A 57,671-nucleotide genomic window follows, 5' to 3' on the forward strand; every position below is an offset into this window, starting at 1 on the left:
CCTCAGCTTTGAATTTAGCGTGTGGTTTTACTGAACCTGGCTTAATAATAACCATACCTCTTTTGATATCAGCTTTATCAATACCTCTTAACAATAAACCTACGTTATCTCCAGCTTCACCTCTATCAAGGATTTTACGGAACATCTCAACTCCTGTAATAGTAGAAGTTAATTTTTCAGCTCCCATACCAATGATTTCAACAGGATCTCCAGTGTTAGCAACTCCAGTTTCGATACGACCCGTAGCAACAGTTCCACGACCTGTAATTGTAAATACGTCCTCAACTGGCATCAAGAATGGTTTAGCTACGTCACGTACTGGCTCTTCGATCCAAGCATCAACAGCTTCCATTAATTCGATAATTTTAGGTACCCAGTTTGGATCATTGTTTAATCCTCCTAAAGCAGAACCTTGAACAACAGGACCATTATCTCCATCATATTCGTAGAAAGATAATAAATCTCTAATTTCCATTTCAACAAGCTCTAATAACTCAGCATCATCAACCATATCCACTTTGTTCATGAAAACAACGATTCTTGGAATACCAACCTGACGTCCTAAAAGGATGTGCTCACGAGTTTGTGGCATTGGACCATCTGTAGCAGCAACTACTAAGATAGCACCGTCCATTTGAGCAGCACCAGTAACCATGTTCTTTACGTAATCCGCGTGACCTGGACAGTCAACGTGAGCGTAGTGACGGTTAGCTGTTTCATACTCTACGTGTGATGTATTAATAGTAATACCTCTTTCTTTCTCCTCTGGAGCGTTATCGATTTGATCAAACGATTTTGCTTGACAGTAACCAGCATCTGACAATACTTTTGTAATTGCAGCAGTTAATGTAGTTTTTCCGTGATCTACGTGTCCAATTGTACCTATGTTTAAGTGCGGTTTGGAACGATTAAAATTCTCCTTTGCCATTTTACTTAATTTTTAATCTTAGTTATATATTAATTTTCAATTTCCTACTTACTTGAGCCAATGTCGGGATTTGAACCCGAGACCTCTTCCTTACCAAGGAAGCACTCTACCCCTGAGCTACACCGGCAGAGAGTTCTGATTTTAGATTTTCAGAATTTAGATTTTAGATTTTTCTTCCAAAACCACAATGCCAAATCTCGACTTCTTGTTTTGTGGGGAGAGCAGGATTCGAACCTGCGAAGTTCACACAGCAGATTTACAGTCTGCCCTCGTTGGCCGCTTGAGTATCTCCCCAAATAATTTATGATTTAGAATTAAGAATTCAGATTTCTCCAAAACTCAATCAAGATCACAAATTGTTGTTTTTCAATATTTTAAAAGAACAAATTTCAAATCGTATTTGAAATTTTCTGAGCCGATAGAGGGACTCGAACCCACGACCTGCTGATTACAAATCAGCTGCTCTAGCCAGCTGAGCTACATCGGCGAATACATTAAAAAAGTCCGCTATTTCTAACGGACTGCAAATGTAGCTATTTTATCTTTTAATCAAAACATTTTTTGAAAAAAATTTCAATTAAATGTGCGCTCTAATTTTTTCTTTCCTTTTCACAAGTAAACGTTCTAGCGATTCTGCCGAAAGCTCAACGGCTTCTTCAAATGTTTTACACTGTTTTTTTACCAGAAAATCATCTCCAGGAACATTAATCTTTATCTCCACCATCTTATTCTCCTTATCACTCGTTCTTTCCACTTTCAAAAAAACATCTGATGAAACCACTCGATCGTAGTATTTTTCTAGCTTACCCATTCTTTCTTGGATAAAATCGACCAATTTTCTGTCGACAGTAAAATTAACTGCATGAACATCTACCTTCATAATAAAAATTTTAGGGTTAACATTTAGAACCACTATTTACTTCTAGGATGCGCACCCTTATATACTTTTTTAAGTTCCGCCAAACTATTATGGGTATAAACCTGAGTAGACGCTAAACTAGAATGTCCTAGCAATTCTTTAACTGAATTCAAATCTGCCCCATTGTTTAATAGGTGAGTTGCAAAAGTATGCCGAAGCACATGCGGACTTTTTTTTACCTTTTCTGAGACCCTACTAAAGTATGAATTTATTAAACGATAAACAAAAGATTCACTCAATTTTAACCCTTTTTTCGAAACAAAAAAATAGTCATAATCTGCTACACTTTCCAAATCATCCCTTTCTTTAACATATAAGTCAATTTGATCTGCAATAATTGGCAAGATTGGAATAATGCGTTCTTTATTTCTTTTCCCTAAAACTTTAATTGTATTATTTGAGCGATCTACATTTTTAATCATCAAATGAATCAGCTCCGCCCGACGCATTCCTGTAACATAAAACATCTCCACAATAAGCTTATCCCGAATTTCTTCAAAACCAACAGGCACATCTATTACCGTAAGCAAATCTTGTAATTCTTTTTCTGAAAAAGGAATCTGAATAACTTTTGGCGTTTTTAAAGACTTATGCTTCAGCATCGGATTAATCTCTATTTGCCTTGTCTTTAAAAGAAATTTATAAAAAGCTTTTAAAGAAGCCATTTTTCTATTAATAGACACATTTGAAATGTTCTGATCAACCAAAGAAACAATCCAACTTCTTACCTGACTATAATTTACCAAATCAGCATTTTCCTGATCAAAAGACTCTTTCAAAAACAACTCAAATGAGGCTATATCATTCAGATAAGCTCCAACCGTATGCAAAGAATATTTCTTTTCTAATAAAAGATAATCCGAAAAAGCTTCTTTATTCGTTTTCATAAAATCTAAAAATTAAGCACAAAAAAAACCGTTAGCATCAAAATTAAAACATTTTGACCACTAACGGTAATTATTTTCGAAAAGCTAATACTAACTCTCTAAACTATCTTTCAAGCCTTGAATGTAAGCCGCTTTTTGGATTTGAGCTCTTTTGATAACAGAAGGCTTAATAAAAGCAGTACGTGCTCTTAATTGACGAACAGTTCCTGTTTTATCAAATTTTCTTTTATAGCGCTTTAATGCTCTATCGATATTTTCTCCGTCTTTAATTGGTATAATTAACATAATATAGACACCTCCTCTCGTTAAGGCTGCAAATGTATGTATTAATTATGAATTATGGCTTATAAATTTTGAATTATTTTGACTAAACTCGATTTTACCGAGTATGCGTGAGGGATTGCAACGGAAATCTTTTTGTTTTTTCTTTAAAAACAAAAAGATTATAGTGAAAAGCCCGACCCTAAAAACAAAAGCTTCTACGCGTTTGCTAAATGCTTTTGTTTTTAGGGTCACGCCCAAAATGATAGTTTTATTTTAGCAGATTTCTAGAAATAACAAGTTTCTGAATTTCGGTTGTTCCTTCTCCTATCGTACATAATTTGGAATCTCTATAAAATTTTTCTACCGGATAGTCTTTGGTATAGCCATATCCTCCATGAATCTGAACAGCTTCATTGGCAATTTTGACACATGCCTCTGAGGCATACATTTTTGCCATAGCGCCTGATGTCGTAACTGGTTTATGTTTTTGTTTCAAGAAAGCGGCTTTATGAAGCAATAATTCTGAAGCTTCAATTTCTGTTGCCATTTCTGCTAACTTAAAAGAGATTCCTTGGAAATTACTAATTGGCTGTCCGAACTGATGTCTTTCTTTTGAGTATTTCAATGCAGCTTCATACGCGCCTTTTGCAATTCCTAAAGACAGAGCGCCGATAGAGATTCTTCCGCCATCTAGAATTTTCATAGCCTGAACAAAACCTTCTCCCACTTCTCCCAACCTATTTTCATCGGGAACACGGCAATTATCAAAAACCAATTCGGCAGTTTCGCTTGCTCGCATTCCTAATTTATTTTCTTTTTTGCCTGACGAAAAGCCTTTCATTCCTTTTTCAAAAACAAAAGCTGTCATTCCTTTAGAATCGCCTTTTTCACCAGTTCTTACCACAACGACTGCAACATCTCCTGAAATTGCATGTGTAATAAAGTTTTTAGCACCATTTACAATCCAATGATCTCCATCTTTGACTGCTGTAGTATTCATTCCCCCAGCATCAGAGCCAGTATTATGTTCTGTCAAACCCCATGCACCAATATGTTCTGCGGTAGCTAGTTTTGGAAGCCATTTTTTCTTTTGCTCTTCGTTACCAAAAGTCAAAATATGATTGGTGCATAACGAATTATGAGCCGCAACAGATAGTCCGATGGACGGATCTACTTTTGAAATTTCATCAATTACCGTAACATATTCATGATAACCCAAACCAGAACCTCCATATTCTTCTGGAACTAAAACGCCCATGAAGCCCATCTCGCCAAGTTGCTTAAATAACGGAATTGGAAAAATTTGCGCTTCATCCCATTCCATTATATAAGGTCTAATATTTTTTTCTGCAAAATCTTTTATAGATTGTGCAATCATTAGTTGTGTTTCGTTGTAGTCAAAGTTCATGAGTTAGTTTCTTTTAGAACTCCAAATATAAACTAATTATTTTTGCTTTTTCAACAGGAAAATCTTTAATTTTTGCTAAATCCTCAATATTATTAAAATTTCCGTTCATACTTCTATATATTACGATTTGTCTTGCAAGCCCATATTTGAAGTATGAGAATTGAGCTAGTTCTTTTAATGACGCCTCATTCACATTTATTTTCTTTAAATCTGAAGGGATTACAACTTTGAAATGACTGTTCAATTCATTTATAACTTCTGGCGAAAGTCCCCAGACATCCTTCATTTGTTCCATGGACACAAAAGCTCCAAAAATTTCTTTCTGTTTGAGTATTCTGGTAGACAACCCTTCTCCTATTCCGTAAATTTTCATTAAATCTTCTTTCGTTGCCTGATTAATATCTAAGATTGCGAGCTTTTCTTTTTTTGGAAAACTTTTTATACTGAATTCTTTTTTCTCAGTAGTCGAATTGCTTTTATTCTGTTTCCAATCTGGAAATTTAAATAAGGGAGAAATTTTATTTAATAACGAATCGGAAATTCCAGTGACTTTTTGAAACTCTTCTGCTGAATTGACATATTTATTTTCTTTTCGAAAGACTAGTAAACGATCGATTTCTTCTACCGACATTCCGAGTTTATAACCTTTGTAATCTGAAATAAAATTAGGATTGAAAAGATAAACCGCTGGTTTTGCATTTGTATTAATCAATTTCTCCTGATCGATTTCTGATTGAAGAGCAAGCCATTCTTCTTTTTCTGCACTTTTTGTTTCTGAGATATTAGAATCGGAAAACAAATAAAACAGTTGCAAACTGATCATTATAACAAAAAGCATAAAAATGCCTATTCGCTGCTGTTTGGTAAAATGAAAATACTTATTGAGAAACTTAAAATTCATACTAGAAATACATTTAAAAAACAATATGAGAAAAATCCTTCAAATTTATCAAGAAAATTAGTAAGAAAAGTAGTTTTTAAAAAATTATCGAATCTGTTACAAAAGGCCAATTAATTTAATGAATATCAATACTTAGAGAATCTTTCTTACGAGTATTGTAAAAAAAACAAACATTTTATAACTTAAAAGATGATAATTGTTTTTATTTTTTGCAAAAAACAATACATTTGGCACTTAATAACAATAAACCAATATTATAGTATGTCAATAATGAGAGTTAAACCAATATCTGCCTTTGAGGCCGATATGAAAAAAAGTGATTTAAAAAGGGTTTTAGGAAAATGGAGCCTTACTGCGATTGGAGTTGGTGCCATTATTGGCGGAGGAATTTTTGTATTAACCGGTACTGGAGCCTATTACCATGCAGGTCCAGCATTAGCAATTTCGTTTATCATTGCAGGTATTGCGTGTGTTTTTGCGGCTCTTTGCTATTCTGAATTTGCATCAATTTTACCTGTAGAAGGATCTGCTTACGCTTATGCTTATGGTACAATTGGAGAAATTTTTGCCTGGATTATTGGATGGGGACTTATTCTCGAATATGCAATGGGATCTATGACGGTAGCGGTTTCCTGGTCTGGGTACTTTAATAAATTGCTAAAACTATTTCATATAAAACTTCCTGATTGGCTTACAACAGATCCTGCAAGTTATACTGGAGAAGGTTTCTCTATGAATCTTCCAGCTTTCTTGATCGTTATTCTAGTTATTTCGTTACTTATTAAAGGAACAAAAAGTGCAGCAAAAGCAAATAATGCTATTGTAATCCTTAAAGTTTCGGCGGTAATCTTTGTAATTGTTGCTGGTCTTTTCTTCATCAATACAGCAAACTGGAGTCCGTTTATTCCTGAAGCAACTCAGATTATTGAAAAAGAGACAACTCATAATGCTTACGGAATTGGTGGAATCATTTCTGGAGCTGCTGCAATTTTCTTTGCTTATGTTGGTTTTGATGCCGTTTCTACACAAGCTGGAGAAGCTATCAATCCTAAAAAAGATGTTCCTTTTGCGATCATTGCTTCTTTACTAATCTGTACTACTTTATATATTCTAGTTTCTTTAGTATTAACTGGAATGATGAATTACCAAGATTTTAATCCGCTAGGAAAGTATCCAGAGGCTATTAAAGCTCCTGTTGCGTATGCTTTTGATATTGCCGGACAAAGTTGGGCTGGTTCTATTATTACTATTGCAGCGACTATTGGTTTGGTTTCTGTATTAATGGTAATGATTATGGGACAATCTAGAATTTTCTTAGGAATGTCTAAAGATGGATTAATTCCACAAGTTTTCTCTAAAGTAAACCCAATTTCTGGAACACCAAAAACGAACTTAATGATTCTTGGAGGTATTATCGCAACTGTAGCTGCTTTTACTCCAATCAACAAATTGGCTGATATGACTAGTTTTGGTACTTTGTTCGCCTTTACTATGGTTTGTATTGCGGTTTGGATTTTAAGAGTAAAACAACCAGGATTAAACAGAACTTTTAGAGTTCCTGCTCTTCCAGTTATTGCTGTTTTGGGAATCGCGATTAACTCTTACTTGATTTTCAATTTAAGTTTAGATGCTCAATTATTATCATTTGGATGGCTTATAATTGGTATTTTAGTTTATTTTTTATATAGCAAGAAAAGATCAAAACTTAATAATACAACCGAAGAATAATAAATACAATTTCATAAAAAAAGCTCCAAACGTAAATTTTTGGAGCTTTTTTTATAAATCAAATACTGAAGTTCTTTTGGAACGGATTAAATCTTTTAATCTAATCCAGAAAGCAAGAGTTAAATATATTCCAAATCCTAAACCGGCTGTGACAAAAGAGATATAGATAAAAAACAATCTTACACTTGTTACACGCATTCCAAGTTTATCTGCTAATCTTGAAGAAACATGAAAGCCATATTTCTCGAAGAAGAATTTAAGTTTTAAAATTGCTGACATCTATATTTTAGATTTATGATTTTAGATTTTTACAAAAATACAAATTATCTAATTAACTAATTATCTCATTTTCTAATTTTCTAATTGGCTAATTATTTTTAAGCAACTCTATTCCTATTGCGCATTTTAAGCAAGATTTACGTTCGCAATATTCATTTTTTAGTTCTAATAATGTCTGACTTTCAAACGCCGTTTTTGATTTGATTCCAAACGAATTAAATTTGTCTATAATAGCGTTTTTTTCTGAAGTTACTTCATTTATAAAGTCAATTAAATCTTCGGCAATTGACTCTCCCAAAACGCTTGAATAAGCAAATTGAAGCGGAATAATTGTGTTGATAATTAGTAAATCTATAAACGATTTTGAGAGCATTTTAGATTTCTTCGGACTTTCTTTATCAAACTGATAATGATTTTGCCAATATAGACTTGCAGAAACATTTAGCAAACGATATACATCATTAACAGATTTTAAATCAATAATTTTAGAAAACAAATTTTGATGTTTATGATATAAAGCCGCCAATTGCGAAAGTCTTATTGTCGGAAAATTATCTGGACGAAGTTTAAAAAACTGAAGCGGATCTGTATGCGTTTTTTCTATTTGATACTTATGCAATAAATAAAAGTAACGAAACTTCAAATCTTTATAATAAACATCTTCTTTTTCTGCTTCTAATAGATTTGAAGTTCCAAAAAGCAATGCTTCTAGATTTTCGACTTCAAAGCTTTCTTTTCGAATAACTGAAAACGGTATAGCCTTAGAAATTTGCAAAAACGAATTTCCATTAGTATTTAGTCCAAAATTTTTAGCTAGAAGACAAAACAACACCGCTTCCCAATCTTGATTGGTTTCTCCTAATAACTGATAAATAAACTTTGATTTTCGCTCTAAACGCTCAAAAAACAATCTTTCCTGCCAGTTTTTAAAAACAAAACTGTCGATTTCTTTTAATTGTCTTTCACAGGAAATCCAGGTTTTTGGAGAAATCAATGCATTATAACTTTCCACAATTTCTTTCGAAACATAATCTTTAAGAACCAAAACCGGAATTTCAGTATTATTTTCTCTAAAAATAGCAGTATCATTTTCCCATACAACATGAAGAATAACATTTTTATAAGCAGGATCTTTCTCATGGTTATGGAGATACCAATCTGAAGATTTTAAATGAATTTCGACATTACCAGCCCATTTTTGATTTCCAATTTCGATGTGAGCATTAAAGAAATCAGGGCCAGAAAGTTCTAAGTAATCACCCGTTTTAATAATGGTAATTGGTTCGTCTTGAGCCGATTTCAAATTCAAGCTATCAAATTTCCTGAATTTCCAGATATAATGAAGGAAGTCTTCTTTCATTTAGATTTTATAGTATAATTACAAAATCTAAAAGTAAATAAATTTTAATATTATTCTTACAAATTATAAATTTATTTAACGAAGCAAATACAGATTTGCACAAGCTCTTGCATCAGACAACGCTTCGTGGTGATTAAGTTGAATGTCCATTTCACGACAACAATCGCTTAATTTGGTTGGTTTTATCCCTTTAGCTTTATATATTTTGACAGTGCATTCCCATTTTAAAGCGATATTTAAATCTTCATAATTCAAGCCATGTAAAAGCATTGTTTTCATCAAAACATTGCGGTCAAAGCTTTCATTATGGGCTACTACAATTTTATTTTTAAGTCTTTTTTCAATTTCAGGATAAATCTGAAAAAAAGATTTTGCATTGACCGTATCTTTTGGATAAATTCCGTGCACACGAATTGTAAATGGATTATATTCATTGTTCGGAGGTTTAATTAAAGATACATATTCGTCAACGATAATTCCGTTTTCGACTGTAACAATACCTACTGAACACGGATGATACCCTGTCGCAGTTTCAAAATCAATAGCAGTAAAATTCATGTTCTATTTTTAAAAGACAAATCCATAAACTAAATTGGTTTACAATATAGTTTATGGATTATTTTTATTTAAAATGGCTTATTTAATTGAGCCAATAATATCATATTTAGTAATAATGTGATGATGTCCGTTTCCTAAATCTAACAAAACAGCATCGTTTTCTTTGCTGAAAAGTTTTGATACTTCTTCAATTGGCGTTCCTAATTTTACAATTGGAAAAGGTTTACCCATGACATCTTTAATTGGTTTTTCTGCAACATTTTTATCTGCAACGTAGCTTCTAAACAAATCTGTTTCGTCTACAGAACCAACAAATCCATTGATGTCTACCACTGGAATCTGCGAAATCTTATATTTACGCATACGTTCAATTGCATGCGAAACCAATTCTTCTGTACGCACCACGATCAATTCTTTGTCGATATGGTCTTTGATAACGTCTTCGGCTTTTGTTAAATTTTCTTCTAAGAATCCGCGCTCACGCATCCAGTCGTCATTGAACATTTTACCCACATAACGGCTTCCAGAATCGTGAAATAATACCACAACAACATCTTCCGGTTTAAAATGCTCTTTCAGCTGTAATAAACCTTTTATACAAGCTCCTGCTGAATTCCCAACAAAAATACCTTCTTCTAGAGCGATTTTTCTAGTGTAAACGGCAGCATCTTTATCGGTTACTTTTGTAAAACCGTCAATTAAAGAAAAATCAACATTTTTAGGCAAAATATCTTCTCCAATCCCTTCTGTTATATAAGAATAGATTTCGTTTTCGTCAAAAATTCCTGTTTCGTGATATTTTTTAAAAACAGAACCGTAAGTATCAATTCCCCAGATTTTAATATTTGGATTTTTTTCTTTCAAATATTTTCCAACCCCAGAGATCGTACCTCCTGTTCCAACTCCCACAACAAAATGAGTAATTTTACCGTCTGTCTGTTTCCAGATTTCAGGTCCAGTTTGCTCGTAATGTGCCAACGAATTTGACATGTTATCGTATTGGTTAACATACCAAGAATTTGGAGTTTCTTCTGCTAAACGCTTAGAAACCGAATAATAAGAACGTGGATCTGTTGGCTCAACATCTGTAGGACAAACGACAACCTTTGCACCAACAGCACGAAGAATATCCATTTTTTCTTTAGACTGTTTATCTGAGATTACACAAATTAATTTGTAACCTTTTACGATTGCAACTAGTGCAAGTCCCATTCCTGTATTTCCCGAAGTTCCTTCAATAATTGTTCCTCCAGGTTTTAGTCTGCCGTCTGCCTCTGCATCTTCAATCATCTTCACAGCCATTCTATCTTTTACAGAATTACCAGGATTAAAGGTTTCGACTTTTGCCAATACTAACGCATCAATTTCAGCAACAATTTTGTTGAGTTTTACCAATGGTGTGTTACCAATTGTTTCTAAAATATTATTTGAAAAGTCCATTTTGTATTATTTAATATTTGATTTTATGATAAATCTTCAACTCTTTTTTTATTCGAACCAATTCCAAACCAGACCAAAACGCAGTGCAAAATCACGATACGGATTATTAGGTGTTGCGTAATAATTGCTTTGTGAAAATAAAGCATTAAAATGCTCTGCTTTTAAATAAAAACGGGTTTGGCGTATTCTGGCATTTACAAAGAAATCGAATGTTGCAAAACCTCCGATTTTTTTATCCTGTTGCACAAAAAATTCTGCAATAACAGGGTTGTAATCATCTCCGTAATATTTCGTCATATAATTAAATACAAGTCCTGTTTGCAAAAACAATGCTTTTTTGAACAAATAATTGGAATAATAAAATGTATTTCTGGTAACAAAATCTGGCACATTTAAAATTAAATCTGACTGATCTACTTTTTGATATAAAAGTGTATTATCGAGAGCAAATTTTCCAAATTTAAATTCACGGCTTGCTTTAATTTCTAAATAATTGATTGCATTTCCGTATTGGAAAGGTTTTACAATTTGCATGTTAGCTGTTTTTTGTGCAGCTGTAGCGTCATCTGCAAAATACAAATGATCGTTTAAAACAGTATATTGAACTTGTCCTGTTAACCAAGGTGTTGTAATTTCTGCACTTAGCGAATTAATTTTTTCATTCTTAAAATCATTCGACCAATTGTATGAAATCCAACTACTTTGATATAAGTTATAATTATTATTAGGCAATTTATTGATGTTACGATACCTGAAATCAAACTTAATTTTTTCGCTCATATCGTAACGTAACTTAGCGTCTAAATCTGAAAGCGACTGATTGGTAATGGATCTTGAATATAAAAACCTACCATTCCACTTGTTTTTCTGATATTCGTACTGAGCGCCAAAATTATTAAACTGCAAAAACAAATTGTCTGGAATTTCACTTCCATCAGGTTCAATAATAATTCGGTTGTATTTATAATTAGATCTATAGTCGTCTACAAAAAATATAAATTTACCTAACAGCGAATTCTCATAAGCCGCTCCTACTTTATTATAAAGTCTCTCGTATTTAGTCTGATCGTTAATATTGCTTGCTGCATACGACTCTCCAAATCGAGGTATACGTTTTGTGGTGCCATCACTAGAAGTTACACTTGACAATATTGTTGGCTGTTTATATTCGTAAGCTTTATACTCGTAATTAAACTGATGTGTTATATATAAGTTATTGCTTCCATCATTCGGATTTACTCTGAAAGCATGATCAAAAAACAATCTTCTTCCTTTTAAAAATGATTCTGCATCAGTTAAATAAACCTGTAGTCTTTGTCGGTTTTTATAATCAGGATTATCGCTTTCAAAATCATTTACGTTTGTAATACCTCCATTTTCCTCATTTAAAATATCTTGATTAACAAAATGTGCATTTATTGCATATCGCTTATTTGTTGTGGCATAACTGGTTGTAATTCTTAAATTTCCGGCACTAACTAACTGATTAATATAGTCTCCCTCCGATCTTAACCCCTTGTATGCAATCGAGAAATTCAGATTTTTAGAAGCGTTTAAAGTGATAAAAGAATCAACATTTTGTCCTTTATTAATAGTGGTATTAAAAAACAGCTCCGTAAATGGTGTTGCAACAGAATAATATCTAATTTGATCTGCCTGCATGTAAATAGAATGTTTTCCTGTAAAACCAATTTCTGGATACGGAGAAAAACTTGTCAAACTGTATTGCAGTGTATTTAATGGCTGTCCTATATTAGAAAATTCCTGAAGACCAAAAAGATCTTTTCTCAGGTGATTTTGCCTATAGGCACTTTTAATAGTCAGAGACGTATCGGCATAAATTGTATCGTGTTCTAAAGTGACAATTTTATACTGGTCTATTGTGGCTATTTTTTTCTTTTTCTTTTTTACCGTATCTGTAATACTAGAATATTCTGAATTCATATCTAAATTACTTTTAGAAGCTGGTTTTTTTTCTTGCGAAAACAATAAAGTTGGAACAACTAATAGATATAAAAAAATGAATATTCTCATTTGATGGCTTTGTATAATTTATTTTGACAAATTTTGCTAAGCAAAGGTAAATTATAAAAACAAATAAATAAAAAAACACTTCATTTTATACAATTGCCTTGGCTGACAGTACGAAAACGAATATTTTTGCTGAAAATTTCATCCAATTTGTTATTTAAAACCTAAAAAATGCTCGAAAAAAATTTCTCTGGATTTGTTTTAGAAACTGGAACTGACGAGGCTGGAAGAGGTTGTCTGGCTGGTCCGGTAACAGCCGCTGCTATAATTCTTCCGGCTGATTTTGAAAATAAAATCTTGAATGACAGTAAACAATTGTCTGAAAAAACGAGAGCACTTTTAAGACCAATTATAGAAAAAGAAGCTGTATGTTTTGCTGTAACACATTTGTTTCCAGATGAAATTGACGAAATAAATATTCTAAATGCTTCGATGAAAGGAATGCAGGAATGCATCTTAAAATTAAAACACGTTCCCGAATTTATAATTGTTGACGGAAATCGTGCCTTGAATGCTAAACTTGGCCTAAAAAATACTTTTGGAAAACAATTTTCTATAGATGAAATTACTCTTCTAAAATCAATTCCTAACCAAAGCATTATAAAAGGTGACGGAAAATATCTGAGTATTGCCGCTGCGTCTGTTTTAGCCAAAACCTATCGCGACGAATACATGGATCAAATTCATGAAGAATTCCCGATGTACAACTGGAAACAAAATAAAGGATATCCAACAAAAGAACACCGAGAAGCCATTAAAGAATTTGGAACTACAAAATATCACAGAATGAGTTTCAGACTGCTGCCAGAACAGCTAGAACTTGATTTCTTTCAATAAAAAACGACCTTAATAGGTCGTTTTTTATTATTATTTTTTGCTTTTTAAAAACTCCGCAAATTGTTTCGTGTCGTAATAAAAAGATCTGACAGCTGTGATTTTACCGTCTTTCAAATCAATATGTTCTGAAATTGGAACCGACATTGTTTTGCCTGACTTTTTAGATTTACAGCTTATGGTGAAATACATAATTATTTCATTTTTAGAAGCATCGCTAAAATAAACAGGTTCCTTTTCTATCTGCAAATCAAAAAACTCTGCCGATTTTGTAAACATTTTAGTCCATTCGCTAAAACCAACATACGTTCCTCCGTAAGGCAAACCTGTCGCTTGATTGTAAACTGCTCCGTCTGCGACTAAAGTTCCAAGTGTGTCAAAATCTCTTGTTTTAAAAATACTTTCGTAATATTTTGCAACTACTTTTAAATTATCAGCTTCTAGATTTTTTAAAACATCAGCTTCAGACAAAGTGGCTCCTTTATCCCAAAAACCGATAATTTTACTCACTTGACCTTTTCCATTCAGACGCGCAAAATCTCTTCCAGCCAAGACAAGATTGTTTTTAGAGTCCAGCACTTTCCATTCCCACGTTACATAATTGTCTTTTACAATTTTAGGCCCAGACGTTAATACGGCATCTGGATTTTTCTTGTAAAATTCGTTGATGACATTATTAAAAGCAGCAATTCCTTTTATTGAAGCCGAAGGATCTTCAAAAGTACTGTCTTCTAACCAAATCGATTTAATCATCTTTAATCTGGTATCGCTATTCTTTTCCTGCCACACTTTTTCATAAACTGCAACTGGATATAATTTATCTTTCTTTTGGGCAAAAAGACCATTAAGCACAACAAAGAAACAGAATAAGTAAATTTTTCTCATAAGCAATCAGGAATTAATTTTTAAGTAAGTACTCAAATTTAGCATAAATACCTAAGAAAATTACGAATGCTCTATAATTTGTCATCCCTTCAAAATCTTAACTTTTACGAAATGGTTTTTCATCTTTTTGAATATAATTTTAGAAAAAAAACAATTTCTATCTAAAAAACAGGAGTCGAAATAAAAAACCGTTTCAAATAAATACTTGAAACGGTTTACTTTTTTAGCGCTGTTTTTAGACAAATTCGGCTTCGAATAGCGCTGTAAAATGTTTTATAATTTTAGCTTTTACTTCTTCTTCGTGTACTTTTTCTATACCAAGTTCTACATTTAAGGAAGTGACCCCTTTTCCGCGAATGCCACAAGGAATAATATTATCAAAATATCCTAAATCGACATTTACGTTCAAAGCAAATCCGTGCATGGTTACCCATCTTGAAGCGCGAACACCCATTGCACATATTTTGCGCGCAAACGGAGTGCCTACACCAAGCCAGACTCCAGTTTCGCCTTCACTTCTGCCCGATTCCAAACCATATTCTGCTAAAGTTAGAATAATAGATTCTTCTAATAAACGTAGGTATTTATGAATATCGGTAAAGAAATTTTCTAAATCTAGAATCGGATAACCCACAATCTGTCCAGGTCCGTGGTAGGTAATATCGCCGCCACGATTGATTTTGTAAAAAGTCGCTCCTTTGGCTTCTAGTTGTCTTTCGTTTAATAATAAGTTCTCCAAATCGCCACTTTTTCCTAAAGTATAAACATGAGGATGCTCTACAAAAAGTAAATAATTTGGCGTTGGCAGATCTAGTTCTTCTCTTCTGTTCTTGATTTTTAAATCGACTATATCTTTAAAGATTTCTTCTTGATATTCCCAAGTCGATTTATAGTCTTTTTTGCCCAGATCCTGAAGTTGGATTTTTTTATTCATTTTAATTATTTTTCAAACTCAACTTCAAAGTTAAGCTTGTCAGGATTCTCCATATAATCCGTAAAAGAGTATTGAATTGTAATTGATTTTCGATCGTCGCTAAACAAAGCATTCGGATTAGAGACTTTCTTTATCTTTTTTGGAAAATGATATTTTACGATATAACTAGACGAAGCAAACATCATTTTTGTCATATCACCAGCTGAATCTTTTGGCTTTGCAGCTAGTTTTTGCTCGTCAATTACCGCTTTTCTTGTAAATTTCTTTCCGTCGTAGGTATAACTTAATTTACTGCCGTTATCTCCAAAACCACTACCAAGCGGACTGGCATTTGCGCTTCCTTCCAATTTCTGTAATGTTCCCAAAGTCTGCAAAATATCCTGCAGCTCATTTACATTTTTAAAATCAGTTGTCATAGTCATGAGAAACTGCTTTTTTTCTGAACTCATTTTTGTTGCAACTACAAAATTTTCCAGTTTTTTAAGTTCTTTCTGCGTTTCTGGCGACAACTTAGCAATACTATCTTTTTTCTCTTCAAATAGTTGTTTAAAAGTAAAGGTCGTGTCGAGATCTTTTTTCGCGTCTCCCATTTGCCCTGCAATTTGATCTCCTGCCATTTCCATTAAAGCAGAACCATCCATATCTACAGAAAATTTTCCGCTTCCATTGTCATTTATATAAATATTTTCAGTGAAAGTACAGCTGGTTAATGTCGCTATTAGAAAAGAAAAACTAAGTAATTTATATAATTTCATTGTCCTATATTTTTTATCAAAGATACAAAGAGTATTTTCAATTGTTTTATTATGCTTTAAGTATCTTAATTAATTCTCAAATACTACTTTGAAACCCATATCTTTTTCATCGTCTGAAAGTTCTTTAATCGGAGTATCTAGCGTAAAACTTTTTCTGTCCTTTGAAAGGACTGCATTCTTTAACGAAACCGTTTTTATTCTTTTTGGAAAATGATATTCCAAAGAATACTTACATTCCTTCATAAATTCATCCATTTGTTTTGCAAAGATATTATCATCCTCTTTCTCCTTTTTCTTTTTTACTTTCTTGGTTTTAACAGCATCTTCTCCTATCAATATCTTTTCAAAAACTTTTCCATCATAGTTATAAGTAAATCTGCTTTTTTTCTTTTCATCTTCAGGAACTGCACTCAAAGCCCCTAATTGTTTACCTGGACCTAATTTTGGCATTGCTTCAAGTCCCTCAAGAGGCGAAACCATATTTTTAAGGCTGTCTGATGATGGAAAATTATATTCCATATTAAACTCAAACTGTTTTTTATCCTCATTTACTTTGAATGCAACTTGAAACTTTTCAAGCGCCTTTATTTTTTGCTGATCTTCTTTTGACAATTTTGCAATACTGTCCTTTGCTTTTGCAAAAACCTCTTTAAAAGTAAAAACAGTATCCAATACCTGCTTCTCTTTTATAGAATCACTGCTTTTAAATCCCATTTTAAACATAGGAGACATATCAAATCCGTATGAAAAAGTTCCTGATCCATTTTCATTTATGGTCATCTTTTCTTTAAACATACAGCTTGTTGTACAAATCAATACAATAAAACAGAGTAAATATTTTTTCATATTTATAGATTTAGGTTATGAAGGCGAAGATACTTTCTTTTGACAATTATTTTAATCGTATTGTAAAATAACTTCCCAATTTGTTATTTTCTGTTTTTTAAACGAAATCTCGTCTTTCACCCTGTCAAGGCTAGACGGAAGAAGATTGAAATCCAATAAATTGATGCTGTAAAAAATCTAAAACCTCCATTCTAAAATCTGCATTCTTTTCTTTATCTTTGCACACTTAAAAAAATAGCACAAAAATGGCATTATCAGAACAAGAAATCATCAGAAGAGAAAAACTTCAAAACTTACGCAACTTAGGAATCAATCCTTATCCAGCTAATCTTTTTCCTGTAGATCATACATCAAAGCAGATAAAGGAAACTTTTGAAGAAGGTAAGAAGGTTATTGTTGCTGGACGTTTGATGAGTGTTCGTGATCAAGGTAAAGCTTGTTTTGCTGAGTTACAAGATAGCGAAGGTCGTATTCAATTGTACGTGAACCGCGATGTTTTGTGTGAAGGTGATGATAAAACTTTATACAACCAAGTTTTCAAAAAATTAACCGATTTAGGAGATTTTATTGGTATTGAAGGTGAATTGTTTACCACACAAGTTGGTGCAAAATGTATTCGCGTAAGCGGTTTTACATTTTTGAGTAAAACGTTACGCCCGCTTCCGTTACCAAAAGTGGATGAAGAAGGAAATGTACACGACGCGTTTAACGATGCTGAATTACGCTACAGAATGCGTTATGTAGATTTAACAGTAAATCCGCAGGTTAAAGAAACTTTTATTAAACGTACAAAGTTATTTACTGCAATGCGTGGTTATTTTAACGACGCCGGATATTTGGAGGTTGACACTCCTGTTTTACAGTCAATTCCTGGAGGAGCTTCTGCACGTCCGTTTATTACGCACCATAATTCGCTTGATATTCCGCTTTATATGCGTATTGCAAACGAATTGTACTTAAAAAGATTAATTGTTGGTGGATTTGAAGGGGTTTATGAGTTCTCTAGAAACTTCCGTAACGAAGGAATGGACAGAACGCATAATCCTGAGTTTACTGCAATGGAAATATATGTAGCTTACAAAGACTACAATTGGATGATGGAATTTGCTGAAGGTTTATTAGAGCATTGTGCGATTGCTGTAAATGGAACTAGCGAAGTTACTTTTGGCGAACACACAATTAACTTTAAAGCGCCTTATGCACGTGTAACAATGACCGATTCTATCAAACATTTTACTGGTTTTGATATTTCTGGGAAAACTGAACAGGAATTATTTGAAGCGGCTCGTGGAATGGGAATCGAGGTTGACGAAACAATGGGTAAAGGAAAACTGATTGATGAAATTTTTGGAGCAAAATGCGAAGGAAACTATATTCAGCCAACTTTTATTACTGATTATCCAAAAGAAATGTCGCCGCTTTGTAAAGAGCACCGTGATAATCCAGATTTGACAGAACGTTTTGAATTAATGGTTTGCGGAAAAGAAATCGCAAATGCGTATTCTGAATTAAATGATCCAATTGACCAAAGAGAACGTTTTGAAGACCAAATGCGTTTGGCAGCAAAAGGTGATGATGAAGCTAACGGAATTATCGACGAAGATTTCTTAAGAGCTCTTGAATACGGTATGCCTCCAACTTCTGGAATGGGAATCGGAATGGATCGTTTAATTATGTATTTAACGAATAATGCTTCAATTCAAGAAGTTTTATTGTTCCCACAAATGCGTCCAGAGAAAAAACAAGCTCAAATTGAATTGACTGAAGAGGAAAAAGTAATTATTACTCTTTTGAAAGGAAATGAAAATAAAATGGATTTATCTCAGCTAAAAGTTTCAGCCAACTTAAGCGGTAAAAAATGGGATGCTTCTATGAAAAATTTATCTAAACACGGTTTGACTAAGGTTGTCGTTGATGGTGAGTTTAAGTTTGTGGAACTAGTTGGTTAAATTCCAAATTTAAAAATTCCAAATTCCAATACTGAAGTTTAGTGAGAGTTTATGATATTTCAAATCCGATAGATTTTAAAAATCTATCGGATTTTTTTATTTAATTTAGACAATTAAAAAATAATTAGTTATGACTAAATCGATGATTTATCAATTAGATGAACATGAAATAGATCTTATCCAAAAAAGTGAAGAAGATATAAAGCATGGACGTGTTATTTCTCAAGAAGACTTGGATAAAGAAGATCTAGAATGGCTTTCAAATTGAAAGCTTAAAACGAATACTTCTCCATTTTCTTCTCATAAATATCCAAAACCTTTGTGCTTTCTTTTGGAGCTTCACCATTCCATTTTTCTTCTATAGAAGGATTGGCTGGATATTTTCCGTTTTTCATTTTTACTATATGATACATTCCTCCGCTTTTCATTAGAAGATCAGAAAAATTGTCCGTTGAAGTTGGAGCAATCAAAATAGGAAAATCGGTTACAGAAAATTTATTGATTAAACTTCCATCATTATTTAAAACGAAGCCTGAACAGCCGCCGCTTCCGCAGAAATAGGAATTGGAGAAACCAACGAAATATTCGTCTTTATTGTCTTTATTTAAATCGGAAGCATCATAAAAGAAAAAACGATCTTCTTTTTTTAAGGACGCTAAATCGCTTTTTAAGAGAACTAAAAGCTGTTCTCTTATCATTTTTACCGTTTCGATATCTTTTACAGGCTCCTCATTTAAATTTGCCGTTCCTGCAACTGTTTTAGACAAAGTGTCTAGGGCAATTGCTTTTACTATATTTTCTTTCCTTTTATCCTTATTTTCACAAGAACAAAATACCAAAAATCCGATTATGGTTACGATTATATTTTTCATAATTTGAAAATTTAAATTTCATTCACTCCTTTTCATTTCTTTAAATTACAAAAAATATTCGACAAAGCGATTTCTAAACCAAAAGAGCCGCTTTGTTTTCAATATCGTTTTCTGTTAATAGCGATTTTATATTATTAAAAGTCACCAATGCAATTTGTGTTAAAGCTTCGTTGGTAAAAAATGCTTGATGTGCCGTTACCAAAACATTCGGGAAGCTCATTAAACGTTGAATATTGTCGTCTTGAATAATATCTGCAGAGAGATCTCTAAAGAATAATTTCTCTTCCTGTTCGTAAACATCAATTCCTAAATAACCAATTTTCCCTTCTTTTAATCCTTCAATAACCGAGGCAGTTTCTATTAATCCGCCGCGACTTGTATTGATAATCATGACGCTTTCTTTCATAAAAGAAATTGAGGTTGTATTGATTACATGTTTGGTTTGATCGTTTAGTGGACAATGAAGCGAAATAATGTCACTAGATTTAAAAATCTCTTCTAAACCTACAAAAGAAACACCATCTTTTTTCATTTCTTCGCTTTCTACAATATCATACGCTAAAACTTTACAGCCAAAACCTAAAGCTATTTTAGAAAATGCTTTTCCGATATTTCCAGTTCCGATAATTCCAATTGTTTTTCCGAACAAATCAAAGCCTAATAATCCGTTTAGAGAAAAATTCTGTTCACGAACGCGATTATAAGCTTTATGTGTTTTTCTATTTAAAGTTAAAATCATAGCCATCGCGTGTTCTGCAACTGCTTGCGGAGAATATGCTGGAACACGACAGACTTTTATATTATGTTTTTTTGCAGCTTCTAAATCGACATTATTAAATCCGGCACAACGTAAAGCGATTATTTTGACTTTTTTTTCGGCCAGTTGTTTTATAACAGCTTCGTTAACAATGTCATTTACAAATACACAAACAATCTCACATTCTTCAATTAAGACCACTGTTTGCGGGTTAAGCTGGGTTTCGAAAAAATTCAATTGAAAACCAAAATCTTCATTGTATTGATTAAAAAAAGTTTTATCGTAAGGCTGGGTCGAGAAAAAAGCAATTTTGTTTGTACCGAGATTTAAGCTCATAATAACTAATTATTTTTGTATGTATTATTTCTAAAATTTCCTTTTGGCAGATAATATAGCCATCCAAAACCAATCAAAAACAAAATAAGAGAACCTATAAATGCCGGAATTAAAATTTCTTTATTATTATCTAATGCATTGTTTAAAGCGGCATACAATAACCAAATTTGAATACTTACATTTAAGATTAAAACAAATATTAAAGTAGACAGAATAACATTCAACTTATTCGGGTTTGCCTGATTTTGGCTTCTTCTAAATGTACTCATAATTTTTATTTTAAACGATTAACTTTCTTTATTTTGAAAAGCTTTCACAAAAATCTTTTCGCCTTTTAAAACTACTTCCAACTGAGGCAAAGCTCTCGGTGGAGGTCCAGCGATAACATCTCCTGTTAAAGCATCAAAAGAACCTTCATGACACGGACAATGTATAATTCCTGAATTTGGTTTATAATAAACCGCACAGGAAAGATGTGTGCATTTTTGCTCAAAAGCTCTAAACATACCGCTCTCCAAATGCACTAAGATGTATGGAATCGTGCTTCCTTCAATTACAAAACCTCTTGTTCCGCCTAACGGAATATCTTTTATTTGGCATACAAAATGTTCGCCCACAACTTCTTCTCCTGGCAATAGATATGCTTTTGCGGCTACCAATCCGCTGCCAACCATTAAACCTCCAGAAACTAGCGTAAGGAATTTGGCAAAATCGCGGCGGCTCACCTGCGTTGATTCTTGTTTTTTATATGGAAAATCTTTCTTCCAGTTTTCTCGTAAATTATCTTCTTTAGACATGGATTTTTAGCTTTAGAATATTCGTAATTCTGTACTGCCTTTTGGCATCATGATATTTACTTTTGTATTTACGCGTTCTTTTCCAAAAAGAAATGAGTTAACAGGAGTACTATTTGGACGCATTTCTTCAATCTGAGCGCGAGTTCCATAAAACAATGCCCCACTTGGGCAAACCGTTGCACACATTGGTTTTTTGCCAACACTTGTTCTGTCGTAACACATATTGCATTTCATCATCAAATCGTATTCTTCCATTTTCTTAGGAACTCCAAACGGACAGGCCATTACACAGTTGGAACAGCCAATGCAGCGTTCTGTATTAGCAGTATGAACCACGCCAAATTCGTCTTGCGAAATCGCATCGGCAGGACAAACATTAGCACAAACTGGATCTTCGCAATGCATACAAACTTGAACTGTGGTTTGAATCGTAACTTCACGTTCTACATAATTCACATGAATCATAGATTCTTGACCGTTTGTTTCGCATTCAGCACACGCCATTTCACAAGCTTTACAGCCTATGCATCTCTGTAAGTCTACAAAAAACTCTTCATTTTTATTATAATTAGCTATATTCATAATAGTTCTTTTTATAGATTAAACACTTGCATAAGCATTTGATTTTTCTGATGAATTTTCTATTTCTCCTAAGGGTTCCAATTTACAGGCACAGACTTTAAACTCGGGAATTTTAGAAATAGGATCTAAAGTTCCTGGCGTTAACTGATTGGCCGATTTTTTCCCTGGCCAGTGATACGGAATAAAAACAGTATCTTTTCGAATGGTTTCTACGATATTGGCAGGAAAAATTCCTTCTCCTCTTCGAGTTGAAACTTTTACCAATTCTCTCTGTTGAATATTGTATTTCTGAGCCATTTCTGGATGAATTTCCAGCATCGGTTCAGGGAACTGATCTACCAGTTTTCCGATTCTTCGCGTTTGCGTTCCGCTTAAATATTGCGAAACTACACGTCCTGTTGTTAAGGTTATCGGATATTCTTCGTCTGTAACTTCGCCCGGCAGTTTGTATGGCGCGGGATTAAAATGCGCTTTTCCGTCTGGAGTTTTAAATTTTCTGTCTGCCCATAATCTCGGAGTTCCAGGATGGTCTTCTGTTGGACAGGGCCAAAAAACACCCATATGGTCTTCTACTTTTTTATACGTGATTCCGAAATAATCTGCTGTACCTCCTTTTGAAGCCACACGAAGTTCATTAAAAATTTCTTCACTGTTCTGATAGGTAAATTTGTCTTTTTCTCCCAATCTGTCTGCAATTTCCAATAAAATGGAAGTATCAGTTCTAGCTTCTCCCGGAGGTGTTACCGCTTGTCTGATTCGAATTACGCGTCCTTCTGCAGAAGTTGTAGTTCCTTCTTCTTCTTCCTGTAAAGATCCAGCTAAAACAATATCGGCATGGCGTGCGGTTTCATTCAAAAAGAAATCGATACAGACGTAAAACTCCAATTTTTCAAGAGCGGAACGCACATAATTATTGTTTGGAAGCGAAACCAGCGGATTGAAACAAATCGAAATCAATCCTTTTATTTCATCTCTATGAATGGCTTCAATAATTTCATAAGCTGTAAGCCCTTTTCCAGGCATATCTTTTTCATCGATTCCCCAAACTTCAGAAATATATTTTCGATGTTCTGGATTTTCAATATCTCTATTTCCAGGCAATTGATCGCATTTATGCCCGTGTTCTCTACCGCCTTGGCCATTTCCCTGCCCTGTAATGGTTCCGTAACCGCAATAAGGCTTTCCGATTCTGCCTGTTGCCAAAACCAGATTGATGCAGCCCACCACATTGTCAACACCTTTTGAATGGTGTTCGATTCCTCTTGCATGCAGTAAAAAGCTTGTTTTTGCTTTTCCCCACAATTCGGCAGCTGCTTTAATTTTTTCTTTAGAAATTCCCGTAATTTCTTCTGCCCATTCTAAAGTATAATCTTTTACAGCATCAATTGTTTCCTGAAAACCAGAAGTATGATTATCAATAAAATCATGATTCAGCATATCGTGATCTACCAAATATTTAAGCATCGCACCATATAAAGCCGAATCTGTTCCTGGTCTTACATCGAGATGAATATCGGCTGTTCTTGCCAATGGAATAACACGCGGATCGACCACAATGAGTTTTGCTCCCCGATCTCTAGCTTTCCAGATCCAATGGGTTAAAGTTGGAAATGTTTCGCTGATGTTTGCTCCCGCAACAATAATTACCTCAGCATATTCTAAATCGGAATAATTATTGGAAGCGCGGTCTAAACCAAAGGCTTTTTTATTTCCTGCACCTGCACTTACCATGCACAAACGTCCATTATAATCTAAGTTTCTGGTTTTTAAAGCAACTCTGGCAAATTTTCCAACCAAGTAACTTTTCTCATTCGTAAGCGAAACACCCGATAGCATAGAAAAGGCATGCTTTCCGTATTTTTCCTGAATTCTTTTAATTTCAGAAACAGTTTTATCCATGGCATCGTCCCAAGACATTTTTTCGAAACCTTTACCTTCTACTCTTTTTATTGGATGCAGTAATCGGTCGGGATGATTGTTTTGCAGATAACGCTGCACTCCTTTTGGACACAAACGGCCTTCGTTAAAAGGAAATTCCATCCACGGTTCAAAACCAACCACTTTATTGTCTTTTACCGTTAATTGAATCCCACATTGCATCCCGCAAAAACAGCAGTGTGTTTTTACCGTTTTGTCAGGTTCATCTCGGCCAGGATATCCTTCTTTTGGCGAATAATTCAAATGCGGGCCAAAATCTTCAATTATTTTTTCAGTTGATACAGGTAGTTTTGCCATGTTACTTTTTGTTTTATTTGTTTCAGGTTTCAAGTTTCAAGTTGCTCACAGAACGTCAACTTGAAACTTGAAACAAAAGAAACTTGAAACTATTTTTTTCTATCCAAATAAATTTCCGCCTTCTAATCTTGCTTTTAAATGTGCTTTTGCTAGACGGTCTCTTTTTCCTTCTGGACTTAAATCAAGATGCGAATTGCCTTCGTCATCACTAAAATCAAAACCCAGCTGTTTTGTCACTATTTTTAAGTCATCGATATGAAGCTGCGTTGCGAAAGGTTTTCCCGTTTCTTTACAGATTGCTATTCCTTTTTTCATTCCTTCTTTTTTATAAATATGTGCACCAATCTGAGCCGGACGCTGAATGATATGAAAGAATTTTCCAAACGGAATCCAGATCAAAAACATAATAACTGTAACCGCGTGAATTACAGCCAGAAAATCATACGCAAATCCTTTCATGAATTGATAAGAATAAGTTAGGCATAAACCTGTTACTGAAATTGCAATCAATAAAAGAAGTGGCAGCAAATCGCCTTCAAAAGTTTGTGTGGCAATTAATCCTGGATTGGTTAAGCGGCGCCTTAGATAGTAAAGAGATCCGATAATCACCAAATAAGAAGACCAGTTTAAGGCATGAAAAGTTAAAAATGCCATAATAGAATCCAATTCAAAATCCATTACTTTAAAACCAAAAAAATGGGCTTCGTAAACCGAAATGGAATTGGGTGCCAGAGTAAAATGAATCCATCCAAATGTTAGCGGAAATGTAATTGCAAAAGCAGAAAAACAGCCAATTGCAATACAAAAATGCGCTATCCAGCGGTATTTTCCTCTTGGGTAAATGAATTTTTGAAAAGCAATATTCTCAACCGATTCTTTCGTCAGAAACCATAAATGCGAAAATACTTTTCCTGTAAATAGAAAATTGATGCCGCGTTTAAAATACATCCATGTTGGCGGGCGCTGCAGCCAAACCGTATATCGATATACAACTCCAAAAAATGCAAAGAGAGTTCCGAAGAGATAGGTTACTAAAGCGGCATCAAAATTCTGCAGTTTTCTTGATCCATAAAAAACCAATACGACCATAAAAACTGAAGCTGCCGTTGCAATTAATAACGCTTTCGTATTAAATGTTCTTTCTTTCATCTTAAATTAAATTTAATAATTGCCTATTAACTTGGCTTTTCACAATTTTTACGATTGTAAAACCACCAATTGATAGCCGTTGCCAATACAGTATATAAAGCAACGCCAATAAAAAACTGATCTACAGTTCCATTTGCAGAAATATTATTCCCAATTAATTTAGAAAATATGAATGGTCCAAAAGCTGCGATTGCCGCTGTCCAGCCAATTACTCCTGCTGCTTGGCGCGGATTTTCTTTAAAAATGATTGGATATTGTCTAAAAGTCCCAGCATTTCCAATTCCTGTAAAAAAGAACATGGCTAGGATTACCGTTACAAAAAGTGGAAACTGCTCCATACTTGTAGGAGCAACTAATCCTTCTGTTACTAAAATGATCGATCCCACCAAAATTCCCAAACCTGTAATGGTAGTTAAAATTGCTCCGCCAACTTTATCGGCAACAAACCCAAATGCAATTCGGCTTGCAGAACCTAATAATGGTCCGTAGAATGCATATACTAAAGGATCTGGCGGATTAGGAAAATCTCCGTAAAGAAATTTTATCATTAAGGGAAAGGCTGCCGATAATCCCGCAAAAGTTCCAAAGGTCATTATATATGTAATGGTACAATACCAAGTATGTTTATTGGAAAAAATATCCATTTGCTCTTTTACAGATGCCATCATTGGAATACTTTTTAAATAAACCCAGCTTAAAATTGCCATAATTATTAAAAAAGGAACGTACCAAAATGCTGCAGACTGCAAGTAGATTTCTGATTTTTTAACTGCTGTATTATCAGGTTTAATGTTGTCTAAGATTTTTTCTGCCAGTTTCGGATTTGCGTTTGCAATGGCTTTTGCTTTTGCTTTTATGGGTAACGCATTAAAGATCGCTACATTATCGGTTGAGTTTACGGCGTTACTTACCGAATCTTTGACATTTTGCTTTATGTTGGCAAGTATTTTTGACTGCATTTCTACATCAAAAGTTGCAAAAACTTCTTTTTGTTTTTCTAAACTTGATGTTTGCAAAAGAGCCAGTGTTTCTTTAGGATCAACGCTCGTGAAAGTCGATGCCGCGCCATAAATTCCAATACTGATTATAAGAGGCGTAACAAATTGCGCGATTGAAACCCCAAAATTTCCAATTCCGGCCTGTAAACCCAAAGCCGTTCCTTTTAATCGCTGCGGAAAAAACAGACTTGTACTTGGCATATAGGAAGAGAAATCTCCACCTCCAAAACCTGTTGTAAAAGCTAAAACTGCAAAAACCCAAAAAGGCGTATTTACATTCATAATGGCAAAACCAATTCCGATTACGGGAATTAATTTTAGCAGTGTGGCAAATGACACTACATGTCTGGTACCAAATATTGGCAAAATAAAGGTGTGGATAATTCGAAGAAATCCCGCTGCCAATCCTGGGATTGCCGTTAGCCAAAACAGCTGGTCTTTAGAAAAATTAAATCCAAGACCTGGCAATTTTACTGCGATAACGCTCATCATAAACCAAGAAGCAAAAGACAAGGTTAGTGTCGCTGTGGTAATTATCAACGTTCTCCATGCTATTTTACTTCCTCCATTATTCCAAAAGGCTTCATCTTCGGGTTCCCATCTGTCTAACCAAGTTTTCATCTTTTTTCATTTTTATAATTAATGATCCTCTATATGTCTTGTAAAATCTGGTGATTTCTTTCTCATTGCTTTAATGATTGTCCTATGCATCCACAAAAGACAGAGCACAGAAAGTATAAAAATGAAAATCCATGAACTGGTCCAAAGTCCAGTGTAATCTAGCAGGTAGCCAAAGATTATCGGACCGAAGAAACCGCCTAGCCCACCAATAAGTCCTACCATTCCACCTACTACTCCAATTTCATTAGGAAAATATTCTGGAATATGTTTGTAGACGGCCGCTTTTCCAATTCCCCACGAAATTCCTATAAGTATCACCAAAACAAGATATACCCAAAGATTGGCGCTGAAGTTAATCTGCGTAATTCCTCGCGCTAATAATTCCTTCTTTTTTACCTCTTGATTTTGTTTGACAACGATTTCCTGCCAATAGTTTTTTACCGGAAAAACAGCATTATTTTCTGTATCTGTTTTTTTCTTAGCCGTTATTTGATGAACTTTTCCACTTACGACAATTTTATCAGCAGCGATTTCTGTAACCGTTCCGTTATTTGATGCCAGAACGCCAGGCCCAGCGGTAAATATTTCCATTTTGGGAAACATGAGCAGAAAACTTATAATTATGGAAGATCCAAGTACCCAATACATGACTTTTCTTGCTCCAAATTTATCTGAGAGATAACCTCCAAAAGCTCTAATGATACCAGAAGGCAGACTGAACATTGTAGCAAACATTCCGCCCATTACTAAAGTGGTGCCGTAAACATTCATAAAATTGGGAAGCAGCCATTGTGAATAGGCAACAAAAAAACCGAAAACTAAAAAATAGTACGTTCCAAAACGCCAAACTCTAGTTTTCTTTAATGGAGAAAGCAGTTCGGACATATTTTTTGAAACGCCTTGATTGGTTCTATTTTTAGCAAAAACAATAAATAATAAACCAATAATCACCAGCGACGCACCATAAATAATCGGGAGCATTTTCCATCCATTTACGGGATCTTTTTCGGAAAAATTATTCAACAACGTAGGCGCGATAAAAGTAGTGATCGCCGCGCCGGCATTTCCCATCCCAAAAATTCCCAAGGCTCGCCCCTGCCATTCTTTTGGATACCAAATTGATGTATAGCCAATTCCAACAGCAAAACTTGTTCCTACCAACCCGAAGAAAAAGCTTAGAACGGCAAAACTCCAGAACGAATTAGCAAAAGGCAAAAGAAAAAGCGGAATGGAACAGAGTAAAAGCAATACAGAAAATATTATTTTTCCGCCGTATTTATCAGTCAAAATTCCAATTGGCAATCTCATAATCGATCCTGTGAGTACAGGAATTCCCAAAAGCCATCCGATCTGTACAACATTCCAGTCAAAAATCTCCTTATCAACCAAAAAAGTAACCAGTACTCCGTTGAGTGTCCAACAGGCAAAACAAATTGTAAATGCTAAAGTGTTTAAAAAAAGAATACGATGCGATAAGGAAAGATCTGCCATAGAATAAAGTATTAAATTATGTTTTTGAAAATCTATTACTGAAATATGGGATAACCTAGAAACACTATTCGTAAATAACTGAATAGCAATAGTTTTCTAAAATTATAAAAAATATCTTAAGTAAATCACTTACAATTCTATATTTAGCGAAATATTAATCTTATTTAAACTCATTCTTAAAAAGAACTGATCTTCAATTTGTTAAATAATCTATAATTTTAAAAGTCAGATTAAACCTGTTTCTATTCCTAAAGTCTAATGGATATAACAATTAAAAAAACTTAACATGAAAAAATTATTTATCGCGGCTATGTTATTTGTTGGAATAGCAAGTTTTGCACAAGAAACAGATCAGAAACCATCACGTGAGCACAAAGAGAGAATGACTCCGGAACAACGTAATGAAAAACAACTTAAAAAATTGACAAGCGAATTAAGTTTAGATGCTAATCAGCAAGCACAAGTAAAACAGCTTTTGGCTGAAAGAAGCGCTAAAGCAGAGAAATTTAAAGAAGCACGTAAAGAAAGAAAAGACAGTAATGTTAAACCTACTGCTGAAGAAAAAGCAGCTTTCAAAAAACAAATGGAAGATGAAGTTGCGGCTAACGATGCTAAAATGAAATCGATCTTAAAAGCAGATCAATACACAAAATGGAAAACGTTGCAAGAGCAGAAAAAAGATAAAATGCGAGAAAAAGCAAAAGAGCATAAAAAAACTAATGATTAATTTGCAGCAAAAAAAAGGAGGCTTTAAGCCTCCTTTTTGTATTATAATGTTTTAGATACTTTATCAATCGCATTGATTGTAAAATCTAAATCTTCGTAAGTCAATGCATCTGTAATAAACCAGGTTTCGTATGCAGATGGTGCAATGTATACGCCTTCCTGCAATAATCCGTGGAAGAATTTCTTAAATGTTTCGTTATCTCCTTTTGCAGCAGATTGAAAATCGGTAACAGGATTTGCATCAAAATGAACAGAAATCATAGAACCCACTCTATTGATTGTAAAAACAACATTATTCGCTTTTAAAACTCTATCAATTCCAGCTTCTAAATAAGCTGTTTTTTCTTCTAAACGAGTAAAAATTTCTCTGTCATTATCAAGCGCTTTCAACATTGCCAATCCAGCCGCCATTGCTAACGGATTTCCAGATAATGTTCCCGCTTGGTAAACCGGCCCAAGAGGCGCTAACTGATTCATGATTTCTTCTCGTGCAGCAAAAGCTCCAACAGGAAGTCCGCCACCAATCACTTTTCCGAAAGTCACGATATCGGCATCAATTCCATATAATTCCTGAACACCGCCGCGAGCTAAACGGAAACCTGTCATTACTTCATCAAAAATCAATAAGATTCCGTTTGCAGTACACAAATCTCTTAGCCCTTGCAAGAATCCTTCTTTAGGAACAATACATCCCATATTTCCAGCAACGGCTTCGATAATAATGGCAGCAATTTCTCCTTTATTAGCTTCAACCAATGTTTTTACATTTTCTAAATCATTGTATTTTGCCAACAAAGTATCTTTTGCAGTCCCTTCTGTAACTCCAGGGCTGTTTGGCGAACCAAAAGTAACCGCTCCACTTCCTGCCTGAATCAAGAATGAATCAGAATGTCCGTGGTAGCAACCTGCAAATTTTATAATTTTATCTCTTTTTGTAAATCCGCGAGCCAGACGAATCGCACTCATACAGGCTTCTGTACCAGAATTTACAAAACGAATTTTATCGATATTCGGAACCATAGAAACAGCCAAAGCAGCGATTTCCGTTTCCAATTCGGTTGGCATTCCAAATGAAGTTCCTAGTTTTGCTTTTTCGATCACAGCGTCAACAACCGGCTGATATGCGTGACCTAAAACCATTGGCCCCCAAGAGTTGATATAATCGATTAATTTATTTCCGTCTTCATCATATAAATAAGCGCCTTTAGCACTTTTTACAAAAATCGGAGTTCCGCCAACGGCTTTAAATGCTCTTACTGGTGAATTTACTCCTCCCGGAATTACTTTTTCTGCTTCAGCAAAAAGCTGACTACTTCTTTTATATAACATTTTTAATTTTAGATTTTTGAGTTTAGATTTTAGATTTAACTTATCTGCTTAAACCTTGATTTCTTACAAACTCATTGAAATATTGTTGTTCTATTTGTTCTTCTTTTGAAAGTTCTTCAATCCCTGAATCGGACATTCCTAGTGGCGAATGAAAAGTCCATTTCCAAATTGGTCTGTGTTTTACAAAAAAGTGTGTTTCTGGAAACTCATCATGATGATAAACTCCACAGAAAAATCTAACTGTCAATGCTATCGCAAAAATAAAAATCCCAATTCCTATTTTCCTTTCCATTAATAATTTATAATTAATAAATCATAATTATTATTTCACTTTAAGCCTCTGTCCTATCGAAATAGCATTATCCGTCAGATTATTTTTTCTCTTTAAATCTTCGACCAATAAATTGAATTTTTTTGAAATTGAATATAGTGTATCTCCTTTTTGAACTTCGTATAAATTTGGGTCATAAGGATTCATATTTATTTTAGGATCGGAATACGCTACTGAAGAAGAACTTCTTGTTGGAGCCGAAGTATTAATTGGCACATAGTTTTTTCCTGTAACCTGACAATCGTACTGATGCAGATTGTAACGCTCAATATAACTAATTAATTTATCCGGATATTTCGGGTCGGTTGCATAACCGCAAGCTCTTAAGCCTTTTGCCCAAGCTTTGTAATCGTCTTTTTCGTATGTAAATAACGATTCATATCTTTTTTTACCCACTAAAAATAAAGCGTGATCTCTATACGATTCAGATGCCTGAGGGTATTTTCTAAAACATTCCTGCGCCGAATCATCATCATGACGAACACTTTCGCCCAACCAATCTTTATGACATTTAATTCCGAAATGATTATTAGCTTCTAGAGCCAAATCGCCACGCCCTGCGCCCGATTCTAAAATTCCCTGCGCTAGAATAATACTTGCTGGAATTCCGTACGTTTTCATGTTTCCTACTGCAATTTCTTGATACTGTAGAATATAATTATTGATTAAATCGCTAGTTACAACTGTTTTTGAAGTAGACTGAATAACCTCAGTTTTATTATTTGTAGAAGGATAATTTTTACCGATTGGTTTAGCAGGATTATTTCTTTTTGTTGCAGCCGTTCGAGCCTGAACTGCAGCCGCTTTTTTAGTCGTCGCGATGGCAGGCTTACTAGAAGAGCAGCTTGCTAAAGCTAATATTACGAGAAGTAATACAATTTTTTTAATCATTGGTTTTGAGTATTGGTAATTTCTTCTGCTTCAACTTTATATTCATTCCGTCAATTCCCTGCAATCCGCCTGTGTGAATGAGTAAAATTTTAGAATGTGCAGGAAAATAATTTTTGCCGATTAAATCTATAACGCCAAAAACCATCTTTCCCGTATAAATTGGATCTAAGGGCACTTTTGTCTCTTCAAAAAAAGCATTAATAAATTCAATTAATTCTAAATTTATTTTGCCGTAGCCTCCAAAATGATAGTCAGAAATTAAATTCCAGTTATCTTGTTTTGCAAAAATACGAATTTCATCTTGTAAAAAGTCACCTTTTAACGCCGGAAAGCCCAAAATTTTCTGATTTTGCAGAGAACTATTAATTAATCCCGAAATCGTACCACCTGTTCCAACCGCACAGCAAACGTAATTAAAAACCGAATCTTCATTGGTCAAAATCTCTTCGCAGCCTTTTACCGCCAGTTCGTTTGTACCTCCTTCGGGAACCAAATAAAAATCGCCAAACTTGTCTTTTAGTTTTTCTATAAAAGAGATTTCGTTTTTTAATCGATACTCTTCTCTCGAAACAAATTCAAATTGCATTCCGTTTTCCTGAGCAAATTTCAGCGTCGGATTTTCTTCAATTTTATCTGAAAGTTCGTCTCCGCGAATGATTCCGATAGTTTTAAAACCCTGCTCCTTTCCAGCATAAGCCACAGCCGCAATATGATTAGAAAATGCACCGCCAAAAGTCAGCAGTGTTTTTTTATTTTCGGCTTTCGCCTGAAGTAAATTGTATTTCAATTTTCTAAGTTTATTTCCAGAAATAAAAGGATGATTTTGATCTTCGCGCTTTATGGTCAAAGAAATAGCATTAGGAAATTGAATATTGATGGATTGATTGTAAACTGGATTCATTTTATTTGATGTAATGCAGAAACTGGAAAAAAGGTCGATTCTTAAGATAATTTAAATCTGTTTCTTTAGTATACGCTTCTCTTTCAAAACTAATATTTCGATAAGCTAAATCTTTGTTTTTGTATTGAATCAGGCGAATAAAAAATTCTAAAACGTACCAGATAAAAAACGGAAGAACTAGCATTTCAAGCTGTTGTCTCAAATGTATTTTTTCATGATTGACGAATGTTCCGTTTGATTTATCAAAATCATATTTAACCAAAACGAAAGGAAATAAAGCCATTCCTCGATATCCTTTCGGAATTAAATATTTAGCAACAATAAGAAACATTGGCTGTAAAATTTATAAATTTGTAGCTATAAAATTGTTCGATTTCAATAAAATCATAATCAAATATTTATATTTTTGATTTTCGTTATTCGAAAAAGGACCTGAAGCAGATTTATGAAAGAGCAAAGTAATGAAAATAAATTAATCGAAGGAGAAGATTTCTACTATACTCCTGAAGGTTATAAATGCTTTACCGAAAAACATCATTTAAAACGCGGTTACTGCTGTAAAAGTGGCTGTCGTCATTGTCCGTACGGATATGATAAAAAAACAGGAAGAATAAATAAAAATTAGAATACCACAAATGAAGGTTTTTATCAATAAAAATATACCCGAAGAAGGCATTAAATTGCTTCAGGAAAAAGGCATAAATCTTACGATAAACCCAACTGAAAATGTTTTGTCAAGAAAAGAATTTATAAAAATGTGTCAGGAAAACGATGCTCTTTTGAATGTTGGAACCAATAAATTGGATGAAGATTTTTTTGAACAATGTCCCAATTTAAAAGGCATTGCTTTGTTTTCTGTCGGATTTGATTCTGTTCATATTCCCTCAGCAAATAAAAGAAAAATTCCAGTTGGGAATACTCCCGATGTGCTGAGCAGAGCCACTTCTGATGTTGCTTTTTTATTGATGCAAAGCGTGGCAAGAAAATCATTCTTTAATCATAAAAGAATTCTAAATGATGATTGGGGAAGTTTCGATCCGTTAGCCAATTTAGGACAAGAACTTTATGGCAAAACGCTGGGTATTTTTGGTTTAGGAAGAATTGGTTTTGAAATGGCTAAAAAATGTAAAGCTGCATTTGGAATGAATATTATTTATCATAATCGTTCTCATAATGAAGTTGCTGAAAAAGAATTGGACGCAAAATATGTAGATTTTGAAACGTTACTTGAAGAAAGTGATGTTTTAAGTATTCATTCAAATTATAGCGAAGAAAATAATGAGCTTTTCAATAAAAATACTTTTGCCAAAATGAAATCTAATGCAATATTCATCAACACGGCAAGAGGAAAATTTCATAATGAAGAGGATTTATTTCACGCTTTAACAAACAACATAATTTGGGGCGCTGGACTTGATGTTACAAATCCAGAACCTATGAAGTCGGACAATCCGTTATTGTCGCTTCCAAATTGCTGTATTCTGCCGCATATTGGCTCAGCAACTTACGAAGCCAGAATCGGAATGGCGGTTTGTGCTGCACAAAATATAATTGCGCTTTTTGAGAATAAAAAAATGCCATTTTGTGTAAATGAGGAAGTTTATAAATAAATCTCAATTTTTTTATCCCGAGGCTTCGGGACCAAATTCCAATCGAAAATCTAAAATCAGAAATCTAAAATAACATATATGGATATTCGTTCAAGAAAGTTTAAGATTACGATTTATAAGTCGTATCATCGGTCGGATATCCGTTATCCTTAGTTTTTTAATTAGAAAATTGGGAATTAGATAATTATTGGAAAATTCCAATTTTTATCCCGAGGCTTCGGGACCAAATTCCAAGCTAAAATTCAATATTTAGCTCCGCTGGAGCTTTATGTTAATGGATTATAATTTTTCTATAAACATTTCGCCTTTCCAAGGCTTAAAAACTTCATTGAGAATTAATTTGCATAGAAGTATATTCACATGCAAAATTAAAGGATGAAAAAACTCCAGAGGAGTTACATATTTATAGAATCACAATATTCGTACGCAGAAAAAAGCTCCAGAGGAGCGACATATTTATAAAAAAATATTTGCTCGAAGAATCTAAAGCTTAGCACCTTAGAACCTCAGCAACTTAGCACCTTTAAAAAAATGACTTTCAAAGAACAAATACAACAAGGAATACCTTCGGTTTTACCTTCAAAGCAAGCATACGATCCGGCTATAAATCATGCGCCTAAACGAAAAGAAATTCTTTCGGCAGAAGAAAAAAAGCTGGCGTTGAAAAATGCTTTACGTTATTTCGATCCAAAACATCACGCCGAATTAATTCCTGAATTTTCAGAAGAATTAGAAACTTACGGACGTATTTATATGTATCGCCTTCGTCCAAATTATAAAATGTATGCAAGACCGATTGAGGAATATCCTGGAAAATCATTGCAGGCAAAAGCGATTATGCACATGATTCAGAACAATCTGGATTATGCTGTAGCACAGCACCCGCACGAATTGATTACGTATGGCGGAAACGGAGCTGTTTTCCAGAACTGGGCGCAATATTTATTGACGATGCAGTATTTGTCTGAAATGACAGATGAACAGACTTTAACGATGTACTCAGGACATCCAATGGGACTATTCCCTTCGCATAAAGAAGCGCCGAGAGTTGTGGTTACCAACGGAATGGTGATCCCGAATTATTCTAAACCTGACGATTGGGAAAAAATGAATGCTTTAGGAGTTTCGCAATACGGACAAATGACGGCGGGAAGTTATATGTATATTGGTCCACAAGGAATTGTACACGGAACTACGATTACGGTTTTGAATGGTTTTAGAAAAATAAAACAAAATCCGGAAGGCAATTTATTTGTGACTTCTGGTCTTGGCGGAATGTCAGGCGCACAGCCAAAAGCGGGAAATATTGCGGGCTGTATTACGGTTTGTGCTGAGGTAAATCCGAAGATTACTAAAATTCGTCACGAGCAAGGTTGGATTAACGAAATTGTAACCTCAACCGAAGAATTGGTTGCCAGAGTAAATTCGGCGAAAGCCAAAAAAGAAACGGTTTCTATTGCCTACTTAGGAAATGTCGTTGATGTTTGGGAATGTTTTGACAAAGAAAATATTAAAATTGATTTAGGTTCAGACCAGACTTCACTTCATAATCCTTGGGCCGGAGGTTATTATCCAGTAGGAATTTCGTTTGAAGATGCTAATAAAATGATGGCTGAAAATCCAGAATTATTCAAAGAAAAAGTTCAGGAATCTTTACGCAGACATGCAGATGCCATTAACAAACATACGGCAAAAGGAACGTATTTCTTCGATTACGGAAATGCCTTTTTATTAGAAGCTTCTCGCGCTGGTGCCGATGTTATGGCAGAAAATAATATCGATTTTAAATATCCAAGTTACGTTCAGGATATTATGGGACCAATGTGTTTCGACTACGGTTTTGGCCCTTTTCGTTGGGTTTGTACTTCTGGAAAACCTGAAGATTTACTAAAAACAGATGCTATTGCTTGTCAGGTTTTAGAAGAAATGGCTAAAACGGCTCCAAATGAAATTCAGCAGCAAATGCAGGATAACATTAAATGGATTAAAGGAGCACAAGAAAACAAACTGGTTGTAGGTTCCCAAGCTCGTATTTTGTATGCTGATGCTGAAGGTCGAATCAAAATTGCCGAAGCTTTTAATCAGGCCATTGCAAAAGGCGAAATTGGTGCTGTCGTTTTAGGGCGTGATCATCATGATGTTTCAGGAACTGATTCTCCTTACAGAGAAACTTCAAATATTTATGACGGTTCTCGTTTTACGGCAGATATGGCAATACATAACGTAATTGGAGATAGTTTTAGAGGAGCAACTTGGGTTTCCATACATAACGGCGGTGGCGTTGGCTGGGGCGAGGTTATAAACGGTGGCTTTGGTATGGTTCTTGATGGTTCTACAGAGGCTTCAAAGCGTTTAGCATCAATGCTTTTCTGGGATGTTAACAACGGAATTTCAAGAAGAAGCTGGGCTCGAAATGAAGGTGCTGTTTTTGCTATAAAACGTGCTATCGAAGTTGAGCCTTTATTAAAAGTGACTTTGCCAAATCTAGTTGACGAAAGTTTACTTTAACTAAAACTGAACACTTAATTTTTGAATATATGAAAACACTAAAGTTAATTCCGTTATTACTGCTACTGGTACTTACTTCATGCAGTACTGTGACTGTTTATTCTGATTATGACAAAACTGTCGATTTTGCGCCTTATAAAACATATGCTTATTTTAAGCCGGGAATTGACAAGGTTGAAATATCAGATTTAGATAAAAGAAGAATTTTACGCGCTATTGATGACCAAATGCAGGCTAAAGGTTTTACCAAAAGCGAAAATCCTGATTTATTAGTAAATATTTTTACGAAATCTAGAGAGCAGGTAGATGTAAACCAATTTAGTGCTGGCTGGGGTTACGGCTGGGGTTGGGGTTGGAATCCGTGGATGATGTACGGAGGAAACCAGACAACTGTTTCGACTTCTACAGAAGGCACTTTGTACATTGATTTGATCGATGCTAAAAAGAAAGAAATGATCTGGCAAGGTGAAGGAATTGGAACTTTGACAAGAAACATCGATAAAAAAGACGAAAGAATTGCTGAGTTTGTAGGCAAAATTTTAGCACAATATCCGCCAGTAAAAAAATAATTATTTACATTTGCTTTTCAATCAGCTAGAAAAATGAAAAACTATACTAACATTATTATCGCTATTATTAGCATTATTGCAATTCAGCAGTAGTGGCGAGGTGTTATATAAGTATGTAAAATATAATGTATAGAAACCTCCCAATTGGGAGGTTTTTTATTTTTAATGATAAAAAAGTTAGCCACGAATTCACGAATTTTTTTTTGCTGTTTGGCGAAAAGAAATATTCAACCACAAATTGCACAAATTTTCGCAAATTATTTTTCTGAAGATTTCCTTCTGAAAATTTCCTTCTGAAGATGAAAATATAGAAATTCGTGAATTCGTGGCTAAAAAAAACAAATATCCACACAGATTAAAAATCCTTTTAATTCTTTTAATCTGTGGCAAAAATAAAACACACTACTATGAGTTTATTTAACGAAGTATTAAACGCAAAAAAGCAGCTCGAAGATGTCGTTGCTGCCACTCCCCTTACCCAAAATTTAAATCTTTCAGACGAATTTGAATCTACTATTTTATTAAAAAGAGAAGATTTACAAATTGTTCGTTCGTATAAAATTAGGGGTGCGTACAATAAGATTTCTTCTTTAAATGAAAAAGAAAAAGCTAACGGAATTGTTTGCGCCAGCGCTGGAAATCACGCTCAAGGTGTTGCTTATTCCTGCAATCTTTTAAAGATTCATGGTAAAATTTACATGCCAAAAACCACTCCAAAACAAAAAGTAAAACAAGTCCAATTATTCGGAAAATCGTTTGTTGAAATTGTTTTAACGGGAGATACTTTTGATGATGCTTATGCTTCTGCAACGGCCGATGCCATCAAAAATCACAAAACATTTATTCATCCTTTTGATGATGAAAAAGTAATCGCTGGCCAAGGAACTGTTGGATTAGAAATCTTAGAAAGTTTTAAAGAACCAATCGATTATGTGTTTGTTCCCATTGGCGGTGGTGGGCTGGCATCTGGTTTGTCTGAAGTTTTCAGGCATTTAAGTCCGCATACCAAAATAATTGGTGTTGAACCAAAAGGTGCGCCTTCAATGAAAACTTCTATCGAAGAAAACAAAAATACCGCTTTAAAAACTATTGACAAATTTGTAGATGGCGCAGCAGTAAAACAAGTTGGCGATAAAACTTTTGAAATCTGCCGATACAATCTAGAAGATATTATTCTGGTTCCTGAAGGAAAGGTCTGCACGACAATTTTAAGATTGTATAATGAAGAAGCTATGGTTGTAGAACCCGCTGGTGCTTTGACAATTGCTGCTTTGGATTTTTATAAGGAAAAAATCAAAGGAAAAAATGTGGTCTGTATTGTGAGCGGAAGCAATAATGATATTGAAAGAACTGCCGAAATAAAAGAACGTTCCTTACTTTACGAAGGTTTAATGCATTATTTTATGATTCAGTTTCCGCAACGACCGGGGGCATTAAAAGAATTTGTCAATAATATTTTGGGCCCAGATGATGACATCACTTATTTTCAATTTGCTAAGAAAAACAGCCGTGAAGTAGGTTCTGTTGTGGTTGGTTTAGAATTGAAAAATAAAAATGATATTATGCCAATCAAACTGAAAATGACCGAAAATGGTTTTGAATTTCAATATTTGAATGATAATCAGGATTTGTTTACACAATTAATCGGTTAAATAAAAGACAAAGGCTGCCAGATGGGATGGCAGCCTTTTCAAATTCAATACAAATTACTAATTGAATTGTGGATGTTATTATTGCTTCAAGATTTTTTTCGAATAAGAACCTTTACTGTCATTAACTTTTACGATGTAAACGCCCTTTGGCAATCTAGAAATTTCGATTTTAGCTTGATTTCCTTTTACAAAATTTACATTCTTCTTTAAAACTGGTTGTCCAGTTATATTAAAAATATCTACATCGGCATCTCCTTCGTGATTGGTATCAATTTTTAAAGAATCATCTGCTTCATCGACAAAAATTGTCGTGTCATTTGAACTTGTATTTTCAATAGAAGCTGTTTCTGCCACTATAGCACTTTTTGCTGCCAAAGATTCAACTTGTACTAACTGCCATTGCTGATTTAAACCTCCTGTATAAGCCCAAACCTGAATATTTGCTCCGTTTGCTGTAGAAACATTTTCCACATCAAGAGATTTACCGCTATTTACATTTATAATTTTATAATAGCCACCGCCAAGACTTGTAACCGTCCATTTAAATTCGTTTGAAGACGAGAAGGTTTTCTGCTGTACTTTTAAGCCATCACCAGTTCCATTATTTTCAACAGCCAAATACATTCCTGTTGATTTTACTATGATGTAATAATTTCCGTTTCCGTCAGAAACAAATTTCCAACGCTGGTTACTTCCGCCTCCGTTTGTAATATCGTACTGCTGAATTCTGCTTCCGCTTGTTGTTGAATTATCTGCAACGTCTAAACCTTTATTACTGTTTCGCGAAATAATATTGTAATAACCCGGAAAACCCGTAACAGGCGGAGTTGTAGCTCCCCAATTAAATGTCACCGCAGAAGACGCTGGAACCGCATAATTAAATGCTGACGATCCCGAAACCACTTTTATCGTATTGGATGATCCTCCAGAATTATAAACTAACAATGCCGTAGATCCATCAGGATTTTTAAATCCGACAGAAAGAATGCTTCCGCTTGAACTTGAAGCTGCAATTCTAACTGCTCCTGGTTTTACAAATTTTGAAATCTGCCCGATAATGTAATACGCCACATTCTTAGTATAACTTGTACTATTATTTACCGTAATGGCTCCTAAACAAGAGGTGCATCCTCCAGGAGTTCTTGGGCCCATACTTGGATTATTTGCCGCATTCCATTCTAAAACTGTTTTAGACCAGTTTGTTGTGCTTCCGATAACTACATTTTGCATGTGCCATCCAAAATCACCGCCGAAGTTTCCGCCAGCACCCGTATATTGTTCTGTAAAATAAACGTTCTTATTAGTAGCATTTTTTACTGTTGACATTGCCGAGATATTTCCTAAATACAAGTGAAATGCCGCGCCATCAACATAACTGCTGTTATTTAAAACATCAATTGGATAAGCTGTATTATCGCAATTATGATCGAAAGCAATAATTTTTACATTTCCAAAACCCGCCGCTGCCATTTGAGGCCCTAACTGCTGATTGATAAAATTCTTTTGTTCTGTAGAATTCATCAGCATACTAGGTTCGTTATGTGGATTTTCAGGTTCGTTTTGAGGTGTAATGGCCCAAATCGGAATTCCCTGTGCCTGCATTGCCTGAAGATACTTTACAAAATATTTTGCATAAGCGGCATAATATTGCGTTTGCAGACTTCCTCCTATCCAGGAACCATTCGTTTTCATCCATCTTGGCGCTGACCACGGTGTTGCCAGAATTTTAATGTTTGGATTTATCAGCTGGATTTTTTTAATAATTGGAATTAAATAGGTCAAATCTGGTCCATTTAAACTAAAATTGTTCATATTTGTATCTCCAGAAGTTTCATTGTAACTGTAAGAAGAACTGCTTAAGTCTGAAGCAGCAATACTAATACGAACTACACTGGCATTTAATCCAGTAGTAGGATTGTATAAATCGTTCAATAACTGGTTTTGCTGTGTGGCTGCCATTCCAGCAATGACTTCACAGCTTCCTTCGGTAAGTGTGTAACCGAAACCTTCCATAGTTTGATAAGTAGTTCCTGCATTTACTGTTACAGTAGAAGGATTGGTTCCTGAATTGGTTCCGAAACTTACTGTTGACTGTTGTTGAAGCAGTTTGCTTTGATCTCCTGAGGTGATCCAAGGAGTTACCGTCTGAGCATTTAAGCTGTTCATAAATAAAAGCGTACTGCAACATAAAAGTTTCAACGCTTTACTTACCCGATCTGTAGGTGTTTGAGTAGTTTTGTGCATTTTTTTGTGGTTTTGGTTTGATAATTAGTTTTTTCTCATTTATTCAGTTTTATTTTACTAAAACATCACAATATTATGAGTATTTTTACAATATTATTATTTTTATTACTTTACAAATACACATCAAATTAAAAAAAAAGATATAACAAAAACTCATCTAATTGATTTTCAAAATACTGAAAAACAATGTTTTAAAAAATAAAAAATCATAAAAAACTTACCTTAAAAAAGCGAAATAACTCATCATAAAATAAAAAATCTATACAAATCCTTACAAATTGTCATTTTTCCAGCAATTAAAAGGCATATGACAATTATCAGCAAAGCAAAAGAAAGATAAATTGTACTTTTGCATTTTACTTTAAATACAATAAAATGACAGCTTTAAAAGATATTTCTACGATAGAAGACATTCAGCAGATGGTAAACAGCTTTTATGGTAATGTTAGAAAAGACGATTTAATTGGTCCAATTTTTAATGATAAACTTCAAGATCGCTGGGAACCACATTTACAAAAGATGTACAATTTCTGGCAGACGATTTTGTTTGATGTTCGCGCTTACTCAGGAACTCCATTTCCGCCGCACAAGCAATTACCTGTAGACAAAACGCATTTTGATCGATGGATTGCCATTTTTAATTCAACAATAGATGCTCAATTTGCTGGCCCTATAACAGAGGAAGCCAAAATGCGCGCAACCAATATGGCTTTTATGTTTAGCCATAAAATTGAATATTTTAGAAATGCAGAGAATGAAATGAGAAATGCACTAAAAAAATCATAACATCTAAAATTTCAGTTATGATTAAATTTTAAACCCCAAAATCTATAATAACGCAATAAAATTAATATCTTATAAAATATTTGTGATTTATGTCACCGAAAAAGCAGGTTAAATTCGTAATTTTACAATCTAATCTACATCGTTTTCGAAATGAATCCAAATATTGAAACAAATCCGCTTTTAGATCGATTGCCTAAGCATTTACAGCAATTCATTAAACCTCAAGATTATAGCGATTACACTCCTATCAATCAGGCAGTTTGGCGATATGTTATGCGTAAAAATGTAGATTATCTTTCTAAAGTGGCGCATCATTCGTATTTGGAAGGATTAAAAAAAACAGGAATCGAAATTGATTCTATTCCGAGCATGTATGGCATGAACCGAATTCTAAGCGAAATAGGCTGGGCGGCAGTTGCAGTCGATGGTTTTATTCCGCCAAATGCTTTTATGGAATTTCAGGCCTATAATGTTTTGGTTATTGCTTCAGATATACGTCAATTAGAACATATAGAATATACTCCTGCTCCAGACATCATTCACGAAGGTGCTGGTCACGCTCCTATTATTGCCAATCCTGAATATGCGGAATATTTAAGACGTTTTGGTGAAATTGGCTGTAAAGCAATTTCTTCACATAAAGATTATCAGATGTACGAAGCGATTCGTCTGCTTTCTATCTTAAAAGAGGCAGAAGATACGCCGCAGGAAAAAATCGATGAAGCTGAAAAAGCGGTTGCCGATTTACAGAATGATATGGGAGAATTATCTGAAATGGCTCAAATAAGAAACTTGCATTGGTGGACAGTTGAATACGGATTGATTGGAACGGTCGAAAACCCGAAAATCTACGGCGCGGGATTACTTTCTTCTATTGGTGAAAGCGCCCATTGTATGACTGATAATGTGAAAAAAATCCCTTATGATATTTCGGCGGCCAATCAGAATTTTGATATTACACAATTACAGCCTCAGCTGTATGTAACGCCTACTTTTTCTCATTTGAGTTTGATTTTGGAAGAATTTGCCAATAAAATGGCTTTAAGAACTGGAGGTCTTTCGGGAATTCAAAAACTGATTCAATCGAATGCTTTAGGAACGATTGAATTGAGTACTGGTTTACAAATTTCGGGAGTTTTTACCAATGTAATTGAAGAAGATCATAAACCTGTTTATATTCAGACTACTGGAAAAACGGCTTTGGCTTACCGCGAAAAAGAGTTAGTAGGTCATGGAACTTTAACGCATCCACACGGATTTGGAAGTCCGATTGGGAAACTGAAAGGTTTTAATCTGGCGATTGAAGATATGAGTCCGAAAGATTTACAGGCTTATAGTATTGTTGAAAATGAAACGGTGAAATTGGAATTTGAAGGCAATATCATCGTTGAAGGTGAAATAATTACAGGATCTCGAAATTTACACGGAGAAATTATTTTAATTAGTTTTAGAAATTGCACCGTAACTCATGGCGAAACTATTTTGTTTCAGCCAGAATGGGGTAACTACGATATGGCGATTGGTAAAAAAGTGATTTCTGCTTTTTCTGGTCCAGCTGATGTAAATAGTTTTGACTTAATTAATATTGTTCCATCTACGCAAACCATTAAAGCAAAACATACGGATGAACGTGACGAATTGGAGTTTTTATATGCTGCTGTTCGTACCATTCGTGAAAACAAAGAAAGCAAAACGGAGCTTCAAAATATCTTTCATAAATTAAAAGAAAACCATACAAATGACTGGTTGCTTTCTGTTGAAATTGCCGAGCTTTTAAAAGATTCTTCGGATCCTCTTTTACAGGAAGTTTTAACTCATTTAGAACAACTGAAAGCAAAACGTCCTGAAGTTGCTCACTTAATTTCTGGGGGTTTGGATTTGATTTTTTCTACTGCGAAAGTTTAATTTTTTTTTGCCACGAAGGCACTAAGACGCGAAGTTTTTATTTCAAACAGATTTTATTGATTTATGCTGATGTGCGCAGATTTTTTTTAATCTCGAAAAGTCGCGAAGTCGCAGAGTTTTTTCTCGAGATTTTGGAGATTGTGCAGCATTTTTTTCTCCTTCTTAGAAATGATAAAAAATTAGCAAAATCCTTTTTAATCTTTTAATCTGTGGCATTAAAACAAAAGCTTAGTACCTCAGCCTCAGTACCTTCGTGGCAAAACCCTACAATTTGAGGTCTTCTGTAAATTCTTTTTCAGATTCGATAGTCTTTCCGTTGTATTGCAATGTCCAGCCCATTGAATTGGTTAGAATTAAAATCTTAGACAACTCGCTGATTAGTCGATTTTGGGCATTCTTTTTAAGAGGTGAATTTTCGATTTTTTTTGCCAGATTAGCTTTTACCGATTTGTTGATTTTATTGTAATCGTCTCCCGTAAATGGGTTTAGTTTGCTTTGTTCTACATCGTAAAATTTAATATCGGGATTGATTTTAATTTCTTCTTTCGGAATATTTAAAATCGTGATGGTTTTGTTTTTTTCGTCAATGTCATATTTCATTTGATGCAAATCGTAAGCAACAGTAACGTCGGCATTAACGACAATTAAAGCTTTTTTTTCAAAAGAAATCATATCCAAAAAATATTTCTGCTGGTTTTTATAGGTCACTACTTCAGAGAAATGTCCTTCGGTAACTACCAATTTTCCAACGTTAAGAATCTGCTGCTGAATCAAGTTGGTATTATATTCCAAATCAGAATCATCCTCTTTTTTGAACTGGCAATATTTAAAAGCCAGAACAATTAATATGACGATTACAGTGATTCCTAAAATTCTCTTGATCAAGTTTTGCATTCTCTAAAATATTTTAGACCAAATTAACTCATTTTTTTCTTTTTCGCCACGAATTCACGAATTAACTCTAATCATTTTGTTTGTATTATTTCTAATTTCACAAATTCCAATTCGTGAAATTAAAATTTAATAAAATATAAATTGTGCCAATTCGTGAATTCGTGGCGAAAAAAAACCTCAAAAAAGTTAGAACGGATATCCAATCGCGATATTTAGAATCAGATTGTCTTTTCTCCAAGAACTGCTTCCAAAATCAATATCATCAATTACCCATCTTTGACCGTCTGGCAATGAAGGATTTCGAAGCGGAATAGCTAAATCGGTTCTTAAAATTAAAAACGACAGATCGAATCTTAAACCAACTCCCGCTCCTATGGCGATTTCTTTCATAAAGTCTTTTGAAATTTCTGCTCCAGGTTTATTCGGATCAGCATTTAAGAGCCAAATATTTCCTGCATCAAAAAACACTGCTCCTCTTACAATGCTAAACAATTTAGCGCGATACTCGGTATTAAATTCGAGTTTAAAATCGGCTGATTGATCGGGTGTATAATTTAGATTAGTGGTGTTTGGTGGAATAACATAACTTCCTGGGCCTAATGTTCTTGCTCTAAAAGCACGAATACTATTGGTTCCTCCTACTACAAATTGTTTTGATGTTGGTAAAGTTCGCGAGTTACCATAAGCAAATCCGGCACCAACAATCAATCGACTTGCCAATTCACTTTCTTTTCCAAGCTTCATATAATGTCTAAAATCAGTTTTGATTTTTACGTACTGACTAAACGGAACATCGAAAATTTTTATCGTGTCATTTTTTTTGATATTAGCGCCAGTAACCAAACCGGTGATATTTCCTGCCAAATCCAATTCTCCATTAAAATAGATTGTATGCTTTCTTCTTTTCTGCATCGTATTAGTATACGTGTAATTGTAAGTTGGACCAAAAATCAATTGTTTTTCAATCACTCTTCCTAAAGCTGGATCTTTATCAATATCTGCTTGATATTCCTCCGTTACATGATTAGGACTTACATAAGTCACATCAATAACGTTTAATTGATGTTCTTTTCGAATGTTTTCTTTCCACAAATATCCAAACGAAGTATTAAAAGAATTCAACGCATACAATTGTGTCCTTTTTTGATATTCGTAGCGAAGCGTTGCTTTGGTTCTTGGCACATATTCGCTGTTTCCTTCAATATTAAAAGGTGTGATAAATCTCGGCCAGGTCAAACTAACTTCGCCTCCCAATTTATAAATATTTTTCCCTTTATTTGGTCCGCCAAGCTGAAAATCGGCTCCTCCAAAAACAGAAGCTGTAAACAATTCCGCTCCTTTTAAGAAATTTCGATTGTTCCAATTCAGGTTTACTTCTGTTCCTGTATAACTTGCAGAATTGGTTTTTCCTAAAACTTCAACACGAATGAATTTCTTTGGTAAAAGTGTTAGAAAATAATACGAATCCAGCGCATTATCAATACTATCAGAAGGTTTAAATTCGTTTTTAACAAAGCTGAAAGTTCCGAGATTTACAAAACGATTCAGCGTTAAATTATGATCTTTTCTGTTGTATAAATCGCCTTTTTTAAAATAAATAGTTCGGTCAAAAACTCTTGGTTTAAAAGTATCAGCGGTGTCAATTATGGTAAAATCTTTGTATTGCAAAATATCTCTTTTCCTGTAAACCATAGTATCGTTTGCCAGAGAATAATTAGGATAAACAAATATATTGTTGATCTTGTAAGCTCTTAGTGCTTTTGCAGGCGTTTCGTTTTTGATTACAATTTTAATCTTCACTTCATGATCGCCTTTACTGCTGTCAACTTGCGCCAAAAGATAATCGGGATTAAAATAATAATATCCTTTTTCTTTTAATCTGGCGTCTATACGTTCTCTCTCTGCTTTTATTAAATCCAGATCATACGGTTTTCCAACTTTTAAAAGACTTCTTCGGCTTGATCTTCCGATAATTTTTGACATTTTAAGCGAATCATCTGGAAAAGTCACGCTTTTGATAATGTATTGTTTTCTTGGCGTTACAATATATTCTGCAGTTGCTCTTTTATTTCTAACGGTAGAATCGGCGCTGACACGAGTTTTAAAATAACCTTTGTTTTCGGTATAATTTCGCAGAACCGATGCATTATAATCTAAATCGACTTTACTAAAAAGAACAGGCTCTTCTCCTACTTTATTTTTAAGCCAATATCTAAATCCTTTTTCTTTTTTAGGCGTTCCAGCAATATTATAAAACCATAATTTGGGACGTAAACCCAAGAAGGTTTTATTTGGTTTTGGGCGCAATAAACCTTCTAATTCTGTTTCCAGTGCTTTTCTATCTTTCTTTTTAATGATCGAATCTTTGACTTCTACTGAGCCTCCAACATATAAAAAATCACCTTCTGGAAGATACTTCGTGTTGCTGCATCCTAAAACAAAAAATAAGGAAAACAGTGCCACACATTTCGTAAAATAATTTATTGTATGATTATGTTTTTTGCTCATTTCCTTCAATTTTGTTTTCTTCCTGATTTTCCTGCAGTTTTTCTTTTTCCTGCTTTTCTTTCTTTTTTTGCTTTTCTTTCTCTTTTCGAATTTTTTCTTCTTTAATCAATTCTTTTTCAGCTTCTGTACGGTGAAAAAGTTCTCTGAATTTATTGTAACTCATCGTGATAATAAAGCCAACTCCAGTTTCTACAACCTGACCTTCAACGGCAACCTGATACTGGTTTTTTCTGTAAGCACGAACTACATAACGCCCATCTTTTGTTAATTGATAATCTAGCGCAACATCTCCGGCAATATTGGTACTTTCTTCATTGGCACGTTCCTGCCCTTCTACGCCAAAACTGCTTCCTACGGTTACTTTCAATCGGTCGTCTAATAATCTTTTCGAAACTTCTACATTCAAATCGGTGCGGTTTTCCATAGTTCCGGTTGTGTAATCTTCTGTAGATTCTAAATCAAAATTGACTTCAAAACCTGTGATTAATTCTCCTGCCAGATTGTTTAATTGCTGCGAAAGTATTTTACTTACACTCTGTCTTGCCAACGTTTCGGCACTTGTACCGCCGCTTTCACTAGCAAACGGATTTTCGCCCACAAATCGATTCAATAATAAAAGAGCAAAAACCTGTTTGTTTAATTCTGCCGGATCTTGTTCCAGCTGTTTTAACTTTGTTTGTGTAGCCGAAACAACGTCTGAAGAAACATTATAATTCCCTTCAGGAAGTTCAATTCCGAAAGAAATTTCAGGTTTCATCAATTCGCCATTCATTTTTAATAAAGTATTAAAAGGCAGTTTCTGTTTATACGTATTTCGAATTGCTGGTTCTACACTTGCCAATTGATTTCCGAGCAAATCTATCGGAGCCGTTTCTACTTTATAAATAGCCGTAATATTGACATTAGCCATAGTCGGTTCGCCATTCCAGGTAATGTAACTACCTTTTTGAAGATCGAATTTTCTTTTAATTCCGTTAAAATTCATTTCGTACGCACCTTCATTAAACTCGTATTTACCAGTCAAAGTTGTTTTACCCGATTGATCAATTCCTCCAACTAACTCAGCTTCACCTTTCAATCTCAAATAATCACCATTCCCTTTATCGATAATCAAATTCAGTTCGGCTTCCTTATCAATCGTAATGGCAACATTTACGTTCATTCCTTTCAATTCTGATTGATTGAGCTGGTTTTGCATTTCAACCGTTTGTTTCAGATACATATTGTCTTCATCTACAAACTCTACAATTCCTTCACGATCAGCAATTGAAGGATCAGACTGTGGCAATACGACAGAAAATTCCGTTTCTTTATTTATTTTGATTGTTCCATCAATAACCGGTGCATCCAAATTTCCTTTGATGTTTAATTTGGTATCCAAAAACAAATCACCGTAAAACAAATCGTTGTCTTTTGCTTTTGAATTTACAGCTCTAAAATCATTTGCTTCTACTAATAAATTAAAGTTATAGGCTGTAAAATCGGTCGTTTTGATATCTCCATCTACAAACAATTCGTTATCATTTTCGTCTAAAAGCGAGAATTTATCAAAAGAAATGGTTCCGTTGCTAAGCGTTATTTTTTCATTTTTTACTTTGAATAAAGAGTTTAACTGAGTCACTCTAAAAGCGGCATCGTTAAAGTTTAATTCGCCGTTAACCTGAGGAGAAGAGGTATTGCCTGTCACTTTAAAGTTTCCGGATAAAAAGCCTTGTCCTTCGGTAATATTCCCCATACTGAAACCTTGAATACTTTTGATATTCAGCTTATTGATATCCAAATCTAAATCAAAATTCCCTGCATCCAGCTGATAATCCCCTATCAGTTTTAAGTCATTTCCTTCGTCGCTCAACGTTACATTTGCGGCAAGTGTATTGGCTGTTTTATTGTCCACTTTTATTTCTAAATCACCAACTTTAGATTCTTTAAAGGTAAAATCATCAATTTTTAGATCGGATGTAAATGTCGGATTCGTCATTACATTTTCAACCAGCGCATTTCCGTTGATTAGCCCCTGCATTAATTTTTCGTCTTTTTTGACGATATTCATGATGGTTTCAATATTGAAATTTACAAACTCCACTTTCAGAGGTGCATTATCTGCGTTTCCTTCCGATTGAATTTTTAATTGATTTCCGGCATTATCCAGATAAAACTTGTTGATGTAAAGTCGTTTACCACCAAATTCAATTGCATTTTCTGGATCAATACTCCATTTTTCATAATTTAAAACAAAACTTTCGGCATCGATTTTAAAAATGTTTTTTGCATTTTCATGATTCAGATTTCCAGCGATATAATATTGCTGTTTTTCTTTGGCATCTTGTACTTGTAAGGCATAAGTCAGAACATTATTCTGCACATTTCCTGATAAGCTTGTAAACGGAATTTTAAGAGAACCGCTTTCAATTGTTGCCACCGAAACCAAATATTCTAAAGCGCTTTCTTTGGCTTCGATATTGATTTTAGCATCTGAAATAGTGTTTTCAGCATAAACAATTCTTGGAATAGCGCCTTTTATAGCTAAAGAATCTGTCTGATTATTATAATTACCTGTAATTGTAAAAGGCTCTAAACCTGTAAGTTTTGGCAATAATTTAAATAAGATAGGATCGTTATCGACTTTCAGCGTAAAAGCCAAACGCTGTTCATCTGCTTCAGCATTTGCTTTCGGATTCTGAAGATCAATATATTTAGATAATGATTTTTGGATTGAATTTGCCAAAGTCGTCAATTTGTATTTCCCTACAACTTCTGCTTTTAAGAATTGAGAAGAAATTTTTATCGAATTACTGTCTTTAGCTGCGAAAGCCAAAACGCGAATCGAATCTAATACAATTGGCTCAGCATCTTTCAGAATTTGAATGTTAGACAAAAACACTTTTCCATTTAAAAAATCAGGATTGCTGTTGGCTATATCGGCATCTACATTACCTCGAAGTTTCATTGGCCCTGCATGCAGATTCAGTTTTTCTAAATCGGCAATATCCAGATTCAGTTTTAATTTTACAGATGGATACTTATCTTTTGTATCACCGCTTGCCGTTAAATTAAAATTCAGATTCGGATCTTTCATTCCAGATTTTACAGCAAAAGAACCATTTTCGATATTTCCTTTTAAACCTAAATCTTTATACGTATATCGGTTAAAAACCGCTTTCTGTACCAAACCGTCAATCGCGGCATTTGCCGTTTTTGGATCTAAACCGTTCCCTTTTACTTTCGCTTTAAGCGTAATTTTTCCGATCGAATCGTTTTTTACTAATCGTCCTAAATCAAATTCCTGCAAAGAAACTTTTGCATCGTATTTTTCTCTTTTTTTAATGCGCTGATCAAACAATGCATCGACTTTGGCATTTCCGAAACTGCTGTTTAAAGCCAGATTAGTTTTGAAATTTTGAACCGAACCTTTAAATTTTCCTTGAAGATTTAACTGTGAAGGCAATTGAATATTTTTCGGAATTGTTCCCGCTGGCACAAACATATTAATGTCTTTTGAAGTACTCGAAATCTTTTTGATATTCAAATCATAATACGCTTTTTGAGCATCAGGAAGTCCGGCAATTTTCCCCGAAAGGGAAACTTTTGTAGAACCGATGCCGCTCATTTCAAATTTCGAAATATTCAAATCGTTTACTTTTCCGCTCACACGGCTATCCACATACAAGATCGCATTTGGATTGCTTTTAAACGGATTGGTTTGCTGCAAATTTGGAACGAAAAGCAAAATATCTTTAAAACCAATTTTTGATTGTTTTAGATTTGCGTCAATTGCAAGATTTCCCAAATCTTTTTGAAGCGATGCGACTGATTTGTATTGAGCCTTAATTTTGTCTTGTACCAGCGTTTGCGGTGTTTTTAAAAACAAATTTTCTAACGAAGCATTTTTAGGACCGTAAAAGAAATTGGTTTTCAAAGCCTGAATTTCTAATCCGCTTTTATCATTTACTGTCAGAGTTTTGATATTTCCCGAAATAGTATCGCTCGAATAATATAGTTTCTCGGCTTCAAAGTTGACTTTATTCAAATCCATATGCGCATAATCAATACCTTTTGTAACTGGTTTTGACTGCATATCGTCAAATTTAAAAGCGATATTTTCTAAATCAACCTGGCTTAATTTTACTTTCCAGCCCGCTTGTTTTATCGCTGTAGTGTCAAGGCTTGGCGCATCGATTTGTTTGTCTTTTGCACCCAGACGTAGATTTCCTTTAAGATTTTTAACTTCAAAAGTATCAAAATCCAAAAGCTGTTTTGTAAGATCGATTTCATTTACTGCTAAATTTAAGTTTCCTAATTTTATTCCAGAATCGAGTTTGGAATCTTTATTATCATACGCTATATCAATTTTTGATAAAGCAATTTTGTCTAATTTTAGTTTAAAATCCGGACGCTTCGAAACGGTATCGACTGTTTGAACTGAAACTTCGGCGATTTTCTCGACAACATCCTGATCTAAAACTACTTTTAATCCGTTTAAATTGATAGTTGGAATATTAAAATCCATTCCGTCCAAATCGAATTTTTTGAATTTGGTGTCAAAATGAGTAAGGTTTACACGAACATCATTTTTAGAATAATCATCTTTAAAATTAAATTTTATCTGATCCAAATTTACTTTTACCACCGATATCTTGAATGGTTTGGCATTCGGATCTTCCACTTTTGGTTCTTTAGATTCAAATGCTTTGATGATATAATCGAAATTGAAAACACCATCCTTATTTCTGGCAATATTCGCTTTGACATTTTCTAGCGAAACTGAATTGATTTCCAGTTCGCTGCTTACCAATTTGAAAAGGTCTACATCAACTTCTAATCGATTACCTGCCAGCAAGGTATCTTTCTTTTGGTCTTCAAAATAAAAACCTTCCAGAACTACATCTTTTGGAAATTTAATCAATATTTTATCTAATGAAACCTTAGTTTTGATCTTGCCCTGAAGATAAGTAATAGCTTTATCTTTAACGAAATTTTGAACTGAAGGGACTTGAATTAAAATAATGAGAAGTAATAATAATGTAATCACAGAACCCACACACCAAAGCAGTATACGAAGTGTTTTTTTAAAATAATGAATGGATTTCTTATTCATACGCCAATAAAATCTTTTGAGATTAAATTGCTTCTGTAAAAAGCATAGTTACACATCTTACAAAAATGTAAAATTTAAACCTTAACAATTTACATAATTATGAGGAATTATTCTAAAATTTTACGGAGAAATAGTTCTTTTAGTGCCACGAAGGTACTAGGCGCTAAGTTTTTTTTGCCACGACTCGAGCAATAGCGAACTGGCGAAGCAATTACACGAATTGCACTAATTTTTTTGAATGTATTTATAGCTTTAATAGAGAATTTATTTTTTTGCCACAGATTAATAGGATTCAAATGATTTTTTTTGAATCTCTAATGCTATACTTACTTGAATGAATTAAACTCCTGCAAATTTGCAACAAAAGAAAAAAATCCTTTTAATCTGTGAAATCTATGGCTAAAAAACCTAAAACTTAATATGTGGCAGTTTTTTTCCTAAAACTTCGATTTTCTGCTGTAGTTTGGCTAAGAATTTTTGATGCTGTTGCGATTCAGGATTAAAGCTTCTGTGATGCAGACTTTTCTGAATTTCGTCTACTTCTTTCATTATAGAAAAACTATCCTCTGAGATATTATTTTCAATGAAAACCTTCCAAATATAATCGATCGCAATTTGGTTGGGATGAAGCATATCTTCTGCATAAAAACGATAATCGCGAAGTTCATCCATCATGATTTCGTACGAAGGAAAGTATTCTAATTTTAGATTGCTGATTTTAGATTTTAGATTGGAATGCAGTGCTGTAAATAAATGTGATTTACTGAGCTGATTTTCTACAAAACCATCTTTGATATGACGTACTGGAGAAATGGTAAATATGAAATTGATATTTGGATTTAAAGTCTGAATCGACTCAATAGCATTTTGAATACTTTTCTGAATTGCTTCTGCAGATAATAATTCTTTTGAAAACTGCTTTTGAGGCACTTTGTGACAATTGGCTACTATTTCATCTTTTTCTAGATTTCTATAAATCCAAGAAGTTCCAAAAGTGATGATAATATGTGTGGCTTCTTTTATCTGTTTATGTGTTTCTGCAATTGCTTTATTGAGTGTTTCCAACAATTCCTGACGATCTGCGTTACTCAAATCAGAATGCACTTCGTAACTGTGCCAAAGCTCGTTATGAAAGAAAACATCTTTTTCTTCAAACCATTCTTGTTTCAAAATTCGATCAAATAATTTTTCAATGGAAACTGGATTGAAAATAATCCCAAAAGGATTGGTTTCATTCTGGAATTTAAAATAATCGAATTTATCCGCCATATTTTCTGCAAAACAAGAACCAATAGAAAGCACTTTCGAATTATAATCGATCGGATTGTTACTTTTTAAAATTGGGACTAGGGTTCTGAATTGCATAATATAGAATTTAAACACGAATTTCACCAATTTCTGCCAATAAAAAAACCAAATACAGAAAGTATTTGGTTTTGGATAGTTTTTCAGGTTCGAATATTTTAGTAAGTATATTCTATTTCGTATTCGACTGTCTTTCCATCACTTGTAAATGACGTATTTTTAATCGGATAACCTTTTTCATTATAAGTATATGTTGTTAAATAACTAGCGACATTTGTCCCATTATCAGACTTTGTTTCCTTAGTTACGTTATTTTTAGCATAATCACTCACTTCATTTAACAGCAAATCAAATCCTAAAATATTTTTCAGTGGATTATTTTTTGCGTCGTATTCATAAACTCGATCAGATTTTGGAGAACCAGAAAGCTCATTTTTAACCAAATTTCCTTTATTGTATGTTAAAGTACCATCTGTGCTTTTTGTTTCCACTTTTGTATCGGAATTTATGGAATAATTTACATAAGTAATTACAGCTTCAGAAACATGAGTATATACCGTTTTATAAATATATTGTCCTTCAGGATAATCTTCAGAAAATAATTCTCTGATAATTCTGGTCTTTAATTTTCCATTTTCATAGGAATAAGAAACCTCTGTATCCTTTATTTCTTTCCCACCTTCTATATCGTACTGAATTTGCTTTGTGATCATATTTCCATCATAAGTAAAAACTGTTTTGGAATCGTCTTCAACACTGCTGACAATTTTATTTCCGGCATAAGTTATAGTAATCTTAGTATTATCTTCCGGAAAATCAGGATAATTGTATGACATTGTTTTTGGTAATACTGAAGTATCTTCTTTATCATAAGAATTTTCATCACTTGAGCAGGAAGCAAATGTTCCTAAAATCAGGATAGAGAATAAAAATAATTTGTTTTTCATTAAGCGGTATTTTATTTGTTAGATATTTCAAATTTATTAAGAAGCTTTTTAACAAGCAAAAACCCGACACAAAATGTATCGGGCTTTTAAAATTCTTTTTTTTTTCTAATAGAAAAATTCTACTGTTTCTTCTTCAATACTTTCAACAGCTTTTACAGGATAATTAGCATCGTTGTAAGTGTATGTATAACTATACCAAAGTTCACCTTCTGCTTTATCTGTAAGCATATTATGAAGAACATCATTTGCTTCTGCATCTGTGAAATTAATTTTATTCCAACCTGCTACATTTTTCAAAGGATTGTTTTTTGTATCATAAGTATAAGTGTGGCTAGAATGTGTATCGTTTATCATTTCAACAACTTCTCCGTTTGAGAACTTAACTGTTCCTGTCGAATTAAGAGTAGTTTGTGTTGTAGCGTCTCCAATATATTCTTTAACTGTAACAGTACCATCAGTATTATAAGTGTAAACTTCTTTATTCCCCCAATCCATTTCCGGATCAATTCTTACAAATGTTGTCAACTTTCCATCAGTACTATATGCATATGTATTTACTTGTTCAACAGTTCCTCCAGGAAGTTTATATTCAAGTTTTGTAATTAAATCTCCTGTATAAGTATAATATGCATTAGATTCACCAGAATCATCAATTATACTTACAATTTTATTGCCATTGTAAGTATAGTTTGTTGTCACTTTTGATCCGTCAGAATAAGTTGAAATTGTCTTCTTTAAAAATACTGAATCCGTTGAACCATTTGATGGTGATTCATCGCTTGAACAAGATGTTAATAATAGAGTCAATGCTCCAAAAAGACATAAGATTTTTTTCATTTTGATTTGGTTAAATTGATTAATAGCGCAAACATAATACAACCAAAAATTATAACCTTACGGGTTTCCACATTCGCAACAAATAGTTTTTTTTCATATTAAAGCATCTCATTTTTCAGAAAAATCTATTAAAGAAAAAAACAATTATTATCAACTTTTACTGGAACTTAACAGCGTTAAAAAATTACATTTTTAATAACAAAAAACATAATCACAAACTAAAACAATTCCTTATTTTTGCATCTTCCATTTTTTTTTAAATCTTATATGAAATTATTATATATCTACATCATCAAACATAAAATGCTTTTGTTTTTTGCTTTGATAATGGCTACCATCAACATTTGTTTTAGTTTATCAGACTCTGTAATTACCGGAAAATTAATGCAGGACTGTGGGGTCGGAATCGCAAAATACAAAGGCAACGAAATGGGTTTTATCAAATCATTGGCTTTCTGGCTCGGATTATCACTGGGAGCCGCTATGATTTCGAGAATTACTAAAAACTTTCAGGATTATTTTACCAATGTTGTCATTCAGCGTACTGGCGCTCAAATGTACACAGACGGAATCAAGAAATCTCTTGATCTTCCGTATGCTGAATTTGAAGATCAGCGAAGTGGCGAAACTTTAAGTAAATTAACCAAAGTTAGAATCGATTCTGAAAAACTGATCACGCTTTCAATCTCTTTGATTTTTCAAACTATTATCGGCTTCATTTTTGTCATCGTTTATGTTGCCAGAATTGACTTGAGAATTTCTATTATCTTTTTAATCACAGCTCCAATTATTGCTCTGGTAAGTTTGTATCTGGGAAAAAAGATTAAAATAGTTTCTAGAAAAATCGTAAACCAAACCAATGCATTGGCGGGATCTACAACAGAAAGTTTACGAAACATCGAATTAGTAAAAAGTATCGGATTAACTTATCAGGAAGAAAAGCGTTTGAATCTTAATACATTTAAAATCCTTCAATTAGAATTACAGAAAATCCGTTTTATTAGAAGTTTAAGTTTTATACAAGGAACAACGGTTCATTTTTTAAGAACCTGTGTTGTTTTTGCTCTGTATTATTTCTTGTTTGGAGGAAAAATTATTGTCGGAGATTTATTGACAATGGTATTTTTTACCTTCTTTATTTTTGGCCCTTTACAAGAACTTGGAAATTTTATTATTGCATTGAATGAAACGAAAGTTTCTATGGAGAATTTCAAAAACTTACTGAGTGCTCCAAAAGAATTTCGTCCAAAAACACCTAAACATATTGGCGCGATTCAGAAACTACTTTTTGAAAATGTTAGCTTTCAGCATAAAACGGCTAAATTTAAGGCTGTTGAAAATATTAATTTTGAAATTAAACAAGGCCAAACTGTTGCTTTTGTTGGTCCATCTGGATCTGGAAAAACAACTTTGGTTAAACTTTTGGTTGGACTGTATACGCCTGCAGAAGGTCAAGTTTTATATAATGATATCGATTCGACCGAAATTGATTTATTAGACTTAAGGAAACAGCTAGGTTTTGTAACCCAAGATGCTCAATTATTCTCAGGAACAATTCGCGAGAACTTATTGTTTGTTAAGCCAAATGCAACCGACGAAGATTTGTACGATGCATTAAAAAGAGCCAGCTGCGATAAACTTTTAAGACGTGCTGAAGATGGTTTAAACACCACAATTGGTGAAGGCGGAATTAAAGTTTCGGGTGGCGAAAAACAACGTTTATCTATTGCGAGAGCAATTCTAAGAAATCCGAACTTATTGATTTTTGACGAAGCTACTTCGGCTTTGGATTCTATTACCGAAGAAGAAATTAATGATACGATCAGAAATATCTCTGATAAAAACAGAATTACAGTTTTAATCGCACACCGTTTATCTACTGTAATGCA

The 57,671-nt window shown here is 33.9% G+C and carries 49 protein-coding genes and 3 tRNA genes (2 of these 52 cut by a window edge); 13 read left to right on the forward strand and 39 right to left on the reverse strand.

Annotated elements, in window-relative coordinates; genetic code table 11:
- From tuf to EG814_RS13705, 9 genes are all read right to left on the reverse strand, one after another.
- A protein-coding gene (gene tuf / locus EG814_RS13665; protein WP_026730432.1) for an elongation factor Tu crosses the window boundary here: on the reverse strand, window positions 1–928 show its 5' portion. Its footprint begins 260 nt before the window's first position; only the first 928 of its 1,188 coding nucleotides appear in the window; its start codon is at window positions 926–928; its stop codon lies beyond the left edge, outside the window.
- A 55-nt stretch (window positions 929–983) separates the two neighbouring features.
- Window positions 984–1,055, reverse strand: a tRNA-Thr gene (locus tag EG814_RS13670).
- An 86-nt stretch (window positions 1,056–1,141) separates the two neighbouring features.
- Window positions 1,142–1,222, reverse strand: a tRNA-Tyr gene (locus tag EG814_RS13675).
- Between the two features lie 119 nt (window positions 1,223–1,341).
- Window positions 1,342–1,415: transfer RNA gene (locus tag EG814_RS13680), tRNA-Thr, on the reverse strand.
- Between the two features lie 90 nt (window positions 1,416–1,505).
- The gene (hpf, locus tag EG814_RS13685; RefSeq protein ID WP_125722466.1) at window positions 1,506–1,808 is read right to left on the reverse strand and encodes a ribosome hibernation-promoting factor, HPF/YfiA family; all 303 of its coding nucleotides are present in this window, start codon (window positions 1,806–1,808) and stop codon (window positions 1,506–1,508) included.
- Window positions 1,809–1,840: 32 nt separating this feature from the next.
- On the reverse strand, window positions 1,841–2,734 hold the full coding sequence (locus EG814_RS13690; protein ID WP_125722467.1) for a tyrosine-type recombinase/integrase: 894 nt from the start codon (window positions 2,732–2,734) through the stop codon (window positions 1,841–1,843).
- A gap of 90 nt (window positions 2,735–2,824) precedes the next feature.
- The gene (gene rpsU / locus EG814_RS13695; RefSeq protein WP_026730435.1) at window positions 2,825–3,019 is read right to left on the reverse strand and encodes a 30S ribosomal protein S21; all 195 of its coding nucleotides are present in this window, start codon (window positions 3,017–3,019) and stop codon (window positions 2,825–2,827) included.
- A gap of 247 nt (window positions 3,020–3,266) precedes the next feature.
- The gene (locus EG814_RS13700) at window positions 3,267–4,406 is read right to left on the reverse strand and encodes an acyl-CoA dehydrogenase family protein (protein ID WP_125722468.1); all 1,140 of its coding nucleotides are present in this window, start codon (window positions 4,404–4,406) and stop codon (window positions 3,267–3,269) included.
- A 13-nt stretch (window positions 4,407–4,419) separates the two neighbouring features.
- Entirely contained in the window at window positions 4,420–5,307 is an 888-nt protein-coding gene (locus tag EG814_RS13705) for a ComEA family DNA-binding protein (protein ID WP_125722469.1), read from the reverse strand.
- A 261-nt stretch (window positions 5,308–5,568) separates the two neighbouring features.
- On the opposite strand from EG814_RS13705, the gene EG814_RS13710 reads away from it, so the two are divergent.
- On the forward strand, window positions 5,569–7,035 hold the full coding sequence (locus EG814_RS13710) for an APC family permease (protein WP_125722470.1): 1,467 nt from the start codon (window positions 5,569–5,571) through the stop codon (window positions 7,033–7,035).
- A 51-nt stretch (window positions 7,036–7,086) separates the two neighbouring features.
- On the opposite strand, the gene EG814_RS13715 is transcribed toward EG814_RS13710, so the two are convergent.
- The 5 genes from EG814_RS13715 to EG814_RS13735 all read right to left on the reverse strand — a co-directional run bounded on the left by EG814_RS13715 (window position 7,087) and on the right by EG814_RS13735 (window position 12,706).
- A complete protein-coding gene (locus tag EG814_RS13715) occupies window positions 7,087–7,314 on the reverse strand; it encodes a PspC domain-containing protein (RefSeq protein WP_111377409.1) in 228 nt (75 codons plus the stop codon).
- 88 nt (window positions 7,315–7,402) lie between these two features.
- Window positions 7,403–8,674: a DUF2851 family protein gene (locus EG814_RS13720; protein ID WP_125722471.1), complete on the reverse strand. Its 1,272-nt coding sequence runs from the start codon at window positions 8,672–8,674 to the stop codon at window positions 7,403–7,405.
- A 75-nt stretch (window positions 8,675–8,749) separates the two neighbouring features.
- Entirely contained in the window at window positions 8,750–9,232 is a 483-nt protein-coding gene (locus EG814_RS13725; protein WP_125722472.1) for a 3'-5' exonuclease, read from the reverse strand.
- Window positions 9,233–9,310: 78 nt separating this feature from the next.
- Window positions 9,311–10,672 carry a pyridoxal-phosphate dependent enzyme gene (locus EG814_RS13730; RefSeq protein ID WP_125722473.1) on the reverse strand — a complete coding sequence of 454 codons (1,362 nt, stop codon included), beginning with the start codon at window positions 10,670–10,672 and terminating at the stop codon, window positions 9,311–9,313.
- A 48-nt stretch (window positions 10,673–10,720) separates the two neighbouring features.
- Window positions 10,721–12,706 (reverse strand): putative porin, encoded by a 1,986-nt coding sequence (locus tag EG814_RS13735; RefSeq protein WP_125722474.1) that lies wholly within the window; start codon window positions 12,704–12,706, stop codon window positions 10,721–10,723.
- A gap of 168 nt (window positions 12,707–12,874) precedes the next feature.
- On the opposite strand from EG814_RS13735, the gene EG814_RS13740 reads away from it, so the two are divergent.
- A complete protein-coding gene (locus EG814_RS13740; RefSeq protein WP_125722475.1) occupies window positions 12,875–13,540 on the forward strand; it encodes a ribonuclease HII in 666 nt (221 codons plus the stop codon).
- A gap of 30 nt (window positions 13,541–13,570) precedes the next feature.
- Here EG814_RS13740 and EG814_RS13745 read toward each other — a convergent pair whose 3' ends face one another.
- The 4 genes from EG814_RS13745 to EG814_RS13760 all read right to left on the reverse strand — a co-directional run bounded on the left by EG814_RS13745 (window position 13,571) and on the right by EG814_RS13760 (window position 16,957).
- Window positions 13,571–14,422: a nuclear transport factor 2 family protein gene (locus EG814_RS13745; protein WP_125722476.1), complete on the reverse strand. Its 852-nt coding sequence runs from the start codon at window positions 14,420–14,422 to the stop codon at window positions 13,571–13,573.
- A gap of 235 nt (window positions 14,423–14,657) precedes the next feature.
- Window positions 14,658–15,356, reverse strand: coding sequence for a lipoyl(octanoyl) transferase LipB (gene lipB, locus EG814_RS13750; protein ID WP_125722477.1), 699 nt, complete (start codon window positions 15,354–15,356; stop codon window positions 14,658–14,660).
- Between the two features lie 5 nt (window positions 15,357–15,361).
- Window positions 15,362–16,111 carry a hypothetical protein gene (locus EG814_RS13755; RefSeq protein ID WP_125722478.1) on the reverse strand — a complete coding sequence of 250 codons (750 nt, stop codon included), beginning with the start codon at window positions 16,109–16,111 and terminating at the stop codon, window positions 15,362–15,364.
- A gap of 69 nt (window positions 16,112–16,180) precedes the next feature.
- Window positions 16,181–16,957 (reverse strand): hypothetical protein, encoded by a 777-nt coding sequence (locus tag EG814_RS13760; RefSeq protein WP_125722479.1) that lies wholly within the window; start codon window positions 16,955–16,957, stop codon window positions 16,181–16,183.
- A gap of 245 nt (window positions 16,958–17,202) precedes the next feature.
- Here EG814_RS13760 and lysS point away from each other — a divergent pair, with 245 nt between their 5' ends.
- A complete protein-coding gene (gene lysS, locus EG814_RS13765; protein ID WP_125722480.1) occupies window positions 17,203–18,906 on the forward strand; it encodes a lysine--tRNA ligase in 1,704 nt (567 codons plus the stop codon).
- A gap of 130 nt (window positions 18,907–19,036) precedes the next feature.
- Entirely contained in the window at window positions 19,037–19,174 is a 138-nt protein-coding gene (locus tag EG814_RS21035) for a hypothetical protein (RefSeq protein ID WP_164515328.1), read from the forward strand.
- A gap of 4 nt (window positions 19,175–19,178) precedes the next feature.
- On the opposite strand, the gene EG814_RS13770 is transcribed toward EG814_RS21035, so the two are convergent.
- From EG814_RS13770 to EG814_RS13810, 9 genes are all read right to left on the reverse strand, one after another.
- Window positions 19,179–19,778 (reverse strand): hypothetical protein, encoded by a 600-nt coding sequence (locus EG814_RS13770; protein ID WP_125722481.1) that lies wholly within the window; start codon window positions 19,776–19,778, stop codon window positions 19,179–19,181.
- A 73-nt stretch (window positions 19,779–19,851) separates the two neighbouring features.
- Complete coding sequence (locus tag EG814_RS13775) at window positions 19,852–20,871, reverse strand: 2-hydroxyacid dehydrogenase (protein WP_125722482.1); 1,020 nt, start codon at window positions 20,869–20,871, stop codon at window positions 19,852–19,854.
- Between the two features lie 5 nt (window positions 20,872–20,876).
- Window positions 20,877–21,140: a DUF6755 family protein gene (locus EG814_RS13780; protein ID WP_125722483.1), complete on the reverse strand. Its 264-nt coding sequence runs from the start codon at window positions 21,138–21,140 to the stop codon at window positions 20,877–20,879.
- An 18-nt stretch (window positions 21,141–21,158) separates the two neighbouring features.
- Window positions 21,159–21,668 carry a QcrA and Rieske domain-containing protein gene (locus EG814_RS13785; RefSeq protein WP_125722484.1) on the reverse strand — a complete coding sequence of 170 codons (510 nt, stop codon included), beginning with the start codon at window positions 21,666–21,668 and terminating at the stop codon, window positions 21,159–21,161.
- A gap of 12 nt (window positions 21,669–21,680) precedes the next feature.
- The gene (locus tag EG814_RS13790; protein WP_125722485.1) at window positions 21,681–22,250 is read right to left on the reverse strand and encodes a 4Fe-4S dicluster domain-containing protein; all 570 of its coding nucleotides are present in this window, start codon (window positions 22,248–22,250) and stop codon (window positions 21,681–21,683) included.
- A gap of 18 nt (window positions 22,251–22,268) precedes the next feature.
- A complete protein-coding gene (locus tag EG814_RS13795; RefSeq protein WP_125722486.1) occupies window positions 22,269–24,485 on the reverse strand; it encodes a molybdopterin oxidoreductase family protein in 2,217 nt (738 codons plus the stop codon).
- A gap of 99 nt (window positions 24,486–24,584) precedes the next feature.
- The gene (locus tag EG814_RS13800; protein ID WP_125722487.1) at window positions 24,585–25,634 is read right to left on the reverse strand and encodes an MFS transporter; all 1,050 of its coding nucleotides are present in this window, start codon (window positions 25,632–25,634) and stop codon (window positions 24,585–24,587) included.
- Between the two features lie 26 nt (window positions 25,635–25,660).
- On the reverse strand, window positions 25,661–27,253 hold the full coding sequence (locus tag EG814_RS13805; protein ID WP_125722488.1) for a magnesium transporter MgtE N-terminal domain-containing protein: 1,593 nt from the start codon (window positions 27,251–27,253) through the stop codon (window positions 25,661–25,663).
- Window positions 27,254–27,271: 18 nt separating this feature from the next.
- On the reverse strand, window positions 27,272–28,744 hold the full coding sequence (locus tag EG814_RS13810; RefSeq protein ID WP_125722489.1) for an MFS transporter: 1,473 nt from the start codon (window positions 28,742–28,744) through the stop codon (window positions 27,272–27,274).
- 286 nt (window positions 28,745–29,030) lie between these two features.
- On the opposite strand from EG814_RS13810, the gene EG814_RS13815 reads away from it, so the two are divergent.
- Window positions 29,031–29,471: a hypothetical protein gene (locus tag EG814_RS13815; RefSeq protein WP_125722490.1), complete on the forward strand. Its 441-nt coding sequence runs from the start codon at window positions 29,031–29,033 to the stop codon at window positions 29,469–29,471.
- Between the two features lie 41 nt (window positions 29,472–29,512).
- Here the strand turns inward: EG814_RS13815 and hemL are convergent, their stop codons facing one another.
- Genes hemL through EG814_RS13840 form a run of 5 tightly spaced genes read right to left on the reverse strand, consistent with a single transcriptional unit; the run spans window position 29,513 to window position 33,253 of the window.
- Window positions 29,513–30,799 carry a glutamate-1-semialdehyde 2,1-aminomutase gene (gene hemL / locus EG814_RS13820; protein WP_125722491.1) on the reverse strand — a complete coding sequence of 429 codons (1,287 nt, stop codon included), beginning with the start codon at window positions 30,797–30,799 and terminating at the stop codon, window positions 29,513–29,515.
- Between the two features lie 40 nt (window positions 30,800–30,839).
- Window positions 30,840–31,091, reverse strand: coding sequence for a hypothetical protein (locus EG814_RS13825; protein ID WP_125722492.1), 252 nt, complete (start codon window positions 31,089–31,091; stop codon window positions 30,840–30,842).
- 30 nt (window positions 31,092–31,121) lie between these two features.
- Complete coding sequence (locus EG814_RS13830; protein WP_125722493.1) at window positions 31,122–32,021, reverse strand: glucosaminidase domain-containing protein; 900 nt, start codon at window positions 32,019–32,021, stop codon at window positions 31,122–31,124.
- Complete coding sequence (locus EG814_RS13835) at window positions 32,014–32,922, reverse strand: 1-aminocyclopropane-1-carboxylate deaminase/D-cysteine desulfhydrase (RefSeq protein ID WP_125722494.1); 909 nt, start codon at window positions 32,920–32,922, stop codon at window positions 32,014–32,016. Before EG814_RS13835 ends, EG814_RS13830 begins: the two co-directional genes overlap by 8 nt.
- A 1-nt stretch (window position 32,923) precedes the next feature.
- Window positions 32,924–33,253 (reverse strand): hypothetical protein, encoded by a 330-nt coding sequence (locus tag EG814_RS13840; protein WP_125722495.1) that lies wholly within the window; start codon window positions 33,251–33,253, stop codon window positions 32,924–32,926.
- Between the two features lie 114 nt (window positions 33,254–33,367).
- On the opposite strand from EG814_RS13840, the gene EG814_RS13845 reads away from it, so the two are divergent.
- From EG814_RS13845 to ilvA, 5 genes are all read left to right on the forward strand, one after another.
- Window positions 33,368–33,547, forward strand: coding sequence for a DUF5522 domain-containing protein (locus EG814_RS13845; protein WP_095928730.1), 180 nt, complete (start codon window positions 33,368–33,370; stop codon window positions 33,545–33,547).
- A gap of 10 nt (window positions 33,548–33,557) precedes the next feature.
- Complete coding sequence (locus tag EG814_RS13850; protein WP_125722496.1) at window positions 33,558–34,532, forward strand: 2-hydroxyacid dehydrogenase; 975 nt, start codon at window positions 33,558–33,560, stop codon at window positions 34,530–34,532.
- Window positions 34,533–35,063: 531 nt separating this feature from the next.
- Window positions 35,064–37,040: a urocanate hydratase gene (locus tag EG814_RS13855; RefSeq protein ID WP_125722497.1), complete on the forward strand. Its 1,977-nt coding sequence runs from the start codon at window positions 35,064–35,066 to the stop codon at window positions 37,038–37,040.
- 29 nt (window positions 37,041–37,069) lie between these two features.
- Window positions 37,070–37,609, forward strand: a complete 540-nt coding sequence (locus EG814_RS13860; RefSeq protein ID WP_125722498.1) for a DUF4136 domain-containing protein — start codon at window positions 37,070–37,072, stop codon at window positions 37,607–37,609.
- Between the two features lie 407 nt (window positions 37,610–38,016).
- The gene (gene ilvA, locus EG814_RS13865) at window positions 38,017–39,261 is read left to right on the forward strand and encodes a threonine ammonia-lyase IlvA (RefSeq protein ID WP_125722499.1); all 1,245 of its coding nucleotides are present in this window, start codon (window positions 38,017–38,019) and stop codon (window positions 39,259–39,261) included.
- A 78-nt stretch (window positions 39,262–39,339) separates the two neighbouring features.
- Here the strand turns inward: ilvA and EG814_RS13870 are convergent, their stop codons facing one another.
- Window positions 39,340–41,505 (reverse strand): RICIN domain-containing protein, encoded by a 2,166-nt coding sequence (locus tag EG814_RS13870; protein WP_125722500.1) that lies wholly within the window; start codon window positions 41,503–41,505, stop codon window positions 39,340–39,342.
- A gap of 375 nt (window positions 41,506–41,880) precedes the next feature.
- On the opposite strand from EG814_RS13870, the gene EG814_RS13875 reads away from it, so the two are divergent.
- Both EG814_RS13875 and EG814_RS13880 read left to right on the forward strand, forming a co-directional pair.
- Window positions 41,881–42,291 carry a group III truncated hemoglobin gene (locus EG814_RS13875; protein WP_125722501.1) on the forward strand — a complete coding sequence of 137 codons (411 nt, stop codon included), beginning with the start codon at window positions 41,881–41,883 and terminating at the stop codon, window positions 42,289–42,291.
- 150 nt (window positions 42,292–42,441) lie between these two features.
- The gene (locus EG814_RS13880) at window positions 42,442–44,196 is read left to right on the forward strand and encodes an aromatic amino acid hydroxylase (RefSeq protein ID WP_125722502.1); all 1,755 of its coding nucleotides are present in this window, start codon (window positions 42,442–42,444) and stop codon (window positions 44,194–44,196) included.
- 264 nt (window positions 44,197–44,460) lie between these two features.
- Here EG814_RS13880 and EG814_RS13885 read toward each other — a convergent pair whose 3' ends face one another.
- The 6 genes from EG814_RS13885 to EG814_RS13915 form a co-directional block, all read right to left on the reverse strand.
- A complete protein-coding gene (locus tag EG814_RS13885) occupies window positions 44,461–45,090 on the reverse strand; it encodes a DUF4230 domain-containing protein (protein ID WP_125722503.1) in 630 nt (209 codons plus the stop codon).
- A 186-nt stretch (window positions 45,091–45,276) separates the two neighbouring features.
- Window positions 45,277–47,598: a translocation and assembly module lipoprotein TamL gene (gene tamL / locus EG814_RS13890; protein WP_125722504.1), complete on the reverse strand. Its 2,322-nt coding sequence runs from the start codon at window positions 47,596–47,598 to the stop codon at window positions 45,277–45,279.
- Window positions 47,582–52,693, reverse strand: a complete 5,112-nt coding sequence (locus EG814_RS13895; RefSeq protein ID WP_125722505.1) for a translocation/assembly module TamB domain-containing protein — start codon at window positions 52,691–52,693, stop codon at window positions 47,582–47,584. Before EG814_RS13895 ends, tamL begins: the two co-directional genes overlap by 17 nt.
- Before the next feature lie 408 nt (window positions 52,694–53,101).
- Window positions 53,102–54,058 carry a GSCFA domain-containing protein gene (locus EG814_RS13905; RefSeq protein WP_125722506.1) on the reverse strand — a complete coding sequence of 319 codons (957 nt, stop codon included), beginning with the start codon at window positions 54,056–54,058 and terminating at the stop codon, window positions 53,102–53,104.
- A gap of 98 nt (window positions 54,059–54,156) precedes the next feature.
- Window positions 54,157–54,945 carry a hypothetical protein gene (locus EG814_RS13910; protein WP_125722507.1) on the reverse strand — a complete coding sequence of 263 codons (789 nt, stop codon included), beginning with the start codon at window positions 54,943–54,945 and terminating at the stop codon, window positions 54,157–54,159.
- 105 nt (window positions 54,946–55,050) lie between these two features.
- Window positions 55,051–55,782, reverse strand: a complete 732-nt coding sequence (locus tag EG814_RS13915) for a membrane lipoprotein lipid attachment site-containing protein (protein WP_125722508.1) — start codon at window positions 55,780–55,782, stop codon at window positions 55,051–55,053.
- A 267-nt stretch (window positions 55,783–56,049) separates the two neighbouring features.
- On the opposite strand from EG814_RS13915, the gene EG814_RS13920 reads away from it, so the two are divergent.
- Window positions 56,050–57,671, forward strand: partial view of an ABC transporter ATP-binding protein gene (locus EG814_RS13920; RefSeq protein WP_125722509.1) — the 5' portion only. Its footprint extends 124 nt past the window's final position; the window shows 1,622 of its 1,746 coding nt (coding positions 1–1,622); its start codon is at window positions 56,050–56,052; its stop codon lies off the right edge, out of view.

The organism is Flavobacterium ustbae (assembly GCF_003946915.1).
GTDB lineage: Bacteria > Bacteroidota > Bacteroidia > Flavobacteriales > Flavobacteriaceae > Flavobacterium > Flavobacterium ustbae.

Bases quoted from the DNA above. Each gene is read 5' to 3' on its own strand.
- hpf (WP_125722466.1), bottom strand. From the start codon at position 1,808: ATGAAGGTAGATGTTCATGCAGTTAATTTTACTGTCGACAGAAAATTG.
- EG814_RS13690 (WP_125722467.1), bottom strand. From the start codon at position 2,734: ATGAAAACGAATAAAGAAGCTTTTTCGGATTATCTTTTATTAGAAAAG.
- rpsU (WP_026730435.1), bottom strand. From the start codon at position 3,019: ATGTTAATTATACCAATTAAAGACGGAGAAAATATCGATAGAGCATTA.
- EG814_RS13700 (WP_125722468.1), bottom strand. From the start codon at position 4,406: ATGAACTTTGACTACAACGAAACACAACTAATGATTGCACAATCTATA.
- EG814_RS13705 (WP_125722469.1), bottom strand. From the start codon at position 5,307: ATGAATTTTAAGTTTCTCAATAAGTATTTTCATTTTACCAAACAGCAG.
- EG814_RS13710 (WP_125722470.1), top strand. From the start codon at position 5,569: ATGTCAATAATGAGAGTTAAACCAATATCTGCCTTTGAGGCCGATATG.
- EG814_RS13715 (WP_111377409.1), bottom strand. From the start codon at position 7,314: ATGTCAGCAATTTTAAAACTTAAATTCTTCTTCGAGAAATATGGCTTT.
- EG814_RS13720 (WP_125722471.1), bottom strand. From the start codon at position 8,674: ATGAAAGAAGACTTCCTTCATTATATCTGGAAATTCAGGAAATTTGAT.
- EG814_RS13725 (WP_125722472.1), bottom strand. From the start codon at position 9,232: ATGAATTTTACTGCTATTGATTTTGAAACTGCGACAGGGTATCATCCG.
- EG814_RS13730 (WP_125722473.1), bottom strand. From the start codon at position 10,672: ATGGACTTTTCAAATAATATTTTAGAAACAATTGGTAACACACCATTG.
- EG814_RS13735 (WP_125722474.1), bottom strand. From the start codon at position 12,706: ATGAGAATATTCATTTTTTTATATCTATTAGTTGTTCCAACTTTATTG.
- EG814_RS13740 (WP_125722475.1), top strand. From the start codon at position 12,875: ATGCTCGAAAAAAATTTCTCTGGATTTGTTTTAGAAACTGGAACTGAC.
- EG814_RS13745 (WP_125722476.1), bottom strand. From the start codon at position 14,422: ATGAGAAAAATTTACTTATTCTGTTTCTTTGTTGTGCTTAATGGTCTT.
- lipB (WP_125722477.1), bottom strand. From the start codon at position 15,356: ATGAATAAAAAAATCCAACTTCAGGATCTGGGCAAAAAAGACTATAAA.
- EG814_RS13755 (WP_125722478.1), bottom strand. From the start codon at position 16,111: ATGAAATTATATAAATTACTTAGTTTTTCTTTTCTAATAGCGACATTA.
- EG814_RS13760 (WP_125722479.1), bottom strand. From the start codon at position 16,957: ATGAAAAAATATTTACTCTGTTTTATTGTATTGATTTGTACAACAAGC.
- lysS (WP_125722480.1), top strand. From the start codon at position 17,203: ATGGCATTATCAGAACAAGAAATCATCAGAAGAGAAAAACTTCAAAAC.
- EG814_RS21035 (WP_164515328.1), top strand. From the start codon at position 19,037: ATGACTAAATCGATGATTTATCAATTAGATGAACATGAAATAGATCTT.
- EG814_RS13770 (WP_125722481.1), bottom strand. From the start codon at position 19,778: ATGAAAAATATAATCGTAACCATAATCGGATTTTTGGTATTTTGTTCT.
- EG814_RS13775 (WP_125722482.1), bottom strand. From the start codon at position 20,871: ATGAGCTTAAATCTCGGTACAAACAAAATTGCTTTTTTCTCGACCCAG.
- EG814_RS13780 (WP_125722483.1), bottom strand. From the start codon at position 21,140: ATGAGTACATTTAGAAGAAGCCAAAATCAGGCAAACCCGAATAAGTTG.
- EG814_RS13785 (WP_125722484.1), bottom strand. From the start codon at position 21,668: ATGTCTAAAGAAGATAATTTACGAGAAAACTGGAAGAAAGATTTTCCA.
- EG814_RS13790 (WP_125722485.1), bottom strand. From the start codon at position 22,250: ATGAATATAGCTAATTATAATAAAAATGAAGAGTTTTTTGTAGACTTA.
- EG814_RS13795 (WP_125722486.1), bottom strand. From the start codon at position 24,485: ATGGCAAAACTACCTGTATCAACTGAAAAAATAATTGAAGATTTTGGC.
- EG814_RS13800 (WP_125722487.1), bottom strand. From the start codon at position 25,634: ATGAAAGAAAGAACATTTAATACGAAAGCGTTATTAATTGCAACGGCA.
- EG814_RS13805 (WP_125722488.1), bottom strand. From the start codon at position 27,253: ATGAAAACTTGGTTAGACAGATGGGAACCCGAAGATGAAGCCTTTTGG.
- EG814_RS13810 (WP_125722489.1), bottom strand. From the start codon at position 28,744: ATGGCAGATCTTTCCTTATCGCATCGTATTCTTTTTTTAAACACTTTA.
- EG814_RS13815 (WP_125722490.1), top strand. From the start codon at position 29,031: ATGAAAAAATTATTTATCGCGGCTATGTTATTTGTTGGAATAGCAAGT.
- hemL (WP_125722491.1), bottom strand. From the start codon at position 30,799: ATGTTATATAAAAGAAGTAGTCAGCTTTTTGCTGAAGCAGAAAAAGTA.
- EG814_RS13825 (WP_125722492.1), bottom strand. From the start codon at position 31,091: ATGGAAAGGAAAATAGGAATTGGGATTTTTATTTTTGCGATAGCATTG.
- EG814_RS13830 (WP_125722493.1), bottom strand. From the start codon at position 32,021: ATGATTAAAAAAATTGTATTACTTCTCGTAATATTAGCTTTAGCAAGC.
- EG814_RS13835 (WP_125722494.1), bottom strand. From the start codon at position 32,922: ATGAATCCAGTTTACAATCAATCCATCAATATTCAATTTCCTAATGCT.
- EG814_RS13840 (WP_125722495.1), bottom strand. From the start codon at position 33,253: ATGTTTCTTATTGTTGCTAAATATTTAATTCCGAAAGGATATCGAGGA.
- EG814_RS13845 (WP_095928730.1), top strand. From the start codon at position 33,368: ATGAAAGAGCAAAGTAATGAAAATAAATTAATCGAAGGAGAAGATTTC.
- EG814_RS13850 (WP_125722496.1), top strand. From the start codon at position 33,558: ATGAAGGTTTTTATCAATAAAAATATACCCGAAGAAGGCATTAAATTG.
- EG814_RS13855 (WP_125722497.1), top strand. From the start codon at position 35,064: ATGACTTTCAAAGAACAAATACAACAAGGAATACCTTCGGTTTTACCT.
- EG814_RS13860 (WP_125722498.1), top strand. From the start codon at position 37,070: ATGAAAACACTAAAGTTAATTCCGTTATTACTGCTACTGGTACTTACT.
- ilvA (WP_125722499.1), top strand. From the start codon at position 38,017: ATGAGTTTATTTAACGAAGTATTAAACGCAAAAAAGCAGCTCGAAGAT.
- EG814_RS13870 (WP_125722500.1), bottom strand. From the start codon at position 41,505: ATGCACAAAACTACTCAAACACCTACAGATCGGGTAAGTAAAGCGTTG.
- EG814_RS13875 (WP_125722501.1), top strand. From the start codon at position 41,881: ATGACAGCTTTAAAAGATATTTCTACGATAGAAGACATTCAGCAGATG.
- EG814_RS13880 (WP_125722502.1), top strand. From the start codon at position 42,442: ATGAATCCAAATATTGAAACAAATCCGCTTTTAGATCGATTGCCTAAG.
- EG814_RS13885 (WP_125722503.1), bottom strand. From the start codon at position 45,090: ATGCAAAACTTGATCAAGAGAATTTTAGGAATCACTGTAATCGTCATA.
- tamL (WP_125722504.1), bottom strand. From the start codon at position 47,598: ATGAGCAAAAAACATAATCATACAATAAATTATTTTACGAAATGTGTG.
- EG814_RS13895 (WP_125722505.1), bottom strand. From the start codon at position 52,693: ATGAATAAGAAATCCATTCATTATTTTAAAAAAACACTTCGTATACTG.
- EG814_RS13905 (WP_125722506.1), bottom strand. From the start codon at position 54,058: ATGCAATTCAGAACCCTAGTCCCAATTTTAAAAAGTAACAATCCGATC.
- EG814_RS13910 (WP_125722507.1), bottom strand. From the start codon at position 54,945: ATGAAAAACAAATTATTTTTATTCTCTATCCTGATTTTAGGAACATTT.
- EG814_RS13915 (WP_125722508.1), bottom strand. From the start codon at position 55,782: ATGAAAAAAATCTTATGTCTTTTTGGAGCATTGACTCTATTATTAACA.